Below are 55,937 nucleotides of genomic sequence, written 5' to 3'. Positions count from 1 at the left end.
ACCATGCGCTCACTCTAACGGCATGTCAGACGCTACGCCATCGCCATCCCGGTACGCTCTCCGGCGGGGAGACGCAACGGGTGGTGATTGCCAGTGCACTGGCGATGCAACCGACGCTCCTGATCCTTGATGAAGCCTTCAGTCGTTTAACCGCACACGCCACCCAGTTGCTGCTGGAGCGTTTGCAGGACTGGGCGAAGGCGCAACAGGCGCTGATTATCCTTTTCGAGCGCAACCCTGAACCTTTTCTCGCCTATTGCCAACACAGCTGGCAGCTTCACAACGGAGAATTGTCGGCACAATGCTAACGCTAACGGAGGTCAATTATCGCTGGCCGGGAGCCTCAGACGATTGTCTTCGGGCAATCTCACTGGAGATCAAAACAGGCGAATGGCTGGCGATGACCGGTGATAATGGCGCGGGTAAATCCACGCTGCTGCGAGTGATGGCCGGGTTGCTCTCCCCGTCATCCGGTTCTGTCGTCCTGCAGGGAAAACCCATTGCGCAATACAAAAACCGTCTGCGAGCAAAAAACCTCGGCGTCCTGTTTCAGGAGGCCGAAAACCAACTGTTTCACAGCAAGGTATCAGAAGAAGTCGCCTTTGGATTGCGGTTACAAAAACGACCACCAGATGAAGTTGCGCAACGCACCGCCGCTGCGTTGCATTTGTGTCAGTTAGACGATGTTGCCGATGCGCATCCGCTGGATCTGCATACGGCGCAGCGCCGAATGGTCGCCGTTGCAAGCCTTGAAGCAATGACTCCCGCCATTCTGATGCTGGATGAACCCAGCCGGGACTTTGACGCACACTGGCTGGCCGTCTTCGAGAACTGGCTCGCGGTTTGCCGCCAGCGGGACACCAGCGTGGTGGCGATTAGCCATGACGCAGCATTTACACAGCGTCACTTTCCCCGGGTGGTTCGCCTTGAACAAGGTCATTTGTTAACCCCATTCCCGTTATCTTTATCCTGAAAGTTCAAAAAAAAACGGGCCGCCTGAGCGACCCGTTTTTAACGAAAACCACGTAATTACAGCAGCGATTTCGCTTTGGCAACGACGTTGTCAACGGTGAAGCCGAACTCTTCAAACAGCAGCTCAGCCGGTGCAGACTCACCGAAGGTGGTCATGCCAACGATGGCGCCGTTCAGGCCCACATATTTGAACCAGTAGTCTGCAATACCGGCTTCCACAGCAACACGTGCGGAAACGGCTTTCGGCAGAACGGATTCACGGTAAGCGGCATCCTGCTTGTCGAACGCATCGGTAGACGGCATGGAAACCACGCGCGCCTTAACGCCTTCCGCAGACAGTTTGTCCCATGCAGCCACGGCCAGTTCAACTTCAGAACCAGTAGCAATGAAGATCAGCTCAGGCTGGCCCGCGCAATCTTTCAGCACGTAACCACCGCGAGCGATGTTCGCCAGTTGCTCTTCGGTACGATCCTGCTGCGCCAGGTTCTGACGGGAAAGGATCAAGGCGGTCGGGCCGTCTTGACGCTCAACGCCATATTTCCACGCTACCGCGGATTCAACCTGGTCACACGGACGCCATGTGGACATGTTCGGGGTCACACGCAGAGAAGCCACCTGCTCTACCGGCTGGTGAGTCGGGCCATCTTCGCCCAGACCGATGGAGTCGTGGGTGTAGACCATTACCTGACGCTGTTTCATCAGCGCAGCCATACGTACGGCATTACGTGCGTATTCCACAAACATCAGGAAGGTCGAGGTGTACGGCAGGAAACCACCGTGCAGGGAGATACCGTTGGCAATCGCGGTCATACCGAATTCACGTACACCGTAATGGACGTAGTTACCGGCAGTATCTTCGTTGATCGCTTTAGAACCGGACCACAGGGTCAGGTTGCTTGGTGCCAGGTCAGCGGAACCGCCGAGGAATTCTGGAAGCCAAGGACCAAACGCTTCGATCGCATTCTGAGACGCTTTACGGCTGGCGATTTTGGACGGGTTAGCCTGCAGCTTAGCGATAAACTCGTTCGCTTTCGCGTCGAAGTCAGACGGCATTTCGCCTTTCATACGACGGGTGAATTCAGCAGCTTCCTGCGGGAAGGCTTTCGCGTAAGCGGCGAATTTCTCGTTCCATGCGGACTCTTTCGCCTGGCCTGCTTCTTTCGCATCCCACTGCGCGTAGATTTCAGACGGGATTTCGAACGGTGCGTGTTTCCAGCCCAGTTGCTCACGGGTCAGTGCAATTTCTGCATCACCCAGCGGCGCACCGTGAGAGTCGTGCGTACCGGCTTTGTTCGGGGAACCGAAACCGATGATGGTTTTGCACATCAGCAGGGACGGTTTGTCGGTCACGGCGCGTGCTTCTTCTACTGCGCGTTTAATCGCTTCCGCATCATGACCATCAACACCACGTACCACGTGCCAGCCGTAGGCTTCGAAACGTTTAGCAGTATCGTCGGTGAACCAGCCTTCAACATGACCATCAATAGAGATGCCGTTGTCATCGTAGAACGCAACCAGTTTACCCAGTTTCAGCGTACCGGCCAGGGAACATACCTCGTGAGAGATACCTTCCATCATGCAGCCATCGCCCATGAAGGCGTAAGTGAAGTGGTCAACGATGTCGTGACCCGGACGGTTAAACTGCGCTGCCAGCGTTTTTTCTGCGATAGCCATACCGACTGCGTTAGCAATACCCTGACCCAGCGGACCCGTGGTGGTTTCAACACCTGCGGTGTAACCCACTTCCGGGTGGCCCGGGGTTTTGGAATGCAGCTGACGGAAGTTCTGCAGCTCAGACATCGGCAGATCATAGCCGGTGAGGTGCAGCAGGCTGTAAATCAGCATGGAGCCGTGGCCGTTAGACAGCACGAAGCGGTCACGGTCAGCCCAGGACGGGTTCTGCGGGTTGTGGTTCAGGAAATCACGCCACAGGACTTCGGCAATGTCAGCCATACCCATTGGGGCACCCGGATGGCCGGATTTGGCTTTCTGTACTGCGTCCATGCTCAGCGCACGAATAGCATTGGCAAGCTCTTTACGTGAGGACATTTTGACTCCAGATCGGATGATGAAGGCCATACCCAAACGACTTGACGACCGCGCGTTTTGGGCTACGCCGGAAAAAAGTGCCAACAATGTAACCCAAGCCGCGTGCCATGTACATGGAGCATCCTTTTGCCGTTTCGGAAATCTCCTGAACACGCATGTATGTTGCGCAATCTACTCGCTCATTTATAAGGATTCTCTTTATACTTTGTCTAAATTCCCTGCTCTTCAACAGCGGGAAATTTCAGATGATGGCAATAATCATTAACGTGGAATAATCACAATGAAAATTCGTTCTGCATTACTAGCCTGTGGAATTGCATTCGCTCTGACCGGTTGTCAGAACATGGATTCAGGCGGGCTGATGACGTCTGGTAGTGAAGCCTTGCAGGCCTATAGCCTGAGTGATGCGCAGATCAAAACACTGAGCGACCAGGCATGCCAGGAGATGGACGGTAAAGCAACCATCGCCCCGGCCAGCAGTGAATACGCTAAACGTCTGAGCAAAATTGCGTCCGCGCTCGGTGACAACATCAACGGGCAGCCGGTGAACTACAAAGTGTATATGGCGAAAGACGTGAACGCGTTTGCAATGGCCAACGGCTGTATTCGTGTCTATAGCGGACTGATGGATATGATGACCGACAACGAAGTCGAGGCGGTGATCGGCCACGAAATGGGGCACGTTGCGCTCGGTCACGTGAAGAAAGGGATGCAGGTTGCGCTGGGCACTAACGCCGTTCGCGTCGCTGCAGCCTCTGCGGGCGGTATCGTCGGTAGCCTGTCACAATCGCAATTGGGCGATCTTGGCGAAAAACTGGTGAACTCGCAGTTCTCCCAGCGCCAGGAGTCCGAAGCGGATGACTATTCGTACGATCTGTTGCGCAAACGTGGGATTGATCCATTGGGGCTGGCCACCAGTTTTGAGAAACTGGCGAAGTTAGAAGCGGGCCGTCAAAGCTCTATGTTTGACGATCACCCTGCGTCTGCCGAACGTGCGCAACATATTCGCGATCGTATGGCGACAGACGGCATTAAATAATCGTTCCAGGGGGCAATATTGCCCCCTGCTCAGTCGGCCGGATAAAGCGTCAGCCGCCATCCGGCTTTTCTCTCAATACAACGTCTTCTGCGGCGGCCCGGCGAACTTCAGCGCGCCAATCTGTCCCATCTTCACCTCCACCACTGACGGCCCCGGTATCGCCAGCGCTTCGGTCATCACGGCGTTAAAATCCTCCGCTCGCTCAACACGCCATGCCTGTAGCCCAATAGCTTGCGCCAGCAGGGTAAAGTCCGGAGTATGCAGTTCGTTGTAGTACTGCCGTCCGCCGAAGTATTTATCCTGAATACCGCGCATCACGCCGTAGCCACCGTCGTTCATAATCAGCAGCGTGACGTTAGCTTTCTCCTGCGCCAGCGTTGCCAGCTCGCCCAGGTTCAGGCTCAAACCGCCGTCACCGACCAATCCCACCACCTTACGCTGCGGGTTGGCAATCGCCGTGCCGATAGCCATCGGCAGACCCATACCTATCGCACCGGCGAGGGAGTGGATGTTCATCAGCGGGCCGTTAGCGCGGAACAATCGGCTGCCCCACAGACTGCCAGAGACAGTAATATCGCGGACCAGCAGGCCGTTTTCCGGCAGCGCCCGGGCGATGGCGTCGTTGAGTTTTGCATACTCGCCGCACTGCGTGCGCAGCTCCTGCTCCGCTTGAGCGACCGCACCGCTCACCCGCGCATCCCACTGTGCATCCCCCCACTCACGTCCCTGTACTTTCTCCGCCAAAGCGGCAAGCAGCGCAGAACAGTCGGCAATCAGCGTGTTGTCCATCAAATAGTTACGGCTGGCCGCCGCCGGGTCGATATCAATTTGTACGCGCGGATGCGGCAGCTCCAGCGTCCAGGAACGCGTTTCATTGCTACGCAGACGCGAGCCCGCCACCAGCGTAAAATCACAGGCGGAAATGACCGCTTCAACAGACGGCGAGTTATGGAAGGCCCGCAGGCTGGCGCGATGGCTGTCCGGCAATACACCACGAGCGTGGGTACTGGAAATAACGGTCACCCCGGCATCGGCCAGCTTTTTCACCGCGTCTGCGCTACCCAGCGCCCCGCCGCCCAGCCACAGCAGCGGCAACTTCGCCTGCTTCAGCTGCGCCCACAGCGCATCCACCACATCGCTTGTTACACCCGCTGCCGGAGGGGTTTGTACCGGTGCCGTTACCAGCGAAACAGGGATTTTAGCGCTCTGAATATCGATCGGAATTTCAACCGAGACCGGCCCACACGGTGGCGTTTTCGCCTCCTGAATGGCCTTATGCAGAATCGCAATAGCCTGGTTGGCATTGCTGATGCGATACGCCCGCTTTGAGCTCGCCTTCAGGAAGGTGAGCTGGTCGCGCGTCTCGTGAATAAAACCGGTGTCGGCATCCAACCAGGCCTTTTCGACCTGGCCCGTTAAGTGCAGCAACGGCGTGCAGGCGTTCATTGCTTCAACCAGCGCCCCGACCGCATTTCCGGCACCCGCGCCGGTGCTGGTCAGCGCCACGCCAAGCCCGGAAAAACGCCCGTGGGCGTCGGCCATGGTGACCGAACCCGCCTCGCCGCGCGCGGGCACGAAGCGGATATTGCCGCGCTGGCCGACCGCATCGGCGATCGGTAGGTTATGGATAGAGATGACGCCGTAGATGGCCTCAACGTGATACTGCTCCAGCGTTCTGGCGATGGCGTCGCCGACGGTTATCATTTCGCTCATTGCTCACCCTTTCTCAGTCGCACCAGTGGTTGACGCTATTACCCGTCGCCAGATAAATGCTCTTTTGCTGCATCCAGGCCTTCAGCCCCTGAATGCCCTTTTCGCGGCCCAGACCGCTCTCTTTAAAGCCCCCAAACGGGGTCGAAATAGAGAAAACTTTGTAGGTATTAATCCACACCGTTCCCACCTCCAGCCGTTCGCTCAGGCGCAGGGCGCGGCCGGTATCACGCGTCCAGATGCCCGCCGCCAGCCCGTAGACCGAGTCATTAGCTTCGTGAATCAGCGCATCTTCATCGTGAAAAGGCATCGCCACCAGCACCGGGCCGAAGATCTCCTCCTGGCAGGCGCGAGCGCTGTTGTTCAACCCCTCAACGATCGTCGGCAGAAAGAAGCTGCCCGCCGCCAGTGCAGGATCCGCCGGGATCTCACCACCGCACAGCACGCGTCCACCTTCCCGCTTCGCCAGCTCGACATACTCCAGCACATGCTGGCGATGCGCTTCGCTAATCAGCGGCCCCACGTGCGTGTCGCGGTTGAAAGGATGGCCTACGCGCAGACTGCGAGTTAGCTCCAGCAGCCGCGCCATCAGCGGGGCGTAAACCTGTTCGTGAATAAACAGCCGCGAACCCGCAATGCACGCCTGTCCGGCCGAACTAAAAATGCCGTAGCAGATGCCGCGCGCCGCCTGCTCGATATCGGCGTCTTCCAGCACGATAGTCGGCGATTTACCGCCCAGCTCCAGCGAGGTGGGGATTAACTTTTCCGCCGCCACGTGCGCCAGATGGCGACCGGTTGTCGTACCGCCGGTGAAGGAGATTTTGCGCACCTTCGGATGGCGCGCCAGGGCGTCTCCGATCACCGAGCCTTTGCCCGGCAGCACACTCAGCAGGCCCGCTGGCAACCCCGCTCGTTCGAAAATTCGCGCCAGCTCCAGCGCCATTAGCGGCGTGGCCTCGGCAGGTTTCAGAATCACCGCGTTGCCCGCGGCAATGGCTGGGGCCACTTTTTGCATTTCGCTGGCAATCGGCGAGTTCCACGGCGTAATCGCCGCCACTACGCCGAGCGGTTCATAGCGGCTCAGCGTCAGCAGGTCCGGCTGGCGCGGCGTCGGCAGTTCGCCTTCCAGTAGCTCACAGGCGGCGGCGAAATAGCGGGCGGTCGCCGCCGCGCTCATCACCAGGCCACGCGCTTCCGCCAGCGGCTTGCCGTTGTCGCGGCTCTGCATGTGCGCCAGCTCATCGGTACGGGTTTCAATGTCATCCGCTACCTTGTGCAGGATCTTCGCACGCTGGTGCGGCAGCGCGTTGCGCCACGTCGGCTCACGCCATGCGCGGTCCGCGCACTCAATCGCTTCCTGCAGATCGTCAAGGCTTGCCGCGTGCATCGTGGCGTTGATAGATCCGTCAGCCGGGAAGCTGCTTTGCATCATCTTTCCGCCGCCGTGCCGCCAGTGGCCGCCGATAAAAATCATTAATTCATCCATTTCAGCCTCTCAGCGCTGGACCAGCTCGCGGCAGGCGCGCACTGCGCTTAATGCCGCCAGGGTGGACGTTTTCGGGTTGCTGGCCAGCGGTAAGCCGCTCAGTTCCAGATGAAATTCGCCAAACAGACCTTCAACGTGCAGGGTGTGGGTATTGCGTTTCGTGGCCGGATCCACCATCAATTGCACGCGGGTGTCATCCATTCCGATGCCGCCAAGAGCAACGGTCGCCGCCACGTTGGCGTTAGCCGGAAACAGCCTGGCCGCCTCGCGGGCACTGCCTTCAAAGAAAATCTGCGCCTCGGAAACGGCGTTGAGATCGATAAGCTGCTCGGCGTAGCTGCCGCGCCAGCTGGCCGGGCTTTTACGCGACTGGTAGGTAACGCGCTCAAGCCCGCCCTCTTTCGCCGCCGCCAGCCCGTCGATCCCCGCGACCGCGCCGCTCAGCAGTGTGAGCCTGCCGCTCGCGTTCAGCAGGCGCTGCTCCAGCGCGCTGTCGGCCAGCGCCCCGGTAGAGATCACCGCCAGATGCCAGCCGCGCGCCAGTACTGCCTCGCCGTACTGCGCCACCGCCTGCTGACTGGCACACTCCAGCACCAGATCCGGCGTCTCAGCACAGTCCATTGGCGTGGTCAGCACTGTGACCGCGCCGCCAAACTGCTCGTGGATCGCCGCGTGGTGAGATTCGCGCGCGACGATCCAACCGATAGCCACCTGTGGTGGCAAACGTTCAATCACCGCCTGCGCCATTGCCCCATAACCGATTAACATGATCTTTTTCATGATGCTTCCTTACAGGTGACGGCAAAAACCGCCGGAGACGTCCAGAGCGGCCCCGGTGGTAAATGAAGCCAGCGGCGAGGCGAGAAATAACAGCGCCTGCGCTGGCTCCTGCGGTTTGCCCAGGCGGGCCATGGGAATACCGCGCTTGCGGGCGATATCCGCCGTCCACTCCGGCCAGCTCTGGTTTTTATCGGCGCGGTCAGCAAACCGGCGCTGCCACTGCCCGGACTCGACCATGCCGAGTAGAATTGAGTTAACGCGAATGCCTTTTTCCACCAGATCTTTCGACAGCGTCAGCGTCATATTCAGCAGCGCTGCGCGGGCCGCCGAAGTAGCAATCATGTGCTCTTCCGGCTGTAGCGCCAGCAGCGAGTTTACGCAGGTAATCGAGGCGATATCCGACTGCTCAAGCTGCTGTAAAAACGCCTGCACCGGGTTAATCACACCGAACAGCTTCAGCTCGGCTTCATGCAGCCACGCCTCGCGCGGGGTATCGGCAAAATGCGCCACATAGCCCTGACCAGCGTTGTTGATCAACATATCTGCCGGGCCAAAACGGTCGTTCACCGCCTCGGCAAACGCCAGCACCTCTTCGGCTTTCAGCACGTCGCAGCGCCATGAAAACACGTCGCCCTCGGGATATTCGTTTTGCAGCGCCGTGTGGGCGCTGGCAAGGCGGTCAGGATCGCGCCCGCAGAAAGCGACTTTCGCCCCTTCGCCCAGCAACAGACGCAGCGTTTCAAAACCAATACCCGAAGACCCTCCGGTGACTACCGCGACACGTCCGTTAATTTGTGCATTCATCGCGCACCTCTTGTTTAATACGTAAAAGCTGTTGATTAAAAAACGCGTTGTTATCGAGATAACTGGCGTGCCCGGCCTGCGGAATAGCGGTGTACAGCATGCCGTAGCGCAGCGCCAGCCCGTGTACCAGCTCAGGCGGGGTGATGGCATCCTGATCGCCGCACCAGACTTCAAATGCGCCGCCGTAGATCCTGAGCCAGCCGTGAATATCATCGTGCGCCAGCATCCACGCGGCAGCGAGATAGCCTTCGGCGCGCAGCCTGCGCATTCCGGCGGCAACGGTGGCGATATCTGCCTCGCGTGCGCCGGGGTGCAGTAACTTCGCCGCCCGGGTTTGCGCGAGGATGTCGCCACCCAGCGCAATTTGCTGCTCGCGGCTGCGCCAAACTTTTTCGCGCTGCTCGGGCGCGCTCTGGCCGTAGCCCTGTGCGGCATCGGCCAGCACCAGGTGCAACACGCGGTCGGGGTATTTCGCCGCAAAAGCGCTGGCGACCAGCGCACCGAGTGAATGCCCCACCAGCACCGTCTGCCGAACGCCTGCGCTGTCCAGCATTGCCGCCAGCGCGTCGGCGTAATCCCCCGCGTTGGCCCGTGCAACATCAAGCATTGGGCTCTCGCCGTAACCGGGCATATCCCAGGCCAGCACGCGGAAGCCCGCCAGCGCCATCTGCTTATGCCAGGAGGTCGCGCCGGAGCTGATACCGTGCAGCAGCATCAGCGGAATACCGCAGCCCTGTTCACGAAAACCCGTCATAGCGCCCCCTTAGCCCCGCTTCACTTTTGACAGTGGATGATCGGTCGGATAGGTCGGGATGTGCGGTTTCTGCGTACCCAGCATCACGCACATCAGCGCTTCTTCTTCGCCGTGGTTAAACAGCCCGCGATAAATACCCGGCGGTACAGAGATCAGATCGCGTTCGCGCAGCACGGTTTCGGTATAGTTATCGCCGTCCTGAATCATCAGAGTGATCTGCCCTTTCAGCATGAAGAACACCTCTTCCACATCATCGTGCAGGTGCAGCGGTCCTTCGCATTTTGACGGCAGCACCATGGTGGAGAAGGTGAAGTGCTCGGCGGGAACGGTATTGGCATCAGTTGCCACGCCCGTCGCGCCGGTGCCGATGTAGCGCATCTGCGCACGGCGATATTTCGGGTCATAGTCGGCCTGGAACTTCAGCGCGTTCCAGTCGTACTTGCGTCCTTCAAAGCGCGCAATGCGCGACTCGACCCACTCTTCCATGGTCAGATGGTCAGGTTTAATGCCCGGTTTTGCGGTTACGGTTGAATCAGTCATGACACTCTCCTCAGTAACGTTTCAGCAGCGGCAGTAACAGGACGCAGCCCACCGCCGCCATCACCGCCAGAAAAATCAGCCCGGAATCCATGCTGTGGGTGAAGGCGATAAGCACCCCCATCACCGCTGGCGACAGCGCACCCGCAAAGTTTCCCAGTCCGTTGAAGATACCGCCGGCGGTAGCGCTCACCCGCGGGTGGGTTGCTTTCGCCAGCAGCGCAAAAATGTTGGGGGCGCCGGTTCCCCACATAAAGGTGCTAAAGCTCATCGCGGCGATGACGGCCAGCGGGGTATCCAGATGCATCACCACCGCCAGACCAACCCCTGCGCCCGCCATCGAGATAAAGCAGGCCGCCGCGCGTTTATCGACGCGATCCGACAACCATGCGCCGATCACTTCACCCGCCAGCATGGCGATAAACGGCATCGATGAGAGCCAGCCGGCGTGTTCAAGATGGATGCCTTTGCCTTTGATCAGATAACCCGGCAGCCAGCCGTTGATGCCCCACAGATAGGTGAGAAAGGCGATGTTAAAGATGCAAATAATCCAGAAGTGCAGGCTGGCAAACAGCTCGCGCCGCGCCAAACGTCGCTCGTCTTGTGTCGCCTTCGCTGTGGTCGGCTTTGCATCCAGACGGATGCCACGCAGACCAATGCGCACGAAAATCAGTACCGGCACGGTCAGCATCGCCATCACGAAGAAGGTGCTCTGCCAACCGAAGGTGTTGAGCAGCCACAGGGAGAGCGGGAAACCAATCGCCGCGCCAAACGGCGTGCCGAGCAGCCACAGCATGGTGGCCCGCGCCTGCAGGCGCTGCGGGAAGTTGTGGCGAACGATGGCGAAAGCCAGCGGAAACAGCGGACCCTCAGCGACACCGAGCAGGATGCGCAGCACAATCATCAGGGTGTAGTTGTGGGTAAAGCCCATCGCCACCATCAGCACACACCACACCGCCATCATCCCGGTCAGCAGGCGCAGCGGCGCAATCTTGTCGCCAAGGCCACTCAGAAATACCGATGAAAAACCGTAGCTCAGCAAAAACGCACTCATCAGAATGCCAAGGCGCGTGGTGTCAAAATCAATGCCCATTGCCTGCTGAAAATGGCCGTCAGAAAACAGCGCGGCAATGCTGATTTTGTCGAAAAACGCCAGCAGTACACAGGCCAGCAGCGACAGAGGGATCGCCCAGCGAACGGCTTTTTCAGGCGTACGGGTCCCCTCACCGCTCGCCTCTGCAGGCGCGGTGTTCGTCTCGAATGTGGTCATTTATCCCCCCTAAGGGTGTGCGTCGGTTATCGCAATGACATCAGTGAAAAGGTCGGGTCGGCGAGCGGAACATCGGACAGATCCCGTCCAGCCGCCATCCAGCGTTTCGCCAGCTTCACGGTGCGTGCGTCATTGAACGCCACCAGCTGCGCCAGCCGTCCGTTACCGTCCAGCGAGAAGAAAAGCGTGTTCTCACGGACGATCGTTTTACTGTCAGGCTGTGGAATGCCAAGGATCTGAATGTTGTGATGGTATTGATCCGACCACAGCCACGGTGCTTCGTCATAACCTGCGGCATCTGCATTGAGCATCGCTTTTGCCGTCGCCACCGACTGATTCTGCGCAAAGGCCCAGGACTGAATGCACAGGCCGTACTGGTGATGCTGCGCCACGTCGCCTGCGGCAAAAATGGCCGGATCCGAGGTCCGCCCCTGCGCATCGACGACGATCCCACGGTCGATGTGCAGCCCGGCCTCACGCGCCAGTTCCAGATTGAGATCGACGCCGATCCCCACCACGACTGCGTCATAGGTTTCACGCTGGCTGTCACAGTGGATCGTCGGCAGGCCATCGTTATCCTCCAGCTCCAGCGTGCCGCAGCCGGTACGGATATCCACGCCCTGCTCGCGGTGGACAGCCGCCAGGCGCGCAGAGACGTCGGCACTGACCGAGCGCATGCACAGCGCAGGCTGCTGCTCAAACAGCGTGACCGTTACACCGCTTTTGCGCGCCGAAGCAGCAATCTCCAGGCCAATCCAGCCGCCGCCGATAATCGCCAGCGTTTTGCACTCCACCAGGCGCCCTTTCAAACGCTGGGCATCCTGCCAATGGCGCAACGTGTAAACCTGCGGATGCTGTTCCCACGCCGCCCCCGGCAGGCGCGCCCGTCCACCGGTGGCGATTAACAGCATGTTGTAACTAAGCTGTTCCCCGTTGCTTAACTTTACCGTTTTCGCCTCGCGGTGGATGGATTCCACCCGCAGCGGGCGATACCAGTTCAGGTTCAGCGCCTGTTGCGCCGCTTCACTGAACAGTCGCGGTAACGCAGCGTCCGGCTCCAGCAATGTGGCTTTCGACAGCGGCGGGCGCTCGTAGAAGTCCCACGCCTCTTCCGCGACGACACAAATCTCGCCGTCAAAGCCTTCATCGCGCAGGGTTTTCGCTGCCCAGCCGCCCGCCTGACCGCCGCCGATAATGACAATGCGCGTTGTCATAGGGCCTCCGTTTTCTTCTGCTGGCGGCGCGTGTCATGATCGATACCGCCTTCCACCGCCCATTCGGTAAAGGAGACCAGCGAATGCTCCAGCTCGCGCGGCTGCCAGTTTTCCGTCAGATAGTCGTCGTTGGTGTAGTACTCAAACGCACCGCCGGTCGGGCTGTTGACATACCAGAAGTAGGCCGACGACACCGGGTGGCGTCCCGGCCCAATAAAGGTGCTCCAGGCATTCTTGTTCATGGCGATGCCGCCGCCGATCACTTCATGGATATCACGCACGGTAAAGGCAACGTGGTTCAGACCGCGCTTACGGTTCGGCAGTTGCAGTAAGAAGAGGTTGTGGTGGCCGCCGCGTTCGCAGCAGCGCAGGAACACCGCGCGATTGATATAGCGATCGGAAACCTGAAAGCCGAGCACGTCGCGATAAAATTTCTCCACCGCCGCCAGGTCTTCGACGAAGAACACCACGTGGCCGACGTTGATCGGCTCGGCGCGATCGTAAACCGGGCTCGGCGTGTCGATACGGCGGACGTCGCCCCACTGATTGATTGGCTCGACATTCAGCTCAACCGGCACCTGCTGGCTCACCTGTACACGCAGAGTCATGCCGTTCGGATCGCGGCATTCCAGCGCGCCGTCCACTTCACGAAAACCCGGCTGCTGCGCCAGCTTCGGCTTTAAGGTTTCCAGTTCCTGCGGGCTGGCTACCGACCAGGTCATGCGACGGAGAGTGTTACAGGCTTCAAACGCAGGAGGCAGATCCGGGCTGTCGATCGGGTTCAGCTCCACGCGGGCGCCGCTTAGAGTGGTAAAACGCTGGCCGCTGGCGTCTCCCGTCAGGCCAAAATCACGCATAAATTTGGCGCAGTGCGTCAGGTCGTCGACGCCAAATTCCAGCTTTTCAATTCCGATTACGCTCATCGTTCGTTGCCTCATTTACCGTTAATCACCCGAATTTGGGCGTAAAATATGCCCGACGCAGTCAAGCGCCTGGCGTTAATCTTTTGATTTAGCTCGCTTTCGAGAGATAGCCTAAGAAGCCGGAAATTTTGTCCGCCGCCAGGCTCACCTCGCTTTGCAGCCGTTCGCGATCGCTTTGCGGGATCTCTTCCGACGGCACCAGAATGCTCACCACGGCCGCCACTTTCCCGCAGCGGTCATACACCGGATAAACGATGGAGGAGATACCGTGGCGGAAGAAGGATTCGCCAATCACGTAGCCGCGCACCTTATCCTGCTGCACCATCTGCCACAGCGCTTCGCGGTCCTGCAACTGGCCCGGCGTGTTGCCCGGCAGGCGTTCTTGCGGGAACAGCTGTTCAAAATCGGCGCGGCTGAGGTCGGTCAGAAGCATGCGCCCCAGCGAGGTGCAGTGCACCGGCAAGCGGGTACCAATGCTGACCTGGTTGATACGCGAGCCGGCGGCGCTGACACGGGCGATATAGATAATGTCGCGCCCGTCGCGGATCGCCAGATGGCTGCTGCACTGGCTGGTGTCACGCAGTTGTTCAATCACCGGCTGGCCCACCTGGGCCACATCCAGCGAAGCAATGTATTCAAAGCCCAAACGCAGTACGTTCATGCCCAGCGAGAAGGTGTTGGTGCGCGTGTTGCGCTCCAGAAAACCCATATATTCCAGCGTTTGCACCACCCGGTAGGCGGTGGCCTTCGGCATATCCACCAACCGGTGCAGCTCGGCAAAGGTCAGTTCGCGATGCTGCTCGCCGAAAGCCAGCAGCAGTTGCAATCCGCGCTCCAGCCCCGGCACCAGATATTTCACTTCCTGATCGTTTGCCATATCGACTCCGAAAATCAGTTAAAAACAAAGCCGCCGTTGACCGGAATCAGCTGTCCGGTGATAAAACGCGACAGATCGCTGAGCAGCCATACCACGCTGCCGGTCACATCATCCGGCTGCTGCGCCCCGGTGAGTGCGCGGCCGTTTTCATACAGCTGATGACGTTCAGCGGGCACGTACTCCGTCGCCTCAACACGGGTCAGCCCCGGCGCGATGGCGTTGATACGGATGCGTTTTTCGCCTAGTTCGCGCGCCATTGAGCGGGTCATCGCAATCACCGCGCCTTTACTGGCGACGTAGGCCATCAGGCGCGGCGCGCCCCATAGCGCGGTGTCCGACGCGACATTGACGATCCCCGCACCTTCACGCAGCAGCGGTAATGCGGCGCGTGTCACCAGCCAGGTCCCCTTCACGTTCACGGACATCACGCGATCCCAAAGATCCGGATCGTAATCGATCATGTTTTTACCGCCGACGCCGGTCGCCATCGCCGCGTTGTTCACCAGGCCATCAATTGGCCCGCGTTCGCCAACGGCATTGAATACCGCGTCTATTGAGCCAGCATCCGCCAGGTCGATAACGTGTGATTCAATCGCGTAGCCCTGCTCGCTTAACTCGTGTGCGCGCTCCACCAGCTCACCTTTCAGGATGTCGCACATCACTACCGCCGCCCCCTGTTCCGCACAGGCTTTGGCGAAGTGGTAGCCCAGGCCGCGCGCAGCGCCGGTCACCACGATGCGTTTACCGTTTAACAGCCCATTCATCAGGCGGCTCCCTGCTGCTGTTCGCGGACTGCCAGTTGCTCTTTGGCCAACTTTTGCATCATCCGGCGCAGGCGGGAAAGACCAACGTCATGCTGATAGAGATACTCATGGTCACGGGCGTTCGGCGCCATGCTTTCCAGCACCACGCGGTCCTGCTCAAGCACTTCCCAGTGCAGTTTTTCCAGGCGGTTGCGGTACATAAAGCGCCACATATCACGCTGCCAGCCCTGTACGCGGCGGATACGCCAGAAGAAGACGCGACAGTTGTCGTTATCTTCCGGCACCACCATGCCGACGATAAAGAAGTGCCCGCCCGGCCCAAAACGCTTCTTATACGGAATGGACAGGCGCATCCAGAAGGTGCCGCTATTGCCCAGTTCAACCCAGTCAAAGTTGACGCCGCTCTGGCCTTTTTTCTCAAAGATAAAGCCGGTTTTGGTCGGCTGTAGTACCATGTCGGCCTTGCGGTCACCTTCCGCCATCGAGTGCGATGAAGAGTGCAGATAGGTACCGTGCATCGGGTCCATCACGTTTTCCAGCGCATACTGGTAGTTACATTTCCAGGCCGCAGTACACAGGAAGTTGCTGTAGGTTTCCGTATCGGCCAGCTCAGCAGGGAAGCTCAGCGCGTCCGGCTGCTGATCGGCAGTCACGCCAAACCACAGGAAGATGGCGCCGTGCGCCTCCTGGACGTTGTAGCTGCGCACACACTGCTGGCCCACCAGCGGACACTTGTCGACAGCGGGGACATCTTTCACTTCGCCGTTGCCAGCCACTTCTACGCCGTGATACCAGCAGGCAATGCGGTCGCCGAGATTCCAGCCCATCGACAGGCGCGCGCCCCGGTGCGGACAGCGGTCTTCCAGTGCCTGTACCTGGCCGTCTTTGTTACGCCAGACCACGATCTGCTCGCCAAGACGAGTGATGCCCACCGGCGCAGACTGCACTTCCCAACTGGCCAGCACCGGATACCAAAGACCGCGCAGGCCTTTATCTAGATAGTTTTGTACGGTTGTCGTCATCGCCTTGCCCTCAGTAGCCGTTAACCTGTAAGAATGCTTCGAAGCTGGCATCGCTCCACGGCTCGCCCTGCTGGTCGTGCATGCGTACCGCGTTCAGCCCTTTCACCAGCTCCGGTAGGGTTTCGGCCCCTTGCTCAAAAAGATCTTCCAGCGTGGCGATAAGGTTCACTTCCCAGTTTTCCGGCATGCGACTGCGGGTTTGCCAGATCAGGTTCTGGTAATCACCCGGCTTATGGATTGCGCCGTTGCCACCTTCTGCGGGCGGGGTAAACTGGCGGCTTTCCGGCAGTGCCGGGTTAAAGTTCGGGGTGTCGCTCATGCCACGGTCTCCTCGATAAACGTAATCTGGATCTGGTTTTCAAATACCCGAACCGGGTAGCGGTTAAGATTGCGGCCGCCGGGGCCGTGCAGGCACTGCCCGGTTTTGACATCGAAAACCGCTTCGTGCAGCGGGCACTCCACTTTGCCGTCTTCCACAAAACCCTGGCTCAGCAGCGCATAGGCGTGGGGGCATACGTCTTCCAGCGCGTAATATTCACCGTCAATTAAATAAACGCCGATCTCTTTGCCTTCGACGTTGCCGCTAAAAGGGAAATCTTCCTGTACTTGTTCTGCGTCACATACGCCTATCCAGCTCATCGCGATCCTCCAGGCTTTTGTTTCATATATGAAACTCTGTTTCTTATTTAATACGGTCAATATAAAAGCGATGAATGTTTCGTCAAGCACAAATGTGACTGTTTTGTTAATTGATGCGCAGTTAATTAGCTAAGTGTGCAAACGATCACGAAAAAATGCAGTGAGATGAAATTTTCATTATTCAGGCGTGAATAGATACGCTTATTGATGGTCTCTTATTTTGAATAATAGATATTGACTTCTTTTCTTTTTACTCCTTAAAAATAATAAAATCGAGCAAACACAGAGTTTCACCTGTGAAACTAAAATTTATTTTATTGTTTATAAACAAAGAGTTTCACAGGTGAACAATTTTAGTTGCGTGACAATCACATCGATAAAAATATAAATAAACAGAAAGATTAAGGCGGGTATGATGACAGTAAAATGGCAAGGAACAATAGCACTCTTGTTGCTAATTATAATCTCCTACGTTGACCGGGTGAATATCTCGGTAATGATTTTAAATCCGGAATTTGCCGAACACTTTCAGTTAAATGAAAACAGAATGTTACAGGGAATGCTGATAACATGCTTTCTTCTGGGTTATGGATTGCCCGCTTTATTATTAACTCCAGTTATTGAAAGCAAATTACATTACCGACAGGGATTATTAAGCAGCATCGCGATTTGGGCTGTGGTTTGCGCCATCTCACCTCTGTTAGGGTCGTTAATGGGGATGCTGATTGCCCGCATGATTTTAGGTATTGCCGAAGGGCCGCTCTTTTCGCTCAAAACGCGTTTTATCAGCGATAATTTTCGCCCCGAAGAGATTGGTAAACCCAACGCCGTCACCGCGCTGGGTGTTTCTCTGGGGCTGGCTGTTGGTTTTCCGCTGGTGACCTGGCTGATGGAACATCTGGGATGGGCGGGATCATTTTACGCGCTGGCGGTGATTAATCTGGTGCTGGGCGGCGGATTAATCTGGCGTTTTCTGCCTGCGCCTCACAGCGCAGTGAAGCAGGAAAAGCCGGGGTTTGTGCAGACCTTCACCCTGGCCTGGCAGACGCCGCTGCTGGGCTGGATCCTGCTGGTTGAGATCGCCACGCTGAGCTATCTGTGGGGCAGCAGCGCGTGGCTTCCAGCCTGGCTGCGCGATGAACACCACTTCTCGCTGCACGCCGTCGGTTTCCTGGCGGCTATTCCTTTCCTGCTGAGCCTCGGCTCAAAATTCCTCGGCGGCGTGCTGCTCGACAAAATGCGCCCTGAGCAAGCGCCGGTTCTGTTTGTCGTCGGCGGACTGTTCACCGCGCTTTCGGTACTGGCGCTGATGCTCAGCCAGCAGGCCGCCTTGCTGGCGCTGTTTATGCTGTCGGCAAATATCTTCTGGGGATTACAGGGCGCAGCTATTCCTGCCGTCGTGCAGCACCATGCCGCACGGGAAGCGGTGGGCAGCGCCTATGGGATCATTAACGGCATTGGCAACATCTGCGCGGCGTTTATTCCGCTGCTGATGGGCGTGGTGATGAAATCAGTGGGTTCGGTCAGTTCCGGCTTTTCGGTACTGGTGGCGTCGCAGGTTATCACGCTGCTGGCTGGAGGGATGCTGCTGCTGCGCATGCGTCGCGCAGCAGCAGTGAGCGTCTGAGGCTTATTCGCCTTTTTTCGCCGCCTGGATGTAGAGCATTTCCAGCGCCAGGGTCGCCGCGGCCAGCGCGGTGATTTCAGACTGATCGTAAGCCGGAGCGACTTCGACCACGTCCATACCGACGATATTCAGATCTTTCAGACCGCGCACCAGCTTAATGGCGCGATCGGTAGTCAGGCCGCCGATCACCGGTGTGCCGGTGCCAGGCGCAAAGGCCGGATCCAGCGCATCGATATCAAACGTCAGATAGACCGGCATATCACCAACAATCTGCTTCACCTGCGCGATGATGTCGTCCACGCCACGATCGTTGACCTGGCAGGCATCCAATACGGTAAAACCGTTGTCTTTGTCGAACTCGGTACGAATGCCGATCTGCACAGAGTGGTTCGGATCGATCAGACCTTCGTTCGGCGCGGTAAAGAACATGGTGCCGTGGTCAAATTCACAACCGTTGGCGTAGGTGTCGGTATGCGCATCAAAATGCACCAGCGCCATTTTGCCAAAGTGCTTCGCGTGCGCACGCAGCAGCGGCAGCGTCACGAAGTGGTCGCCGCCGAAGGAGAGCATACGTTTACCGGCGGAAAGCAGCTTTTCTGCGTGCGCCTGTAATTTCTCGCTCATTTCGCGGGCATCGCCAAACGCATACACCAGATCGCCGCAGTCCACGACGTTCAGGCGTTCGCGCATGTCGAAGTTCCACGGGAAGCGGTTGTGCTCCCAGGCCAGATTGGTTGATACCTGACGGATCGCCGCCGGACCGTGACGACCGCCCGCGCGACCAGACGTCGCCATATCAAACGGAACGCCGGTGATCACCCAGTCGGCATCGCTGTCGTACGGCTGGAAATTCATCGGAAGGCGTAAAAAACCAAACGCGTTAGATACCAGAGAGTTATCGTACTGATGACCTAAAGTGCTCATGTCCTGACCTCTTATAAAATCACTGTAAAAAAAATCCCCTCCGCGTCGTTAGGCCCGACGAGGAAGGGATTGATTTGCATATCACGTATTGGGCGTAATTATCGCCGTTAAATTGCTCAGGTTCAAGTGAACCGTAGGCCCGGTAAGCGCAGCGCCACCGGGCACGAGCGGTTACTCGTCTTCCAGATAGGTGTACCCGTACAGTCCGGCTTCAAACTCTTCAAGGAACTGCTGTTGCAACGCATCATCCAGATCGGTCTGTTTCACCTGATCGCGGAAATGGGTCAGCAACGTGTTCGGATCCAGCTGTACGTATTGCAGCATGTCCGCCACGGTATCGCCTTCATCAGACAGTTCAACTTCTACGCTGCCGTCCGGGAAGACAAACACATCAACCGCTTCGGTATCGCCGAACAGGTTATGCATGTTGCCGAGGATCTCCTGATACGCGCCAACCATAAAGAAGCCGAGCATCGGCGGATTCTCAGGATCGTATTCCGGCATCGGCATGGTGGTGGCAATACCGTCACCGTCGATGTAGTGATCGATAGCCCCGTCGGAATCACAGGTGATATCCAGCAACACCGCACGACGCTCTGGAACCTGATCCAGCCCTTCCAGCGGCAGAACCGGGAATAACTGGTCGATACCCCAGGCATCCGGCATTGACTGGAACAGCGAGAAGTTGACGTACACTTTGTCCGCCATACGTTCCTGCAGTTCGTCGATGATCGGGCGATGCGCACGGTTTTGCGGGTCCAGCTGTTTCTGCACTTCGTGACACATGCTGAGGTAAAGCTGTTCTGCCCACGCACGTTCCTGCAGGCTAAAGGTCCCGGAAGAGTAACCGACGTGGATATCGTGCAGGTCCATCTGGCTGTCGTGCAGCCATTCACGCAATGAGCGACGGGTGCCCGGCTCGTGCATCTCCTGCCAGGTTTCCCACATGCTTTGCAGCGCGCGCTGAGCATCTTCGCCAGGCGCCGTAGGTTCAGTATATTCGTTACGCTCAACGCCGATGATGTTGGAAACCAACACGGTATGGTGTGCCGTCACCGCACGTCCGGATTCGGTGATCACCGTCGGGTGCGGCAGGCCATTCTCTTCACAGGCATCGCCAATCGCCCAGATGATGTTGTTGGCGTACTCATTCAGGCCATAGTTGACGGAACAGTCAGACTGCGAACGGGTCCCTTCGTAATCCACGCCCAGACCGCCGCCGACGTCGAAGCACTGAATGTTGACGCCCAGCTTGTGCAGTTCAACGTAGAATCGCGAGGATTCACGCACACCGGTCGCGATGTCGCGGATGTTCGCCATCTGGGAACCGAGATGGAAATGCAGCAGTTGCAGGCTGTCCAGACGCCCGGCTTCGCGCAGGGTTTCAACCAGTTGCAGTACCTGAGTCGCCGCCAGGCCGAACTTGGATTTTTCACCGCCTGAGGACTGCCATTTGCCGGAGCCTTGTGACGCCAGACGCGCACGCACACCCAGACGCGGGATGACGTTCAGACGCTCAGCTTCATCCAGAACGATGGCGATTTCCGACATCTTCTCAATGACCAGATAGACCTTATGGCCCATCTTCTCGCCGATCAGCGCCAGACGGATATATTCACGGTCTTTGTAGCCGTTACAGACAATCACGCTACGGGTCATTCCGGCATGCGCCAGAACCGCCATCAGCTCTGCTTTAGAGCCCGCTTCCAATCCCAGCGGCTCGCCGGAATGGATCAGCGATTCAATCACCCGACGGTGCTGGTTAACTTTGATCGGGTAAACGAGGAAATAGTCGCCGTTGTAACCGTAGGATTCACGCGCACGTTTGAACGCGGCGTTAATCGAACGCAGACGGTGTTGCAGGATCTGCGGGAAGCAGAACAATGCAGGCAGACGCTGGCCTTGCGCTTCGCGCGCTTTTACCAGTTTGGCAAGATCAACGCGCGCGTCGGGGACGTCCGGATCCGGGCACACACTGATGTGTCCCAGTTCATTGACGTCGTAGTAGTTATTGCCCCACCAGGCAATATTGTAAGTACGCAGCATCTTGCTGGCTTCCTGGGAACTCATTGCAACCTCCTGCATGGAGCGTAGTACACCCTGTCCGCCTGCTGACGAAAGCGAACCCATAGAAATGTCGTCAGACATAGCGAACCTCAGATTTTATTAACAAGTGTAAAACAGTTGACTACTATCGCAGTCCGAAGACGCGATAACAACCCATAAACAGGCGGATTTTCCAGCGGATAGTGCTGACGCTCCGACTGCGCGACCGGTTTCTTTTTCATATCATTGTAAAACACGTAACCGAACTAAACATGACGGTTCGGCGAAACCACGAGAAAACTCTTGTTTAACCAAGAGCGCCCTTGTTCAGTCCTTAGTTGCCGTAACCGGCCCTGGAGTCCTGAGAAGCGCCGAGATGGGTATAACATCGGCAGGTATGCAAAGCAGAGATGCAGTATGTGGGGGACATTCGTACACCAGAACGGTGCGACTGATTCAGCAGAATACAACGGTTCATTATCTCGTATCACCTCCACGGCCGCTCCGCACGGAACGAACCCACAAGCCAAAGCAAAAGTTTTAGCCCGGCAGGAAGTGGCAACACGATGAAAACGTCGTGTGCTGTATGAGCCGCGCGCCGCGTTTTATACCGACATGAGAGGTAAAAAGCAAAACATAAATGCGCACATTGCCATCACCGTCAGGAAAAATTTCCAGCTGTGTTTTCAACGCAATGAGGCTTTACTCAAAAAAAGCTGGAAATCAGGTGAACAAGTAACCTAAAATAGCCATCCAGATGTTAATCCATCCATACTGATTAACACTCAGACTGCCAGTGTCACTAACCTGCAGGCCTTGGTAGAATCTTCGGCTATGGCTACCCCGCACAACAGTTTGAGCTAAACAAATTCTCCTTAGGTGAAATTAAACATGGCAAAACACCTTTTTACGTCTGAGTCCGTTTCAGAAGGGCATCCTGACAAAATCGCTGACCAAATCTCTGACGCCGTGCTGGACGCCATCCTGGAACAGGATCCCAAAGCACGTGTCGCATGTGAAACCTACGTTAAAACCGGTATGGTTTTAGTTGGCGGTGAAATCACCACCAGCGCCTGGGTTGATATCGAAGAGATCACCCGTAATACGGTGCGCGAGATTGGCTATGTGCATTCCGACATGGGTTTCGACGCGAACTCCTGCGCAGTGCTGAGCGCTATCGGTAAACAATCCCCGGATATCAATCAGGGTGTTGACCGTGCCGACCCGCTGGAACAGGGCGCTGGCGACCAGGGCCTGATGTTTGGCTACGCCACCAATGAAACCGAAGTGCTGATGCCAGCACCAATCACCTACGCACACCGTCTGGTGCAGCGTCAGGCTGAAGTGCGTAAAAACGGCACCCTGCCGTGGTTACGTCCGGACGCGAAAAGCCAGGTGACCTTCCAGTATGACGACGGCAAAATCGTCGGTATTGATGCCGTGGTTCTGTCCACTCAGCATTCCGAAGATATCGACCAGAAATCCCTGCAAGAAGCGGTGATGGAAGAGATCATCAAACCGGTTCTGCCGAGCGAATGGCTGAGTGCGTCCACCAAATTCTTCATCAACCCAACCGGCCGTTTCGTTATCGGTGGCCCAATGGGCGACTGTGGTCTGACGGGGCGTAAAATCATCGTTGATACCTACGGCGGTATGGCACGTCATGGCGGCGGCGCTTTCTCCGGTAAAGATCCGTCTAAAGTTGACCGTTCTGCAGCCTACGCGGCGCGTTATGTGGCGAAAAACATCGTCGCTGCGGGCCTGGCTGACCGTTGTGAAATTCAGGTCTCCTACGCTATCGGCGTGGCGGAACCGACTTCCATCATGGTTGAAACGTTCGGTACTGAGAAAGTCCCTTCAGAGCAGCTAACTCTGCTGGTGCGCGAGTTCTTTGACCTGCGTCCGTACGGCCTGATTCAGATGCTGGATCTGCTGCACCCGATCTACAAAGAAACCGCAGCCTATGGTCACTTTGGTCGCGAACATTTCCCATGGGAAAAAACCGACAAAGCGCAGCTGTTACGTGATGCCGCCGGTCTGAAATAATCCTCTGACTGAACGCTCTCAAAGGCCAGCCTCGTGCTGGCCTTTTGCTTTTCTCATACCGCCTTCCCCCCGCTGTTACCCATTCCGGTTTTCCGTAATTCCCCTTCCACAGACAAAACAATGGAAGCGATTACATTCAATTTTACGTTATTAAAACTGGATTAACACTTCACAACAGTCACACACGCATTGTCGTTACATTGATTTTCGGCATTATCTTAATACCGGGTAACACCCCATGTTACATGATTATTAAATTCACTATTTTTCATATAATTAAACAATACACTTGGTGAATGTTAGTGTAACCGATTACACCAATGTGATTAACCTCACATATTTTTACGGCGTACTCACCTACCCTTACCATCAACAAAATTGGCAACCCAATCGGAGGGCTTTATGCCTGACACTAAAAAACAGGGGCGTTCCAACAAGACGATGACATTTTTTGTCTGCTTTCTTGCCGCCCTGGCCGGATTACTTTTTGGCCTGGATATCGGTGTTATCGCCGGTGCGTTACCCTTCATCACTGATGAATTCCAGATTAGCCCGCACACTCAGGAATGGGTGGTAAGCTCGATGATGTTCGGTGCCGCTGTTGGTGCTGTCGGCAGCGGTTGGCTCTCCTTCAAACTGGGTCGTAAGAAAAGCCTGATGATCGGGGCGATTCTGTTTGTGGCGGGTTCGTTGTGTTCTGCCGCCGCGCCTAACGTTGAGATCCTGATCCTCTCCCGCGTGCTGTTGGGTCTGGCCGTCGGTGTCGCCTCCTATACCGCGCCGCTGTACTTATCCGAAATTGCGCCGGAGAAAATTCGCGGCAGCATGATCTCGATGTATCAGTTGATGATCACTATCGGTATTCTGGGGGCGTATCTCTCGGATACTGCCTTCAGCTACAGCGGTGCATGGCGCTGGATGTTAGGCGTTATCATTATTCCCGCCATTCTGCTGTTGATTGGCGTGTTTTTCCTGCCGGATAGCCCACGCTGGTTTGCCGCCAAACGTCGCTTCGTGGATGCAGAACGCGTCCTGCTGCGTTTGCGTGATACCAGCGCAGAAGCCAAACGTGAGCTGGACGAAATCCGCGAAAGCCTGAAGGTGAAACAGAGTGGCTGGGCACTGTTTAAAGAAAACAGCAACTTCCGCCGTGCCGTCTTCCTGGGTGTGCTGTTACAGGTGATGCAGCAGTTCACCGGGATGAACGTCATCATGTACTACGCGCCGAAAATCTTTGAACTGGCGGGCTACACCAACACCACTGAGCAGATGTGGGGGACCGTTATCGTCGGTCTGACCAACGTTCTGGCAACCTTCATCGCCATCGGTCTGGTAGACCGCTGGGGTCGTAAACCTACGCTGACGCTGGGCTTCCTGGTGATGGCCATCGGGATGGGTACGCTGGGCACCATGATGCATATCGGTATCCATTCGGCCTCCGCACAATACTTTGCCATTGCCATGCTGCTGATGTTTATCATCGGGTTCGCGATGAGCGCCGGTCCGCTGATTTGGGTACTGTGCTCTGAAATTCAGCCACTGAAAGGCCGTGATTTTGGTATCACCTGCTCTACGGCAACCAACTGGATCGCCAACATGATTGTAGGCGCGACATTCCTGACCATGCTCAACACGCTGGGTAACGCAAACACGTTCTGGGTGTACGCCGGTCTGAACCTGTTCTTCATCATTCTGACCCTCTGGCTGGTTCCGGAAACCAAACACGTCTCCCTGGAACACATCGAACGTAACCTGATGAAAGGTCGTCGACTGCGCGAAATCGGCGCTCACGATTAATCCATCACCGCTTCCTCCCGCAGTCGGGAGGAAGCTTCCCCCTTGCAGTCCCCGCCCCCTCGCACTATTCTCTGCCGTTATGAAAACCGTCCGCCTCCCTATCGCCATCCAGCAAGCCGTCATGCGCAGCCTGCGGGAAAAGCTCGCCCAGGCTAACCTGAAACTGGGTCGTGACTACCCGGAACCTAAACTGGTCTATCAGCAGCGCGGAACCGCAGCCGGAACCGCCTGGCTGGAAAGTTATGAAATCCGCCTTAATCCGGTGCTATTAACCGAAAATGTCGATGCGTTTGTGGACGAAGTCGTCCCGCATGAACTGGCGCATTTACTGGTGTGGAAGCACTTTGGCCGTGTTGCGCCGCACGGAAAAGAGTGGAAATGGATGATGGAAAACGTACTTGGCGTGCCCGCCAGACGCACTCACCAATTTGAGCTGCAATCAGTTCGTCGCAACACCTTTGCCTACCGCTGCAAATGCCAGGAACATCAACTCACCGTGCGTCGCCATAACCGAATTGTGCGCGGCGAAGCAACTTACCGTTGCGTTCATTGCGGCGAACCGCTCGTCGCACAATAACATTCAGAATTATCAGGAACTTTTCTGATCTGACTGATTGCATACAGGAACAACTTTCGTTACGTTGCGAGCTCGATTTAACACGGAGTTTGTGATGTACCGTAATCTCACTTTTGCAGTGGCGTTTCTGGCGACTGCTCTCTCAGGCCCGGCGCTGGCCGAAGGCATTAACAGTTTTTCTCAGGCAAAAGCCGCTGGCGTCAAGGTCAATGCTGACGTACCCGGCGACTTCTACTGTGGATGCAAAATTGACTGGCAGGGTAAAAAAGGTGTCGTAGACCTGAACTCCTGCGGTTATAAAGTGCGCAAAAATGAAAACCGCGCCAGCAGAATCGAATGGGAACACGTGGTGCCCGCCTGGCAATTTGGCCACCAGCGTCAGTGCTGGCAAGAAGGGGGGCGTAAAAACTGCGCCAAAGACCCGGAATACCGCAAAATGGAAAGCGACATGCATAACCTGCAACCGGCGGTCGGTGAAGTCAACGGCGATCGCGGTAACTTCATGTACAGCCAGTGGAACGGCGGCGAAGGCCAGTATGGACAGTGCGCGATGAAGGTCGATTTCAAAGAGAAAGTGGCTGAACCGCCAGCGCGCGCACGGGGTTCGATTGCCCGTACCTACTTTTATATGCGCGATCAATACAACCTGAACCTTTCCCGCCAGCAGACACAACTTTTCAACGCCTGGGATAAGCAATATCCGGTCACCGACTGGGAATGCGAACGCGACGAACGCATCGCCAGAGTACAAGGGAACCACAACCCGTACGTGCAACGCGCTTGCCAGGCGCAAAAGAGCTAACCTACACTAGCGGGAATAATTGTTAACCCAACCCCACGCGACTCGTTTGCGTGGGGAGATACGCGGATTTTAAACCATGCGCATTCCCCGCATTTACCACCCTGAACCTCTCTCTTCTGGCAGCCAGATTTCACTGTGCGAAGATGCCGCCAACCATATCGGTCGCGTGTTACGCATGGGGCCGGGGCAGGCTTTGCAACTGTTTGATGGCAGCAACCAGGTATTTGATGCCGAGATCACCAACGCCAGCAAAAAAAGCGTGGAGGTGAAGATACTCAGTGGTGAATTCGACGACCGTGAGTCCCCGCTGCATATTCACCTCGGACAAGTGATGTCACGCGGTGAAAAAATGGAATTCACTATCCAGAAATCAATAGAACTGGGTGTAAGCCTCATTACGCCACTTTTTTCTGAGCGCTGCGGCGTTAAACTGGACAGTGAGCGTCTGAATAAGAAGCTCCAGCAGTGGCAAAAAATCGCCATTGCCGCCTGTGAACAGTGCGGTCGTAATCGGGTGCCGGAAATTCGTCCGGCCATGGATCTGGAAGCCTGGTGTGCAGAGCAAGATGAAGGGCTGAAGCTGAATCTTCACCCGCGCGCCAGCGCCAGTATCAACACGTTACCGCTGCCGGTTGAACGTATTCGTCTGTTGATTGGTCCGGAAGGCGGGCTGTCGGCTGACGAAATTGCCATGACCGCACGCTACCAGTTTACTGATATCCTGTTAGGACCTCGCGTTCTGCGTACTGAGACAACTGCGCTCACCGCCATTACCGCGCTTCAGGTGCGATTTGGCGATCTGGGCTAACGGAGAAGAACAATGATCAAGCTCGGCATCGTGATGGATCCCATCGCAAGCATCAACATCAAGAAAGATTCCAGCTTCGCTATGCTGCTGGAAGCACAGCGCCGCGGCTACGAACTTCATTATATGGAGATGGCCGATCTTTATCTGATTAACGGTGAAGCCCGCGCCTGCACGCGTACCCTGAGCGTCGAGCAGAACTACGACAAATGGTACGACTTTACCGGCGAACAGGATCTGCCGCTGGCGGATCTGGACGTCATTCTGATGCGTAAAGATCCGCCGTTTGACACTGAGTTTATCTACGCCACCTATATTCTGGAACGTGCAGAAGAGAAAGGCACGCTGATTGTGAACAAGCCGCAGAGCCTGCGCGACTGTAATGAAAAGCTGTTCACCGCCTGGTTCTCCGATCTGACGCCAGAAACGTTAGTCACCCGCAACAAAGCGCAGCTGAAAGCCTTCTGGCAAAAACACAGCGATATCATTCTCAAACCGTTGGACGGTATGGGTGGCGCGTCGATCTTCCGCGTGAAGGAAGGCGATCCCAACCTCGGCGTGATTGCCGAAACGCTGACCGAACACGGCACCCGCTACTGTATGGCGCAGAACTATCTGCCCGCTATTAAAGACGGTGATAAGCGCGTACTGGTGGTGGATGGCGAACCAGTGCCGTACTGCCTGGCGCGTATTCCGCAGGGTGGCGAAACCCGCGGTAATCTGGCCGCTGGCGGCCGTGGCGAACCGCGTCCGTTAACGGAAAGCGACTGGGATATTGCCCGTCGTATTGGGCCAACGCTGAAAGCGAAAGGGCTTATTTTCGTCGGTCTGGATATCATTGGCGACCGTCTGACAGAAATTAACGTCACCAGCCCAACCTGTATTCGCGAGATTGAAGCAGAATTCCCGGTCTCGATTACCGGTATGCTGATGGACGCGATTGAAGCGCGTCTGCAGAAGTAAGCCGTCTGCAGGATGACGACCTTTGTAGGCCTGATAAGCGTAGCGCCATCAGGCATTAAAACACCGATGCCGGATGGCGACGCGAGCGTCTTATCCGGCCTACGGTAGTGACATCCGTACTCTTTACCCACATACTGACCCCTGTTGCTTTTTTAAACCAGGAACAGAACCTCTGACAATGAATTTACAGCATCACTTTCTTATTGCCATGCCTGCTCTTCAGGATCCGATTTTCCGCCGCTCTGTGGTCTATATTTGCGAACATAATGAAAATGGCGCAATGGGGATCATCATCAATAAGCCACTGGAAAATCTACAAATTGAAGGGATTCTGGAAAAGCTGAAAATAGCGCCGGAACCCCGTGATCCCGCCATTCGCCTGGATAAAGCCGTGATGCTGGGTGGCCCGCTGGCAGAAGACCGTGGGTTTATTCTGCATACCCCGCCATCGCGTTTTTCGTCCAGTATTCGGATTTCAGATAACACCGTGATCACCACCTCCCGTGACGTGCTGGAAACCCTGGGCACACAAGAACAACCTACTGAGGTGCTGGTAGCCCTGGGATACTCCTCATGGGAAAAAGGCCAGCTGGAACAAGAGTTACTGGATAACGCCTGGCTGACAGCACCTGCCGATCTCAATATTTTATTCAAAACGCCGATTGCCGATCGTTGGCGCGAAGCAGCCAGACTGATTGGGATTGATATCCTGACCATGCCTGGCGTGGCGGGGCACGCCTGATGAGCGAAACCTTACTGGCCTTCGATTTTGGCACGAAAAGTATTGGCGTCGCGATTGGCCAGCGGATCACCGGCACTGCCCGCCCGCTGCCTGCAATCAAAGCGCAGGATGGAACCCCTGACTGGAACCTCATCGAACGCCTGCTCAAAGAGTGGCAACCCGATGAGGTGATTGTGGGGCTGCCGCTCAACATGGATGGCACCGAGCAACCTCTGACCGCCAGGGCACGCAAGTTTGCCAACCGTATTCACGGTCGATTTGGCGTGACGGTGACCCTGCATGACGAACGGCTCAGCACGGTTGAAGCACGCTCCGGCCTGTTTGAACAAGGCGGATACCGGGCGCTAAACAAGGGCAAGGTCGACTCCGCCTCTGCGGTCATCATTCTCGAAAGTTATTTCGAGCAAGGGTACTGAACTCACTCAGTCCGCTGCCATGAGAGTGCGCATCGCCCTGACGCGTTTTAAAGCCTCCCTTGCGCCTGTCGCTGCTGCAGGCTTTGAGCGAAGGTCTGCATTCCCATCTGCTGCCCGGTTTGGATTATGCCGGGCAGTTGGTGGCTCTTCCCCTCCCGGATCAGATTCCCTGCCGCTGGCGTATTGATGAGTAGCTCAAACAGCGCCACGCGCCCGTCCTGTTTGTCTTTTTCCAGTTTTTGCGACAATACCGCACGCAAACTGCCCGCCAGTTGACTGCGTACCGGATCTTTCTCCTGTGCCGGAAAAGAGTCGATCAATCGCTCAATGGCTTGCGCCGCGCCACGCGTGTGCAGCGTCGCCAGCACCAGATGCCCTGTTTCCGCTGCGGTCAACGCCAGACGGATCGTTTCGCTGTCTCGCAGCTCGCCCAGTAAAATGACATCAGGATCTTCCCGCAATGCCGCACGCAGCCCGGAGGCAAACGAACTGCAATGTACACCGACCTCGCGCTGCTGGATCAAACAACGCTGACTGGCGTAACAATACTCGATGGGGTCTTCAAGGGTCAGAATATGCGCTTCAGTATGCTGGTTAAGATACTCAACCATCGCCGCCAGGGTGGTCGATTTCCCGCTGCCGGTGGCCCCGGTCACCAGAATAAGTCCATTCTCGCAGCTCAGAAGATTCGTTAAGACGGGCGGCGCCTGAAGTTCCGCCAGTATCGGGCAGGAGGCGGGTAACAACCGCAGCGCCAGCGAAGTCCCCTGCTGGTGAGTAAAAGCGCTGGCGCGTAGCCGCAAGTTCCCCGCCAGCGACACAGCAAAATCAAGCTGACCATTTTCCCGCAGTTGTTCCTGCTGAGCGTCATTAAGCCACTGCGCTAAGAGCGCCTGAATGTCCGGCGACGTAAAGGGCGCCATCTCCACCCGCCCCCGTTTTCGCCAACGCGCAGACCAGGCATTACACAGGTGTAGATCCGAGACGTTATGCTTTACACTAAGGGCCACAATTTCTTCCATATTCATATGAACATCCTCGGAAAATGAACGATATCGCGCATAACCTGGCACAGATCCGGGACAAAATCTCAGCCGCTGCGACGCGTTGCGGGCGGTCTTCAGAAGACGTTACATTGCTTGCAGTGAGTAAAACCAAGCCTGCGAGCGCCATCGCAGAAGCGATTACCGCTGGGCAACGCGCATTTGGCGAAAATTACGTTCAGGAAGGGGTGGAAAAAATTCGCCATTTCCAGGAGAGTGGCGTCGACGGATTGCAATGGCACTTTATTGGCCCGTTGCAGTCCAACAAAAGCCGCCTGGTCGCAGAACATTTCGACTGGTGTCATACGATCGACCGTCTGCGTATTGCTGCCCGTCTGAACGAACAACGCCCGGCAACGCTGCCGCCGCTGAACGTACTCATTCAAATCAATATCAGCGATGAGAATAGCAAGTCAGGAATTCCGCTGACGGAGCTGGACGCGCTCGCAACTGAAGTGGCGGGAATGCCGCATCTTCGCCTTCGCGGACTGATGGCGATCCCGGCGCCTGAGTCAGATTATGTAAGGCAGTTTGAAGTTGCCCGTCAAATGGCTGTAGCATTTGCCGGTCTAAAGACCCGTTACCCTGATGTCGATACGCTGTCTCTGGGTATGTCAGACGATATGGATGCCGCGATCGCGGCAGGTAGTACGATGGTGCGCATCGGCACTGCTATTTTTGGTGCACGTGATTACACAAAAAATTAAGGAAAACTAAGGAACGCCATGAACACGTTGACCTTCCTGCTCTCGACCGTTATTGAGCTGTATACCATGGTGCTGTTGCTGCGCGTGTGGATGCAGTGGGCTCGCTGTGATTTTTATAATCCGTTTTCGCAGTTTGTCGTGAAAGTCACTCAACCGATTATCGGGCCGCTGCGCCGTGTCATTCCTCCCATGGGTCCGATTGACAGCGCATCGGTACTGGTGGCATTCATTCTCAGCTTTATCAAGGCGATAGTGCTGTTTAAAGTGGTCACTTTCCAGCCGATCATCTGGATTGCAGCCGTACTTATCGTACTGAAAACCATCGGTTTGCTGATTTTCTGGGTTCTGTTGTTGATGGCGATCATGAGTTGGGTAAGCCAGGGCCGCAGCCCGGTTGAATACGTGCTCATCCAGCTTGCCGATCCGCTGCTGCGCCCTATTCGCCGGTTACTGCCTTCTATGGGTGGCATTGATTTCTCTCCGATGATCCTCGTGCTGTTGCTGTATGTCATCAACATGGGCATCGCCGAGATCTTACAGGCGACAGGTAACATGCTGCTGCCGGGGCTGTGGATGGCGCTATGAGTGCCGTTACACCCTGCGATGACGGCCTGGTTTTACGGCTCTATATTCAGCCGAAAGCCAGCCGTGACAGTATTGTGGGTTTACATGGCGACGAAGTAAAAGTCGCCATTACCGCACCACCGGTCGATGGCCAGGCGAACAGCCATCTGGTGAAGTTTCTCAGCAAACAGTTCCGCGTGGCCAAAAGCCAGATCGTTATTGAAAAGGGCGAACTCGGCCGCCACAAACAGGTTAAAATCATTCATCCGCAACAGATCCCGCCAGAAATTGCGGCGTTAACTGATTAGGTATCCCTATGCAAAAAGTAGTCCTCGCTACCGGCAATGCCGGTAAAGTGCGTGAGCTGGCTTCGCTTTTAAGCGATTTCGGGCTTGATGTTGTGGCGCAGACGGCGCTGGGCGTCGACTCAGCCGAAGAGACTGGCCTGACCTTTATCGAAAATGCAATTCTGAAGGCTCGCCATGCCGCGCAGGTGACGGGTCTGCCCGCCATTGCCGACGACTCCGGCCTGGCCGTTGACGTGCTGGGCGGCGCGCCGGGTATCTATTCCGCACGTTATTCCGGTGAAGATGCGACCGACCAGCAGAACCTGGAAAAACTGCTGGATGCCCTGCAGGATGTACCGGACGATAAACGTCAGGCGCGCTTTCACTGCGTGCTGGTCTATATGCGCCACGCGGAAGATCCTACGCCGCTGGTGTGTCACGGTAGCTGGCAGGGCGTCATTACCCGTGAGGCAGCCGGCAACGGCGGCTTTGGCTACGATCCCATCTTCTTTGTGCCGTCTGAAGGTAAAACTGCCGCAGAGCTGAGCCGTGAAGAGAAAAGCGCGATTTCGCATCGTGGACAAGCATTGAAGCTGCTGCTGGATGCCTTACGACATGGTTAAGCTGCCGCCGCTGAGTCTCTATATTCACATCCCGTGGTGCGTGCAGAAATGCCCGTACTGCGATTTCAACTCGCATGCGCTGAAAGGCGAAGTGCCGCACGACGATTATGTGCAGCACCTGTTGCGCGATTTGGATACTGAAGTGGCTTACGCGCAGGGACGTGAAGTAAAGACCATTTTTATCGGTGGCGGTACGCCGAGCCTGCTTTCCGGCCCGGCGATGCAAACGTTGCTGGATGGCGTGCGGGCGCGCCTGAATCTGGCGGCGGATGCAGAGATAACGATGGAAGCGAATCCGGGTACGGTCGAAGCGGATCGCTTTATTGACTATCAGCATGCTGGGGTGAATCGTATCTCCATTGGCGTGCAGAGCTTTAGTGAGCTCAAGCTACAGCGTCTGGGGCGTATTCACGGCCCGGAAGAAGCCAAACGCGCCGCGAATCTGGCAAGCGGGCTGGGGCTGCGTAGCTTCAATCTCGATCTGATGCACGGCCTGCCGGATCAAACGCTGGAAGAAGCGCTGGACGACTTACAGCAAGCCATCGCGCTTAATCCGCCGCATCTTTCCTGGTATCAGCTCACCATCGAACCCAATACGCTGTTCGGCTCACGCCCACCGGTATTACCCGATGACGACGCTCTGTGGGATATCTTCGAGCAGGGACATCGGTTATTAACCGCAGCAGGGTATCAGCAGTATGAAACCTCCGCGTACGCGAAACCTGGCTATCAGTGCCAGCACAACCTGAACTACTGGCGCTTTGGCGATTACTTAGGCATTGGCTGTGGCGCGCATGGAAAAGTGACTTTCCCGGATGGGCGCATTCTGCGTACCACCAAAACACGTCATCCACGTGGCTATATGCAGGGGCGTTATCTCGAAAGCCAGCGCGATGTCGAAGTGGCAGATAAGCCGTTTGAGTTCTTTATGAACCGCTTCCGCCTGCTGGAAGCCGCACCGCGTAGCGAATTTACGCAGTACACCGGGTTGACTGAAGACGCTATTCGTACGCAGATCGATGAAGCCATTGCCCAGGGTTATCTGACCGAGAGCGAGGAATACTGGCAAATTACCCAGCACGGTAAGTTGTTCTTAAACTCTCTTCTTGAGCTGTTTCTTGCTGAATAGTGCAGGATAAAGCGTAGACCAGATAAGTGCTGCACCATCAGGCTATTTGCCGGATGGCGGCTACGCCTGCGGAAGACTAAGGCGTAGCCGACACACTGGATTAATACTGATTAAACATCGTCTGGATCTGTTTTGGATCTTTGGTTTGCGTGAGCGCCAGTTGCAGCAGCACACGGGCTTTCTGCGGGTTCAGTGAACCCGAAGCGACAAAGCCGTACTTCGCATCATCGATTTCAGCATCCTGAGTCGTGGCACCAGTCGGTACGCGGGAAGAACGAACTACGACAGTCCCTTTATGCGCAGCCGTCGCCAGGGTATCAAAGATCGTTTTGTACAGGTTACCGTTGCCGACACCCGCACTCACAATCCCGTCATAACCTGCATCAACCAGCGCTTTTGCCGGCAGGTCAGACGCATTCGCATAGTTATAGATAATCCCGACCTTCGGCAGTTCGTTCAGCTTAGAGACATCGAATGGCGTGGCTGAAGTGTGTTTACGCGCCGGAGTGCGTTGATAGTCGATTTTGCCGTTGTGGATGTAACCCAGCGGTCCGTAGTTAACGGACTTAAAGGTAGCAACATCGGTGGTATTGGTTTTCGTGACGTCACGACCATCCAGAACGGTGTCATTCATCACCACCAGCACGCCACGGTTGGCAGAGGCTTTGTCAGCTGCGGTCACCACCGCGTTATAGAGGTTGAACGGGCCGTCTGCGCTCATCCCCGTAGAAGGACGCATTGCCCCGACCAGCACGACAGGTTTGTTGCACTTCACGGTCAGATCGAGGAAGTAGGCGGTCTCTTCCATGGTATCGGTGCCGTGAGTGATGACGAAGCCGTCGGTTTTATCACACTCGGTATTGATCTTCTTCGCCAGCGTTAACCAGACCTCATCGTTCATATCCTGAGAACCGATATTCACGACCTGTTCGCCTTTCACCACAGCAATATCCTTGAGCTGAGGCACTGCATTCACCAGGTTTTCAACGCCAACTTTACCGGCTGTGTAATTCGATTTTGTTGCTGAGTCACCGCCGCCAGCAATCGTCCCACCGGTGGCTAAAATAGTGACATTAGGTAAAGCGAGCGCGGCACCGCTGAACCCCATAACCAGTGCGGCAAGTGCCGTTTTCTTGAAAAACTCCATGTTATTTCTCCAGTTACGTAAAAAGTTGACGCATTATCGCAACCCAGGAGATGAATAATGTGACCTCTTCCAATTAAACAGATAAATATGTCATCCAATGTATTGATTTTAGAGATGGATATCAAAATGAGGGAAATAGACAAAACAAAACGGCACAAAACCGTGCCGTTGCTTAAAAAAACAGAAAGGATTATTTCAGGCTACTGACCAACGCTTTGCGATTATCTTCCAGCGTCACGACGCGGCTACAGACATCTTTGCCAAACTGCTGGAAGTCTTTTTCCTGATTCTTCCATTCATTTTGAATCGATGTTTGCAAGCCCCCCAGGCTTCCCAGTACGCCTTGCAGTGGATTACCACCGCCTTTGAGCACCGCTTTGGCCCCCATCTCATTAATGCTGTCCTGCAGAATGCCGCCCATCGCCTGATTCACCAGTTGCTGGCCATCCGCACGCACCTGATCAATCGCCTTGTAGTGGAATGTCAGGCCGTCCGTGCGATGTTCGATAATACGGTTCATCTGCTCTTTCAGTTGCGCATCAAGTTTAGTCAGACGACCGCGCATACTGCTGCTTTCACCCACTTCTTTGGCGATGATTTTGTCCAGCGCGACACGGCTTTTCTCGACCCGGTTTCTGGCGCCTTCATCAATCCACGGTAACGCGCTGCGTAATTCAGACTGGTAATCTTTCGCCTGTTCACGCTGTGCAGCGCTCAGGGTGTACGACTTATCGTTGAATGTCACGTTGCCATCCGGCGTAATGACCAGGTTGCCATTTTCGCCTTTCACCTGCACCGTTTGCGGGCTCAAAATCACATCGTCACGCGGTGTGACGCTGCATTTGTAATCTGCGTGTGCGGCCATCGCCGTGAACGTTAGGACTGCCGCCAGCAGCGTTTTGCGCATCATAACTTTCCCTCAAGACAAATCGGGCCAGCAAATGCTGGCCCCGTATGTTTTGTTAGTCCCACCAAACATCGAAAAGTTCGCTGGTGCGCACTTCTTCAAGTTTTTGCTCTTCCAGCCATTTACGAACTATCGCCTGATGTTCTTCCGTGCATTTACCGATTTCCTGCATGCAGATCAGACCTTCCCAGGCCAGATAACCGCTGCCGTCAAAGGCCAGTTTGTTCGGTTCAATGACGTCATTAATAAAATCATCAACGATTTTATCAACCTGCTCTTCAGATGTACCTTCCGGAAAACGCCATGCAACCGAAAATCCTAATTCCTGGAATTCGTCGATATGCATTTTTTTACGCAGACGACGGCTACGGTTCTTTGCCATTATTTCACCCTCTCGAACATTAAGTCCCATACGCCGTGGCCAAGACGATGACCACGCTGTTCAAATTTGGTTACCGGGCGCGATTGCGGGCGCGGTACATAATCGTTGGTTTCAGACTGGTTTTTATACCCGTCGATGGAGGTCATCACCTCAAGCATGTGTTCTGCATAGGCTTCCCAGTCGGTCGCCATGTGGAAAACACCGCCCAGTTTCAGCTTGCTCTTCACAAGCTCAGCAAACGGTACCTGAACGATACGGCGTTTATTATGACGCGCTTTATGCCACGGGTCAGGGAAAAAGAGCTGAACCATGGATAAAGAATTGTCAGGAATCATTTTATGCAGCACTTCGACCGCGTCATGGCACATCACTCGCAGGTTCTCAACCCCTTCCTCATGGGCAGAAGCCAGGCATGCGCCCACCCCCGGTGAATGCACTTCAATGCCGAGGAAATTCTGTTCCGGACGTTCTTTTGCCATCGCCACCAGCGATGCGCCCATCCCAAAACCGATCTCCAGCGTGATCGGCGCTTCACGGCCAAACAGCGCCACAAAATCCACAGGATCTTCGCTGAATTCAACGCCCATCACCGGCCAGTAGTTTTCCAGCGCGTGTTCCTGCCCTTTCGTCAGTCGCCCCTGGCGACGAACAAAACTACGAATACGGCGCAACGGGCGGCCGTTTTCATCAAATTCCGGTGAAATGACGTCGTTCTTCATAAAAGTTAAGTCTGCTTGTGATTGAGTTGCGAAAACGGGCATTATCCAAAGTTAGTTGGCGGATGCAAGTAAAGGAAGAAAGTCAGCACCGGAAAGTTCCGGTTTACACCCTGTTGCCTCTGTGCTGCAATCTGCCCCCCAGCAAATATTAAGCGGTGACCATGCAAGCGTCTCAATTTTCAGCTCAGGTGTTGGGCTGGTACGACAAATACGGGCGGAAAACGCTGCCCTGGCAAATTGACAAGACGCCTTACAAAGTATGGCTCTCAGAAGTCATGTTGCAACAAACCCAGGTTGCCACGGTTATTCCCTATTTTGAACGCTTTATGTCGCGCTTTCCCACGGTGGCTGATTTAGCCAATGCGCCGCTGGACGAAGTTCTTCATTTATGGACCGGCTTAGGTTACTACGCGCGGGCGCGAAATCTGCACAAAGCGGCCCAACAGGTTGTCACGCTACATGGCGGTCAGTTTCCGGAGACCTTCGATGAAGTGGCGGCATTGCCTGGCATCGGGCGTTCTACTGCAGGTGCCGTACTTTCTCTCTCACTGGGCAAACATTTCCCGATTCTCGACGGCAACGTCAAACGTGTTCTGGCGCGCTGCTACGCGGTGAGCGGCTGGCCGGGCAAAAAAGAGGTCGAGAAAAAACTGTGGGAGATCAGTGAACAGGTCACGCCCGCCAACGGTGTTGAGCGTTTTAACCAGGCGATGATGGATTTAGGCGCGATGGTGTGTACGCGGTCGAAGCCAAAATGCTCCCTTTGCCCACTACAAAACGGCTGCATCGCGACCGCCAACGACAGCTGGTCGCTCTACCCCGGCAAAAAACCGAAACAGACACTACCGGAACGCACTGGCTATTTTTTGCTGATGCAGCATGAAGATACCGTGCTGCTGGCGCAGCGGCCTCCCAGCGGATTGTGGGGGGGATTGTACTGTTTTCCTCAGTTTGAAGATGAGGATGGCCTGCGTAAGTGGCTGGCGCAACGGAATATTAAAGCTGATAAACTTAGTCAGCTGAATGCGTTTCGCCATACCTTCAGCCATTTCCATCTGGATATTGTGCCCATGTGGCTTCCCGTGTCTTCCTTCACCTCATGCATGGATGAAGGCAACGCGCTCTGGTATAACTTAGCGCAACCGCCGTCGGTCGGACTGGCGGCTCCCGTGGAGCGTTTGTTACAGCAGTTACGCACCGGCGCTTTGGTTTAAGCCGTCGGGCGATAAAGAGGATAATTTATGAGCAGAACGATTTTTTGTACTTTCCTGCAACGTGATGCCGAAGGCCAGGATTTTCAGCTGTACCCAGGCGAACTGGGAAAACGCATCTATAACGAAATCTCCAAAGAAGCCTGGGCGCAGTGGCAGCATAAACAAACGATGCTGATCAACGAAAAGAAACTCAACATGATGAATATTGAGCATCGTAAATTGCTGGAACAGGAGATGATTAACTTCCTGTTTGAAGGCAAAGATGTACACATTGAAGGCTATACGCCGGAAGACAAAAAATAAGGGCTTAACCGCCCTTTTTTACATCACATAACAACACAACACGCACTCCCGGAATGATGAAAAAATTTTTCGCGCTTGCACTTGTTGCGCCGTTGCTCATCTCCTGTTCCAGTTCGACCAACAAAGGCGATTCGTACAATGAAGCCTGGGTCAAGGATACCAACGGTTTTGATATTTTGATGGGGCAATTTGCCCATAACATTGAAAATCTGTGGGGGTTCAAGGAAGTTCTGATCGCAGGTCCAAAAGACTATGTGAAATACACCGATCAGTTTCAGACCCGCAGCCATATCAACTTTGATGCCGGTACCATCACCGTTGAAACCATTGCCGGAACAGATCCCGCCGGGCATCTGCGTCGCGCCATTATCAAGACGCTGTTAATGGGCGACGATCCGACAACCGTCGATCTCTATTCTGACGTTGATGATATTCAGATCTCCAAAGAGCCATTCCTGTACGGTCAGGTAGTGGATCATACAGGCCAGGCCATTCGCTGGGAGGGCCGGGCGACAAACTTCGCCGATTATCTGCTGCAAACCCGGCTTAAGAGCCGCAGCAACGGTCTGCGTATCATTTACAGCGTCACCATCAACCTTGTCCCAAACCACCTTGATAAACGCGCGCATAAATACCTTGGTATGGTGCGTCAGGCATCACGGAAATATGGCGTCGAAGAATCACTCATTCTGGCGATTATGCAGACTGAATCTTCCTTTAACCCGTACGCGGTCAGTCATGCCGACGCGCTGGGTCTGATGCAGGTGGTTCAGCATAGCGCCGGGAAAGACGTTTTCCGTTCGCAGGGACGTTCGGGCACCCCAAGCCGCAGCTTCCTGTTCGATCCTGCCAGTAACATTGATACCGGCACCGCTTATCTGGCGATGCTCAACAATGTGTATTTAGGGGGGATCGATAACCCGACATCACGACGCTACGCGGTGATCACGGCCTACAACGGCGGCGCGGGCAGCGTGTTGCGCGTATTCTCCAATGATAAGATCCGGGCTGCTGCTATTATTAACAGCATGTCGCCAGGAGATGTTTACCAGACGCTGACCACCCGACACCCTTCTGCAGAATCGCGTCGTTATTTGTATAAGGTCAATTCGGCGCAAAAATCATATCGCCGTAAATAGCCTCTCTGCGCCCCCTCCCGCCCTCTGGAAACCACGAGGGCGGGGTATAAAAGTGTTAACTCCATCACCCTTTTGCCTTGCAATAGGAAAATGTTTGCAAATATTTGTCACAGGTAACAAAAAACGAAGGTCTGTCGTTGATAGAATCACATCATATTGCAACGGCAAATGTGCCTTTTAAAACATTCATCCGCATTACGGTGTGAGGAAATTAACATGAATCTTAAGCTGCAGCTGAAAGTCCTCTCCTTTCTGCAGTTCTGCCTGTGGGGAAGCTGGCTCACGACCCTCGGCTCATATATGTTTGTCACCCTTAAGTTTGACGGTGCCTCCATCGGTGCTGTTTATAGCTCCCTGGGGATCGCCGCCGTCCTGATGCCTACGCTGTTAGGGATTGTGGCGGACAAATGGTTAAGTGCGAAATGGGTGTATGCCATTTGCCACATAGTTGGCGCCGCAACGCTGTTTATGGCGGCGGAGGTGACCACGCCGGGCGCAATGTTCTTCGTGATCCTCCTTAACTCGTTGGCCTATATGCCGACGTTGGGTCTGATCAACACCATCTCCTACTACCGCTTGCAATCTGCGGGGATGGACATTGTGACCGACTTCCCGCCAATCCGTATCTGGGGCACCATCGGCTTTATCTTTGCCATGTGGGGTGTGAGCTTCTCCGGCTTCGAACTGAGCCATATGCAGCTGTACATCGGTGCTGTCCTCTCCGTTGTTCTGGCGCTGTTCACCCTGACGCTGCCGCATATTCCGGTAGCCAACCAGCAGAAAAACCAGAGCTGGACCTCAATGTTGGGTCTGGATGCCTTCGCGCTGTTTAAAAACAAGCGTATGGCGATCTTCTTCATCTTCTCAATGATGCTGGGCGCTGAACTGCAAATCACCAACATGTTCGGGAACACCTTCCTGCACAGCTTCGACAACAACCCGCTGTTCTCCGGGAGCTTTATTGTTGAGCACGCCTCGGTGATGATGTCGATTTCACAGATCTCCGAAACCCTGTTTATCCTGACGATCCCGTTCTTCCTGAGCCGCTACGGCATTAAGAACGTTATGCTTATCAGTATTGTGGCGTGGATGCTGCGCTTCGGTCTGTTCGCCTATGGCGACCCGACGCCGTTCGGTACGGTACTGCTGGTTCTGTCGATGATTGTTTACGGCTGCGCCTTCGACTTCTTCAACATCTCCGGTTCAGTGTTTGTTGAAAAAGAAGTTCGCCCTGAAATCCGAGCCAGCGCACAGGGTATGTTCCTGATGATGACCAACGGTTTCGGTTGCATCCTGGGAGGTGTGGTCAGCGGGAAAGTGGTTGAGCATTACACACTGAACGGTATTACCGACTGGCAAACCGTGTGGCTGATTTTCGCCGGCTACTCTCTGATTCTGGCTTTCGCGTTCGTCGCCCTGTTTAAATACAAACACGTTCGCACGCCAACAGGCTCTCAGCCCGTGACACACTAATTCTTCTCTGACAAAAACGGGTCACCTTTGGGTGACCCGTTTTTTTTCGTACTTACTTCAGCACATAGCCATACAAACGCTTAATGCCGTCTGTGTCTGTTTCGCTGTACACGCCCTGTAGCTCTGGTGAAAAACCTGGCAACAGGTTCACGCCCTCTTCCAGCGCGAGGAAGTAACGCTGAACCGCCCCACCCCACACTTCACCAGGGACCACGCACAGGACGCCTGGAGGGTAAGGTAGCGCCCCTTCCGCCGCGATACGGCCTTCTGCATCGCAAATACGTACCAGCTCGACATCACCGCGGATAAACGCGCTGTTGGCATCCTGAGGATTCATCGCCACCTTTGGCAAACTCACCTGACGGAACATCGCTTTTTGCAGATCTTTAACATCGAAGCTGACGTACAGATCGTGCATCTCCTGGCACAGTTCGCGCAGGGTATAGTCGCGATAGCGCACCGGGTATTTATTGAAGATGGTCGGCAACACCTCTGAAAGCGGCGTATCGTCTTCAATATGCTGTTCAAACTGCGCCAGCATCGCCACCAGTTGCGCCATTTTGTCAGCGCTTTCAGCTGGCGTCAGGAGGAATAAAATCGAGTTGAGATCGCATTTCTCCGGCACGATGCCGTTTTCACGCAGATAGTGCGCCAGAATGGTGGCAGGGATACCAAAATCGGTATAACGCCCGGTCTGGGCATCAATGCCAGGCGTCGTCAGCAGCAGCTTGCAGGGATCGACAAAATACTGATCGTCGGCATACCCTTCAAAACCATGCCATTTCGCACCGGGTTCAAAACTGAAGAAGCGGCGCTCACTGGCAATCACCGATGTGGGATGTTCCTGCCACGGTTTGCCGTCGACGACGGGAGGAATAAATGGCAGAAGCATCTTACAGCTGGCGAGAATAGCTTTACGCGCTTCAATACCCAGCGTGACGCATTCCGCCCACAGGCGGCGGCCACTCTCCCCTTCATGAATTTTGGCGTTAACATCCAGCGCCGCAAACAGCGGGTAGAACGGGCTGGTCGACGCATGGAGCATGAAGGCATTATTCAGTCGCTTATGCGGGCAGAAACGCGTCTGGCCGCGAATATGGTTATCTTTCTTGTGGATCTGCGAGGTTTGCGAGAAGCCGGCCTGCTGTTTATGGACAGACTGGGTAACGAAAATGCCCGGATCGTTTTCATTCAGCTCCAGCAACAACGGCGAGCCATCGGCCATCATTGGGATAAATTGCTCATAACCCACCCAGGCCGAGTCAAACAGGATGTAGTCACAAAGGTGACCTATCTTGTCGATCACCTGGCGTGCGTTGTAGATAGTGCCGTCATAGGTGCCAAGCTGAATAATGGCCAGACGGAAGGGCCGCGCTTTATCTGCCTTTTCCGGCGCGACATTGCGAATTTGCTCGCGCAGATACGCCTCGTTAAAACAATGCTCATCAATGCCGCCGATAAAACCAAACGGGTTACGTGCCGCCTCAAGATAAACCGGCGTAGCGCCCGCCTGAATAAGTGCGCCATGGTGATTCGACTTGTGGTTGTTACGATCAAACAGCACCAGATCGCCGCGTGTCAGCAGCGCATTGGTAACCACTTTATTCGCCGCTGACGTCCCGTTAAGCACAAAATAGGTTTTATCCGCATGGAAGACTTTGGCGGCAAATTTCTGTGCATGTTTCGCCGATCCTTCGTGGATCAGCAAATCGCCCAACTTCACATCAGCGTTGCACATGTCGGCACGAAACAGGTTTTCACCGAAAAAGTCGTAAAAATGGCGACCCGCAGGATGTTTTTTAAAAAACTCGCCGTGCTGATGCCCGGGGCACGCAAAGGTACTGTTGCCCATCTCAACGTACTGCGTCAGCGTGTCATAAAATGGCGGCAGCAGATCCTCTTCATAACGGCAGGCAGCAGACTCCAGTTCCAGCCAGTCCTGCGCGCTGCCCGCAATGACCGCCTCGACGCCCGCAGGCGCGTCTGTCGTCTCTTCTGAGAACATAAATACCGGCAAATGAAAACCGGTACGTTTGAGCAGGGAAAGAATGCCGCTACGGCTGTCCGCAACGGTAATGACGACTGCCGCGACGTCGGTAAAATCGGTACTGTCCAGCGCCACCACATGACGGTGGGTAGACAAGCAGGATACCAGCTCACCGCTGGCGGCAATATTCATTGATTTCATAAGCACAAAAACCCGTTTCGGGAGTGTAAAAGCCCCGGACAAAGCACAATGGCCTTGCCGAACGATTTGTCGGGTCAAACTGGTCACCAGCTCCGACCGCCAGACATCAGTAAAAGCAGACATTATCTGATTTTACTGTTGTCCTGCAGTGAGCGTACGCTTCCCTCACCGCATGGCGAGCGAATGTCGGGAGGTCACAGGAAAGGGCAAGCTTCGCGCGAGATGGCGATGTTGAAGGTGATGTGAGGGGAATACAATCATCCCAGGCAACCCCATTCAGACAGGAGAAAATTCGCGCAATCATGGCACCTTTCCCCAGGGGCTGCAAGATAAAATCCGTATGCATTCACTTTGCTAAGAAACTGCCATTAAACGCGATTATCAGAGCATAATAATGCAATCTGTCAGTATAGTTATGGGAGCTAATATGGTAATTGGTCCTTTTATTAACGCCAGCGCTGTGTTGATTGGCGGTGTGATCGGTTCACTTCTCAGCCAGCGTTTACCGGAACGTCTTCGCGTCTCAATGACCTCGATATTCGGTCTGGCCTCACTGGGAATCGGTATTTTACTGGTCATCAAGTGCGCCAACCTGCCCGTGATGGTTTTGGCGACCCTTATTGGCGCGCTGATTGGTGAAATCTGTTTTCTGGAAAGAGGCATCAATTCAGCAGTCGCAAAGGCACCGCAACTGTTTAAGAAGCCAGGAAAAACGGCCGTCCACGACACTTTTATCCAGAATTACGTGGCTATCATTGTGCTCTTTTGCGCAAGCGGCACCGGTATTTTCGGCTCGATGCATGAGGGAATGACGGGCGATCCGAGCATTTTAATCGCCAAGTCCTTTCTCGATTTCTTTACCGCGATGATTTTTGCCTGCTCGTTGGGGATCGCGGTTTCCGCCATCTCTGCGCCAATGCTTGTCATTCAGTTAATGCTGGCCGCCAGCGCTGCGTTGCTCCTGCCGCTCACCACCCCCGCGATGATGGCGGATTTTAGCGCAGTGGGCGGATTGCTCCTGCTGGCGACCGGTTTACGTATCTGCGGAATTAAGATGTTTGCCGTGGTGAATATGCTGCCTGCCCTGCTGCTGGCGATGCCATTCTCTGCCGCCTGGACAGCGTTTTTTTCCTGAAGATGTGTGCAATAACAGCAAAGTGGTGATAGATTGTGCAGTCTGCGTTAATTTGAAGAAATTTCGTTGACGAAACGAGGCGGATCGGTTTTAATGCGCCCCGTTGCCCGGATAGCTCAGTCGGTAGAGCAGGGGATTGAAAATCCCCGTGTCCTTGGTTCGATTCCGAGTCCGGGCACCACTATTCATAAGGCCTCGCTGCAAAGCGGGGCTTTTTTCATTTTTGCTTCAGGTAGATATCTGGTAGTGTCAGAGCGTTACATGTTTGATGGATTCTTCATCATTTTTGCCACTGTTTCTTACTTTAAAAGCATTCAACTTCCTCTGTTCTCCCCTTAACCTCTCCACTCTTACGGTCTTTGTACGGTCAACCACACCACATCTCAAACGTCCACGGCCTCGATTTAAAGAGAACCAACACAAAGCAGATATCCAAAATAGCGCTTCAGTGAGACCTTACTGAAGTACATCTTACTCTCACCTCATATAAAGAGAGTCGATATGTGATACATGTTGCCCTGAAGCAAAAAAAGACATATAACATAGTCAAAAAATGGTTCTTAAAATCTGGGCAACTAAAATAAATGAAAACAAACTATTTTACACACAGACTTTTCCCTACTGATGGAACTGTTATCTGCGAGCCGTTGAAAACCAGCTTTGACAATATGATATCCAATAGCAGAAACACGCTAACAATGGATGGTGAATATTATTTAGTTCAACATATAGCTGGTGACGTTTATACATTCATCAAAACAAACAGCAGAGATGTATTTAGAAGGCTAGATACCCGCAGTAACACATTTGCAGATTTATCAAATATATTAGGCGCGAGTGAAAAAATAGCATTTGCATCATTCTTCATTTTAAAGAACGATTTGATTGGATTTAGTAATTCATTGTTTTCACCAAGAGTTAGCAAGTTGGCTTCATTCTATGACTCAAAAATGCTAGCGAGAAATAGTAATCACAATATAAACTTCGCGCCTATAACAAACAATATAACAGAACAAGAAGTATTGACCTACGCTCACGTAGGGAAGATAACAATGAAAATGGATAAGTCCCAAGGTGTATTAAGCGGTTTTTCCTCACTTTTTAATGGTGTTGTAACTTATGATGATGTTGATTCATTTGAAATAAAAATAGTACCAAAAAGATCCAAGGATATAAAAAGTACATTTTCCGAAGTGATGAGAGGGCTTCCTCAATCGATAACATCCATTGCTGTTTCAGCCAAAGAGCATATAGGTGACGTAGCTACAGACCTTAATGTGATAACATCCAATACCGTGTATGATATTGTTGACATTAATAGCAGTACGGATATAGACGTTCAGATGGAAAATAACTACACTAACAATACTATGCTGAGGACTTTGGGATACTGAGGAGTATCGCGATGAAAACGAAACCTTTTGCCGCTGCAATGTTGGTTATTATTTTATGCAATGCAACAGGATTTGCAATTCTGTATCTATCTAAGGAATATTTTTTAAAGTCGGTAAGCTTTATCGGGAATCTTAGTAACTTAGGCTCATCCTTGGTCACATACTCAACAGCTATGATGGCTTTATTGCTAGCAATGGTTGTTGTTATTTTTGGGTTGGATGGAATACGCCTTGCTAATTTTAAGAAAGCAGGTTATCTACATGCCACCTATTTAATATATATGGTGGCATTTTTTGAACTCGGAATTACTATAGCTCTCTCATTACTTTGCATGTCAAATATAAAGAACATAAAGGTAGCATCTTTATCCTTAACATTTACTTTAATTACTTTTCTTTTGATAGCATATTTAGGTCTTCAACTACTAAATATAAAGAGAAATAATTAAATGAATTTCCAGTAAACTACTTTAATTGGACTCATTCTGATCTATTTGGAAGTCGACTTTCTTAAGCAAACAGGTACTAACAGAGTATGGCCTGCTGCCCGGTACTTAACACAAGTCCATTTCTGATCCTGTCCAGGTATGAACAATTCGGCCCAAGAAGACAGGGTGGATAGTTTACAGAAATACACGCATGTCTCCTATTTTCATTAGTGATTAGGCCGACCATCAACTGCATTGTCATGATCAATCAAAGCATTGTGAATCACATGTTCCTTTCTTCTGATACTCATTTACTTGAATCCAGTCACCTTCAGATTCTGATCTATCTGTAGACATAAGCTTTAAAACTCCCGCGTTGTATCTGCCTGAATCGCCTGAATCGCCTGAAAAGGTAATCTGTTTTCCTTCGTAAAATAAGCCATCATAAATGACCTCCTTTTCCCCTCCTGTTTGTGGAATGAGTGTTACAGTTACCCTACCACTTGAACAATTAGCTTCCGTAATGATGTTGTTCTGCCAGTTTTCAAAATTGAGACTAGATGGTGCACTGAATGTCGCTCCTCCTGATTTTCTGCATTCCTCCCCAGGTATAGAGACTCCAGTGCTCTCACTACGGCCGACATTCCCAGCTGATGGTGGGATAAAAAACGTGACCAAAAAATGATAATCATGATGTTCAGGGATAGGGTTAAACGTGCCGTAAATCTTAAACCATACTGAATTAATTACAGGCACAACATTCTCACTAACAATATTCCGATATACTGCCATTACAGCATCACTTGTGCTTGACAGTATCGTTGTCGCGACTAATGCAACCATAAAATAAAGTTTCGCCCTCAATCCCTTTTTGCCAATAATTCTTAGTAAATTCCTATATTCCATCGATATTCTCTAAAAGCACACTAACTTCCCAAGGAGCTTTATTTAACCACATCTGCTTACCTGGCCCCAACATCCCTCACCTCATCATAATGACGTAAAAAAAAGGGGGAAATGGGGGAACTGCTTTTTCCCTTACCTATTGGGGCTTTTCGTAGTTTTTGTTCGGGGTAAACCCCCCGTCTGGTCTAGGGGGAAACTCACTACATCTGAAACCCCCACGGTACTACTGGGGATTCCCCCGTCTCATCCTACGTTAAAAAAACATATGTTTCTCTTTAAATCCATATCAATAAAATCGAGTCCCCGTTTCCCCCATCAGGATGAAACCATTGATATATTTACTCATGTTACAAATAAAAATTAAGTTAGACAAACATTAGAGATGCGAGAAAAATATTGCCATCTGAAATATAATCAAAAAAATATGCCGCTTCTACAGCGGCATTGGGTTATTTTTTGTTCTGGATCGCATCAGACCGAAGTTTGGCCCCTACTGTCGACTCGATAATATTGTCTCTTATCTTCTCTACCTTATCGCTTTTCATCACAGCAACTTCAATGTGACGCGCAAACTTCTCATATTCAGACTTTGCACCTAACTCTCTAGATAATAGCTCGTAACCTTCTTCTCTAGTCTCACATTGATTCAGTAAATCAAGTAGATTGCTATAGCTAGTATCGTCAACCAATCTTACCTTAGTATTAGCACTATTTTTCTTTTTAACTACTTTTATAGTAAACTGATACTCTCCTGAAATAACCTTTTCCAGCTCCACATCATTAAGTTCGAGAACAGCATCTTGTAACTCTCGAAACAGCGAAGTTAATGTTTTAGTTTTACTCACTTTCATTCTCCAACCTTTTCAAGAAACTCATCCACAAACGCTTCAATCTCGTCAACAATAGATGAATGCGTAGCGTTTGAGTACGCATTCAATGCTACCGGAACCCCATCTCTAGGTGCATCAGCGAAGATAGTTTTATTTTCTCTAAAAATAGTATTGAACACAGGAACATGCAGACGTTTAGTCTGTGCAATATACTGCCGCTGTGCAGCAATAGGCTGTTCAGAATGAATTTGGATCATAGTAAAGACGACACCAAGCACCTCTGGTGAAACTCTTCCATAATCTTGGTCCTTGTCCGCATAGAAATTATAATCTGTAACTAAAGATTCAACACTTCTTTTTAGATAATCGATTCCTAGCGTTGATAAATAATCTGGTTTAGCAGGTATTAAAATCTTATCCGATGCAATCAATGCATTCTTTGTAACAATATTAAAATTAGGAGGGCAATCAATTAGCACTATATCATAGCTCATTTCCTCAGCTAATAGCTGAAGTTCTTCCCTGAGTTTACCATGGACCTTGAGATATTTTTTTTGAGTTTGACTTGGACTCGCCCCACCGAGAAGGGTTGCAAGTTCAAGATCGACATTAATTAACCCAAGATGCGACGAGATCAGGTCTAAACATCCTCCGTTGCTTCTAAGTCGGCTATTGACGTCTTCAGGCCTTATTCTAAGAGTTGAAAGTGGCATTGTCTGCTCGCCTTGACTAATGCAATCAAACCAATTCTTAATAGTTCTTTCCGTTTTGAGGTTCTTATCCCAAAAATCAGGCGTTAAAAAGGAAAAGGTAAGGCTTGCCTGGGCATCCATATCCAAAACCAAAACATTCTTCCCTCTGAATGCTAATTCAGCAGCTAAGTTAGATGTGACAGTTGTTTTACCAACTCCACCTTTATAGTTTATTACTGAAACAATTTGCATTGTAATCATTGTCCTTATGAATTGTTGTTACATTTTACTGTGCAGTACCAAAATACATACTATTATCACCTACTCAAGGTCTTTTAACTAAAAACGCGAACTGTATCTTCACCATACTTCTTTGTGTTTTAGTGTGGGTGTTGAACTCTCCCTGGTGTTGCATCCTTAGTAGCTAGCCAGTAGCAGTTCACATAGCTCATGCAACAACGAAAGCTATTATCTGCACGTAATGGCCCTTGACTCACGCACATATTATTTCTGTGACCCTCTCCCCTATTACATCTCTCCCTCCCGGACCAGAACCAGACCGTAAGGCCTTTTTGCTCTGCTTATCATCACGACTTCTTTGAGGTCCAGCACTACCATTACCGTCACCATGGTATCAGCCTGATACCGCCATCAAAAACGTTGTGCCGGGGATGAGTCAACCCTGACGTACTTAACACCAATCACAGGAGGTAATATGTCCAGTCCGAAACGCTTCCGTTTTACCAGTCAGCTCATTAAATCCCTTCCTCCTAACTCATCAGATTCACGCAGTACCGATGCTGAATACAGCGACACCGAGATTTCTGGCCTGAAATGTCTGGTCAGCAAAGGAGAAGGACGTAAAAAGTTTTTGCTCCGCTACCTCTACCATGGAAGAAAACGTGCCATCGCTATTGGCCACTGGCCTGAGGTGGATGTCACCTTAGCCCGTAAGATTGCCGTGGAACATAAACGCTCACTTGCCACCGGAACTGACCCTAAGCAGGAACGCGAAAACAAGAGACAAGAGATGACATTTGATGAACTCTTTAACCAGCATTATCTGGCTTGGGCAAAGTCTGCTAAACGTAGCTGGGGAAAGGATTTCCAGCGCTACCGGGATCATATCCGTCCCGCCATTGGTCAGATGCTGCTTAGCGATATCACACCTGCCAGCATTCTCCGCCTCCAGCAGACGTTAAGCACTTCATTATCAGCAGCAACCTGTAATCGTGTCATCGTACTGATTAAAGCGGTGTTTACCTGGGCCGGAAGGCAAAGCATCATCTCTGTCCATCCGGCAAGAGTGGTACAGCTTCTCAGGGAGAACAACGCCCGACAGCGCTATTTCACCGAGGATGAAATTCGTCGTATTTTTCTCTCCGCCGATAACGATACCAGCCCCGTCGCTGCCCGCTATGTCAAACTGCTGTTACTGACCGGCCTTCGTCGTGATGAGCTGCGTCTGGCAAAGTGGGAACATCTTGACCCGGTAAAACGCACCCTGTGGCTCCCGGAAACCAAGAATGGCTATGGACGGATTGTTCATCTTAACTCACTGGCAATAGACGTAATCAGAACGCTGCCAACGCAGCGGGGAAATCCGTGGTTGTTTATCGGTAAAAAACCGGGAATGCCGCTGAATAATCCGGTCAAAGCCTTTCAGCGTATCGTGCGTCGGGCGGGAATTTTCGACAACGAAGTGTGTATTCATACCTGCCGCCATTCGGTTGCCGCTCTCATCGTGTCCTACGGCGGTACATTGTATGACGTTCAGGCCCAACTGGGACATCGCAGCAGTCAGTCATCGCAGCGGTATGCGCATCTTCATCCTCAGCGTTTACAGAACACCAGTCAGCTTCTGGCTGAGCGAATCACAGCTCAGTTACCTTCCTTGCTATAACAGAAAAGCAGAGGCATATGCCCCTGCTTTTTTTTTGTTCAGCAATCAATCAGAATGGTATGTATTCATAAGCGGTCTCATCCTCATTACTTCTGGCAAGATAACGGGCTTTATTGCGAGCCTGATCGATTGATAGTGTTGGAAATTCGCCAAGATAATCATAACGAACGTTACCTTTGAAAATATAACTGGCAAAGAAACGAATATTTTCATTCCGGTTAATCATTGCTTTTAATTCAGGATACTCACTGTCTGTCACTTCCCTGCAGATATTATAGAAATTGCATTTAGCCTGCGTCATGATAAGACCATAAAGCGTAAATGGTGGGCGAATAGTTTCACAGCCTGTAATAGCACTAGGAAAAGTGTGAGTCTCATTTAATTCGCAGAATTCAGTCATGGGGTTCCCCTTCTGTTAATTTATTCAGAATAATAAGTTTAAAGATAAGTTAGTTAACTACATTCAGATAATGCTTTAAGCAAAATTCAAATCAGCACTGATAAACTCCCTCTTAATATGGTAGTAACACTTCATACCAGTAAGAGGACGCTTTTTGTAATGCCCTTTACTTTCTACCCGCAGAAGTTTTCGGCATGCCAGCTCCTTAGAGACTTCTCGAGCGTTTAATGAATGTTTCTGGCACCACTCTTCAAATACAGGAGCGAAGATTAAAAAATCCTCATTAATATGGTGGATATATCCCCAGTGGTTTCCGGGTTTACGGCTCTCACGATCTTTCAGGCCGATGAAATGTGCCCCTTCCCTTTTTACAAGGTCACGCTGAATATCAATCAATGCTTGCTGGACCGGGTTATATTGCACAGAGGTATCACTCAGCCAACGAACAACTATTTCCCAGACGGCGGTCGCAATTCGTTCCGGAGAGTAAGGCAAGATACCCAGTTCCTGCGCCAACAGACCTACAGCCATTACGAAAGAAAAACGTCGAAGCGCACGGAGTTGAACATCTGTCAGGAGATACCCTTCATCAATCAGCTCAGCCAGAAGCAGGCCTTCACATTCTGATACCTTAGCTTTAATGGATTCATGTAACCATTGATAACTCACGGGAAGCCCCTCTTCATCAGTCTGAGAAAGCAGGCTACGGAGAAAAGCGGGTCCAGCCGTCCCACAGAAGTGCTCAAGTCCCGACTTAAGTTTGTCAGCATGCTGACGAATAATTTCCGCCCCCTCTCCAGGGGCTCCGGCATCTTTCGGGAAAATCTGGAGATTGATAACCCGATGCTCATGACCGCCCTGCAGGTTTTGTTTTTTTTCTCGCAGCTTATGGGAAAATGATATCTCGCCGGAAGACACAAAGAACGAGTTCCACCTTAACGGTTCGCGCATCTCCTGCGTTTTATCCATACGAATTTTTGAGACACCGGATGTCAGGTTATAGATCAGGGAGGAAAGCTCTTTTCCGGAAAATGCTCCTAATTCATCAAGACATACCACGGTACCGGATTGTAAAGCAGCATGACTCTCGATACCGTTGCTTGTGGCATTCCACCGGGCAATGAGCGACGGGCCGTTACTTCCGGCATCTCCTCCATACCCGTGACACGATGCACTCAGTTGCAGCAGGATTGTTTTTCCTGTCGTGGAAAGACCATAGAAATGGAATATAGCAATATCCTGCCCGGCAAGCCCAAGCAAAGGGGATGCAAGAGAGAGCATGATGGCAAAAATTTGATAATCACCTTTTGCATGTTCAGCAATAAGTTCCTGCCACTGATCTAGCTCTCCGTATTCCTTAATCCCTTCGGGGATACGCTTTACAGAAGCCGGGATAATATTTTCAAATCCGTCAAGGTCACAGAAAATAGCGGTTTTTCCGTGCAAAAAAGCGGCTTTCTTATCGATCATCCCCATAGATGGCGTCACCAGATAACACGGTAATGTCATATCCATGCACTTGAGAATGAATCTAATCAGTTCATTTTTACGAACAGGATCAATCGCAACGCCTCTGTGAGCGAGAGAGGCCATTACCCGATCAATATCGGCATACAGTTCATCCATTTTGATACGAATAGAAATAATCTTTCCAGCCTGATTCCTTGCAACAAGCAACAGCTGCATATCAGACTGACTATCAGCAGAAAAGCATTTCGCATAAGGAAATACAGGTGTAAATGTAAACGGTACCGGGGCCTTACCTGAGAGTGAATAAAGCGCTTCTGCACTGGCTCCATAACCCTCCGGCAATCCCTCACGGAATACCATTTCTTTGATAAAGGAAAGATCAATATCTTTATGTTGTGAAGCTTTTCTCAGCAGCTTCTTTACATCTGACCTGTCGGTTTTCTCACGATGCATATTTGACATAATTTTCGCGAGTGGTGAAAGCCCAGGCGGTAGCGTTGATAATGTTTTAGTTTCAATTGTCATTAATTCTGTCCTGTAAAATATATAACGGTATAAGCCATGTCCTGCTCTATGAATGTTTTCATTGAGTCATTTTTACAAGGTTCAAATCTGCCATCGCCCGGTTAACGGCTTCGTGGTAACGCGCCGGTGATGAGTGCAAGTAAAGTGACGTTACTTTGATCGTGCTGTGACCCAGTAAGTCTTTGACGGTGTGAATGTCGGCCCCGCTCTCAATGAGCTTTGTCGCAAAGGTATGACGCATCTCATGGATGGTGAACGGTGGAATACTCGCAGCCTCACAAAGTTGTTTTTGCAGGCGACGTGGCTCAGAAACCGGATTGTCGGTCCCCTTGCCCGGAAATACCCAGCCTTCATCACCCAGATGCTGACGCTGTTCTGTCAGAAGAACGAAAGCCTTATCACATACCGGTACACGGCGGAGTTTGCCGTTTTTGGTATGGCGAAGGGTGATAACCTTGCGGCTCCAGTCCACATCCTCAAGGCGAAGATGACGAGTTTCCCCCAGACGCAGCCCCGTCAGGGCAAGGAACATGAGCAGAGCAAGGGCTTCATGATCGGGTTTACCATTACGCCAGCACTCACACACTTCCATCCAGCACTGAAGCTGGGAATCATCCATGGCGCGGCGATCTGACGTCACTTCAGGCAGCGCTTTGATATAAAGCGCCGGGGAGCGGTTGGTGTATCCCATGCGTATAGCCCAGGTAAACACCGCTTTAATGAGCGCCAGATGGCGGTTGCGGGTGGCTGGCTTGAGATCGAGAGCATACAGATAGCTCAGAATGTCCGCCTCCGTCATACCTGCCAGCTTTTTGTCACCGAGAAGAGGGCGCAGGTATTTACGGATCTTAGAAAGGTCGGTATTAGCTGAACGCTTAACGCCCGTGCTAAGTACGCATTTCACATACTGTTCCACAAGTTCATTAAACGTTATTTTGCTGTGCGTAAGAAAACGCTCACCATAAGTCTCAACGGCAGCCTTAAGCTCCTGAATTATTTTAAAGGCATGTTCTCTTGCATCTTTAATTGAAATTTCCGGGTAGTTTCCTACGGCAACGTAGATATTCCTTCCACGAATACTTTTTCGGACAATAAATTTAATGCGACCTGATGGATAGAATATTGCCTTAAGTCCGGTTAACTTCTTATCGCTGGTCTCGATTGTTTGTGCAACTTGTACTGCACGGATTTTATATTCATCAAAAAGGGCTTTAGTAAAAACACCCCCAGTATTTTTAGGTGCAACCTCTGAATATTCTACAGCATTAGATACTCCAGAGTCGGAATACCCCTGAGCTTCCACATCTACATTGAAGGAATTTTTATGAGCAGCAGTGATGCCCTTTTCATCCAGCATTTGCGTTATTTTATTTAAAGGGTTATTAACATCCATAATATGTACATGGTCCTCTGAAATTTCAGATGATAATGAGTAAGTTAATATGTCGGCCAACAATGGAATAAGCTTATTTATTCGTGACATCACTTTCAAGCCCATGGAAAACCAGCTCTTATATGCCCATTGACATTTAATACTCAAGTCAGAAAGACCATGATGATTCAGCAGGAGTACTCCTGCTCAGGGAAAAGGGAAAATAGCGTTAAACCCTATAAAAAATTGTGTTCCGGATGCGTCGCCCAAAGTAGGTCAACTTTTGAGGCTCTGAAATAAGAAAATGGTAATAGACCTCACCGATTTTCGCCTAAAAAACGACCTAATAAGGCATTTAAAATTAATACTATTTAAATCAATAGATTAAAGTAATGGTTTTGACAATATGCAGCCCAACTTAAGGGTGAATCAACCTTTCCATAATTAAAACCACACTCTATTCATTTTTTATTATTGTGACACTCATCACATTTAACACCTGCGGGTGCTTTGATTTTGTACATTCACAAAGCTCACCCACACCAACGACTATGAACGTAAAAAACCTCTTTTTATGCACATATTATTTCCATGTAAATCAATTCATTATGGAGATAATCATGTTTAAACTCACGACCCTCGCCAGTCTTCCCCTTCTCAACTTGCCCGCCTCCGCACTGGCGGCCCTCAGCAATGAAATCCTCGGCCCCGTCGATGATATCGACCTCTTTACCGCTTTCTGGAACGAAACGGGAACCCTGCTCTGGCATCTCAACCACGATGACACGCTCCCCGAAGACCCGCTGCTGGCAGTCGCACTGGCTAACCCGGAATACGTCACCGCGCTTGATGATGGCTGGTATCTCCTGCTCGGTATCGTCTGCGATAACGGTCAGGGTATCTATCTGGTGTTCCCGGACACAACCGTTATCAATGAGCTACATAATCTGATTGAGGCGCTGAGCCATGAGTAAGAAAAAAATCGCTACCGAAGCCGCCGTCACCGAAAGCTATACCGTGTTCTATAGTGGTGAAGCCGAGAAAATCAGCCCCCACAGCAAGGGACTGCTGACGTATGAGCTGGGTAAAGAGGGTGAAACCGGAAGCCTTGCCCTGCGCTTAACCGCCAATGGCGAAGGGGGCCTGTTCTCCCGTGAATGGATAGCGCTTGATGCGATTCACGCCATTCTTGAACAGCAGCAGGACAGCTTTCCGTCCCGTGTATTCCGTCCGCTGTTTGGTCAGGGCAGTACCAACAATGCCGGGTTTCTTGCCGCTGTACTGAGAAGCCCGGATATCTGTCTTATCGAGGCGGACAGCAGCAGGCTCTTTATGCACCGTTGTTATGCCGACTGGCAGCATCGTATGACGCAGCTTGCTACGCTCAGCCAGGACTGTGATCCTACCCACGTAATGTGGACACGGCCCTAAGCGAGGTTCTGGTTTTCAAACTGTTCCGGGCTGAGTCCGCC

58 protein-coding genes and 1 tRNA gene (1 of these 59 running past the window's edge) are annotated in these 55,937 nt (G+C 52.9%); 28 read left to right on the top strand and 31 right to left on the bottom strand.

All coding sequences use genetic code 11. The features are described from left to right. Together AC07NP_RS12865 and AC07NP_RS12860 are read left to right on the top strand one after the other, a co-directional pair. Positions 1-308 carry the final stretch of an ABC transporter ATP-binding protein gene (locus tag AC07NP_RS12865; RefSeq protein ID WP_494660708.1) on the top strand. Its footprint begins 370 nt before the window's first position, so 308 of the gene's 678 nt are visible here — the last part of the coding sequence; its start codon lies off the left edge, out of view; its stop codon occupies positions 306-308. Then, entirely contained in the window at positions 302-973 is a 672-nt protein-coding gene (locus AC07NP_RS12860; protein ID WP_494660707.1) for an ABC transporter ATP-binding protein, read from the top strand. Before AC07NP_RS12865 ends, AC07NP_RS12860 begins: the two co-directional genes overlap by 7 nt. 56 nt (positions 974-1,029) lie before the next feature. On the opposite strand, the gene tkt is transcribed toward AC07NP_RS12860, so the two are convergent. Beyond that, positions 1,030-3,021 carry a transketolase gene (gene tkt, locus AC07NP_RS12855; protein ID WP_494660706.1) on the bottom strand — a complete coding sequence of 664 codons (1,992 nt, stop codon included), beginning with the start codon at positions 3,019-3,021 and terminating at the stop codon, positions 1,030-1,032. A 280-nt stretch (positions 3,022-3,301) separates the two neighbouring features. Between tkt and loiP the strand changes: the two genes are divergently transcribed. Continuing rightward, positions 3,302-4,060 carry a metalloprotease LoiP gene (loiP, locus tag AC07NP_RS12850; RefSeq protein ID WP_192613435.1) on the top strand — a complete coding sequence of 253 codons (759 nt, stop codon included), beginning with the start codon at positions 3,302-3,304 and terminating at the stop codon, positions 4,058-4,060. A gap of 72 nt (positions 4,061-4,132) precedes the next feature. Here loiP and AC07NP_RS12845 read toward each other — a convergent pair whose 3' ends face one another. The 14 genes from AC07NP_RS12845 to AC07NP_RS12780 form a co-directional block, all read right to left on the bottom strand. Continuing rightward, the gene (locus AC07NP_RS12845) at positions 4,133-5,773 is read right to left on the bottom strand and encodes a thiamine pyrophosphate-binding protein (RefSeq protein WP_494660705.1); all 1,641 of its coding nucleotides are present in this window, start codon (positions 5,771-5,773) and stop codon (positions 4,133-4,135) included. Positions 5,774-5,786: 13 nt separating this feature from the next. Continuing rightward, positions 5,787-7,256 carry an aldehyde dehydrogenase gene (locus AC07NP_RS12840; RefSeq protein ID WP_494660704.1) on the bottom strand — a complete coding sequence of 490 codons (1,470 nt, stop codon included), beginning with the start codon at positions 7,254-7,256 and terminating at the stop codon, positions 5,787-5,789. Between the two features lie 9 nt (positions 7,257-7,265). After that, on the bottom strand, positions 7,266-8,036 hold the full coding sequence (locus AC07NP_RS12835) for an aspartate dehydrogenase (RefSeq protein WP_494660703.1): 771 nt from the start codon (positions 8,034-8,036) through the stop codon (positions 7,266-7,268). A 9-nt stretch (positions 8,037-8,045) separates the two neighbouring features. Beyond that, positions 8,046-8,840, bottom strand: coding sequence for an SDR family oxidoreductase (locus AC07NP_RS12830; RefSeq protein WP_494660702.1), 795 nt, complete (start codon positions 8,838-8,840; stop codon positions 8,046-8,048). Continuing rightward, positions 8,824-9,594, bottom strand: a complete 771-nt coding sequence (locus tag AC07NP_RS12825; RefSeq protein ID WP_494660701.1) for an alpha/beta fold hydrolase — start codon at positions 9,592-9,594, stop codon at positions 8,824-8,826. Before AC07NP_RS12825 ends, AC07NP_RS12830 begins: the two co-directional genes overlap by 17 nt. A 9-nt stretch (positions 9,595-9,603) precedes the next feature. Continuing rightward, entirely contained in the window at positions 9,604-10,134 is a 531-nt protein-coding gene (locus AC07NP_RS12820) for a cupin domain-containing protein (RefSeq protein WP_203360032.1), read from the bottom strand. A gap of 10 nt (positions 10,135-10,144) precedes the next feature. Beyond that, the gene (locus AC07NP_RS12815; protein WP_494660700.1) at positions 10,145-11,401 is read right to left on the bottom strand and encodes an MFS transporter; all 1,257 of its coding nucleotides are present in this window, start codon (positions 11,399-11,401) and stop codon (positions 10,145-10,147) included. Positions 11,402-11,427: 26 nt separating this feature from the next. After that, a complete protein-coding gene (locus tag AC07NP_RS12810) occupies positions 11,428-12,615 on the bottom strand; it encodes an NAD(P)/FAD-dependent oxidoreductase (protein WP_494660699.1) in 1,188 nt (395 codons plus the stop codon). Further along, positions 12,612-13,538 carry a VOC family protein gene (locus tag AC07NP_RS12805; protein ID WP_494660698.1) on the bottom strand — a complete coding sequence of 309 codons (927 nt, stop codon included), beginning with the start codon at positions 13,536-13,538 and terminating at the stop codon, positions 12,612-12,614. Before AC07NP_RS12805 ends, AC07NP_RS12810 begins: the two co-directional genes overlap by 4 nt. A gap of 88 nt (positions 13,539-13,626) precedes the next feature. After that, the gene (locus AC07NP_RS12800; RefSeq protein WP_490469706.1) at positions 13,627-14,415 is read right to left on the bottom strand and encodes an IclR family transcriptional regulator; all 789 of its coding nucleotides are present in this window, start codon (positions 14,413-14,415) and stop codon (positions 13,627-13,629) included. A 14-nt stretch (positions 14,416-14,429) separates the two neighbouring features. Continuing rightward, the gene (locus AC07NP_RS12795) at positions 14,430-15,179 is read right to left on the bottom strand and encodes an SDR family oxidoreductase (protein ID WP_494660697.1); all 750 of its coding nucleotides are present in this window, start codon (positions 15,177-15,179) and stop codon (positions 14,430-14,432) included. Further along, positions 15,179-16,201, bottom strand: coding sequence for a Rieske 2Fe-2S domain-containing protein (locus AC07NP_RS12790; protein WP_494660696.1), 1,023 nt, complete (start codon positions 16,199-16,201; stop codon positions 15,179-15,181). Before AC07NP_RS12790 ends, AC07NP_RS12795 begins: the two co-directional genes overlap by 1 nt. Before the next feature lie 10 nt (positions 16,202-16,211). Next, positions 16,212-16,520 (bottom strand): recombinase-like helix-turn-helix domain-containing protein, encoded by a 309-nt coding sequence (locus AC07NP_RS12785; RefSeq protein WP_203360025.1) that lies wholly within the window; start codon positions 16,518-16,520, stop codon positions 16,212-16,214. Next, the gene (locus tag AC07NP_RS12780; protein WP_035892012.1) at positions 16,517-16,840 is read right to left on the bottom strand and encodes a Rieske (2Fe-2S) protein; all 324 of its coding nucleotides are present in this window, start codon (positions 16,838-16,840) and stop codon (positions 16,517-16,519) included. Before AC07NP_RS12780 ends, AC07NP_RS12785 begins: the two co-directional genes overlap by 4 nt. Before the next feature lie 415 nt (positions 16,841-17,255). Between AC07NP_RS12780 and AC07NP_RS12775 the strand changes: the two genes are divergently transcribed. Continuing rightward, positions 17,256-18,467, top strand: a complete 1,212-nt coding sequence (locus AC07NP_RS12775; RefSeq protein WP_494660744.1) for an MFS transporter — start codon at positions 17,256-17,258, stop codon at positions 18,465-18,467. Positions 18,468-18,470: 3 nt separating this feature from the next. Here the strand turns inward: AC07NP_RS12775 and speB are convergent, their stop codons facing one another. The 4 genes from speB to yqgG form a co-directional block, all read right to left on the bottom strand. Then, complete coding sequence (speB, locus tag AC07NP_RS12770; protein ID WP_162380198.1) at positions 18,471-19,391, bottom strand: agmatinase; 921 nt, start codon at positions 19,389-19,391, stop codon at positions 18,471-18,473. Between the two features lie 171 nt (positions 19,392-19,562). Further along, the gene (gene speA, locus AC07NP_RS12765) at positions 19,563-21,539 is read right to left on the bottom strand and encodes a biosynthetic arginine decarboxylase (RefSeq protein ID WP_203360024.1); all 1,977 of its coding nucleotides are present in this window, start codon (positions 21,537-21,539) and stop codon (positions 19,563-19,565) included. Between the two features lie 8 nt (positions 21,540-21,547). Further along, positions 21,548-21,679 carry an acid stress response protein YqgB gene (gene yqgB / locus AC07NP_RS12760; protein WP_162380248.1) on the bottom strand — a complete coding sequence of 44 codons (132 nt, stop codon included), beginning with the start codon at positions 21,677-21,679 and terminating at the stop codon, positions 21,548-21,550. Positions 21,680-21,771: 92 nt separating this feature from the next. Then, positions 21,772-21,915: a small protein YqgG gene (yqgG, locus tag AC07NP_RS12755; protein WP_301699346.1), complete on the bottom strand. Its 144-nt coding sequence runs from the start codon at positions 21,913-21,915 to the stop codon at positions 21,772-21,774. 413 nt (positions 21,916-22,328) lie between these two features. Between yqgG and metK the strand changes: the two genes are divergently transcribed. The 8 genes from metK (at position 22,329) to ruvX (ending at position 29,585) form a co-directional block, all read left to right on the top strand. Next, positions 22,329-23,483: a methionine adenosyltransferase gene (gene metK, locus AC07NP_RS12750; protein ID WP_203360022.1), complete on the top strand. Its 1,155-nt coding sequence runs from the start codon at positions 22,329-22,331 to the stop codon at positions 23,481-23,483. A 402-nt stretch (positions 23,484-23,885) separates the two neighbouring features. Next, positions 23,886-25,280, top strand: coding sequence for a galactose/proton symporter (galP, locus tag AC07NP_RS12745; protein WP_203360021.1), 1,395 nt, complete (start codon positions 23,886-23,888; stop codon positions 25,278-25,280). A gap of 79 nt (positions 25,281-25,359) precedes the next feature. After that, the gene (locus AC07NP_RS12740) at positions 25,360-25,857 is read left to right on the top strand and encodes a SprT family zinc-dependent metalloprotease (protein ID WP_301699343.1); all 498 of its coding nucleotides are present in this window, start codon (positions 25,360-25,362) and stop codon (positions 25,855-25,857) included. Between the two features lie 94 nt (positions 25,858-25,951). Continuing rightward, positions 25,952-26,659, top strand: coding sequence for a deoxyribonuclease I (gene endA, locus AC07NP_RS12735; protein ID WP_276293942.1), 708 nt, complete (start codon positions 25,952-25,954; stop codon positions 26,657-26,659). Positions 26,660-26,735: 76 nt separating this feature from the next. Further along, a complete protein-coding gene (gene rsmE / locus AC07NP_RS12730) occupies positions 26,736-27,467 on the top strand; it encodes a 16S rRNA (uracil(1498)-N(3))-methyltransferase (RefSeq protein WP_494660695.1) in 732 nt (243 codons plus the stop codon). Positions 27,468-27,479: 12 nt separating this feature from the next. Then, a complete protein-coding gene (gene gshB, locus AC07NP_RS12725; protein ID WP_494660694.1) occupies positions 27,480-28,427 on the top strand; it encodes a glutathione synthase in 948 nt (315 codons plus the stop codon). A 178-nt stretch (positions 28,428-28,605) separates the two neighbouring features. Continuing rightward, the gene (locus AC07NP_RS12720; protein ID WP_203360017.1) at positions 28,606-29,169 is read left to right on the top strand and encodes a YqgE/AlgH family protein; all 564 of its coding nucleotides are present in this window, start codon (positions 28,606-28,608) and stop codon (positions 29,167-29,169) included. Continuing rightward, on the top strand, positions 29,169-29,585 hold the full coding sequence (gene ruvX, locus AC07NP_RS12715) for a Holliday junction resolvase RuvX (RefSeq protein ID WP_494660693.1): 417 nt from the start codon (positions 29,169-29,171) through the stop codon (positions 29,583-29,585). Before AC07NP_RS12720 ends, ruvX begins: the two co-directional genes overlap by 1 nt. Before the next feature lie 47 nt (positions 29,586-29,632). Here the strand turns inward: ruvX and AC07NP_RS12710 are convergent, their stop codons facing one another. Beyond that, positions 29,633-30,613 carry a type IV pilus twitching motility protein PilT gene (locus tag AC07NP_RS12710; RefSeq protein WP_494660692.1) on the bottom strand — a complete coding sequence of 327 codons (981 nt, stop codon included), beginning with the start codon at positions 30,611-30,613 and terminating at the stop codon, positions 29,633-29,635. A gap of 17 nt (positions 30,614-30,630) precedes the next feature. Between AC07NP_RS12710 and AC07NP_RS12705 the strand changes: the two genes are divergently transcribed. Genes AC07NP_RS12705 through hemW form a run of 5 tightly spaced genes read left to right on the top strand, consistent with a single transcriptional unit; the run spans position 30,631 to position 33,938 of the window. Next, on the top strand, positions 30,631-31,335 hold the full coding sequence (locus AC07NP_RS12705; protein ID WP_203360014.1) for a YggS family pyridoxal phosphate-dependent enzyme: 705 nt from the start codon (positions 30,631-30,633) through the stop codon (positions 31,333-31,335). Between the two features lie 18 nt (positions 31,336-31,353). Further along, a complete protein-coding gene (locus AC07NP_RS12700; RefSeq protein ID WP_494660691.1) occupies positions 31,354-31,920 on the top strand; it encodes a YggT family protein in 567 nt (188 codons plus the stop codon). Next, positions 31,917-32,207 (top strand): DUF167 family protein YggU, encoded by a 291-nt coding sequence (gene yggU, locus AC07NP_RS12695; RefSeq protein WP_162380211.1) that lies wholly within the window; start codon positions 31,917-31,919, stop codon positions 32,205-32,207. Before AC07NP_RS12700 ends, yggU begins: the two co-directional genes overlap by 4 nt. Positions 32,208-32,215: 8 nt before the next feature. Next, positions 32,216-32,809, top strand: coding sequence for an XTP/dITP diphosphatase (locus AC07NP_RS12690; protein ID WP_192613450.1), 594 nt, complete (start codon positions 32,216-32,218; stop codon positions 32,807-32,809). Then, complete coding sequence (hemW, locus tag AC07NP_RS12685) at positions 32,802-33,938, top strand: radical SAM family heme chaperone HemW (RefSeq protein ID WP_494660690.1); 1,137 nt, start codon at positions 32,802-32,804, stop codon at positions 33,936-33,938. The genes AC07NP_RS12690 and hemW overlap by 8 nt, the downstream gene beginning before the upstream one ends. 100 nt (positions 33,939-34,038) lie before the next feature. On the opposite strand, the gene ansB is transcribed toward hemW, so the two are convergent. From ansB to trmB, 4 genes are all read right to left on the bottom strand, one after another. Further along, on the bottom strand, positions 34,039-35,085 hold the full coding sequence (gene ansB / locus AC07NP_RS12680) for an L-asparaginase 2 (protein ID WP_276293931.1): 1,047 nt from the start codon (positions 35,083-35,085) through the stop codon (positions 34,039-34,041). A 190-nt stretch (positions 35,086-35,275) separates the two neighbouring features. Beyond that, on the bottom strand, positions 35,276-35,995 hold the full coding sequence (locus tag AC07NP_RS12675) for a YggN family protein (RefSeq protein ID WP_203360009.1): 720 nt from the start codon (positions 35,993-35,995) through the stop codon (positions 35,276-35,278). Positions 35,996-36,047: 52 nt separating this feature from the next. Beyond that, a complete protein-coding gene (locus tag AC07NP_RS12670; RefSeq protein ID WP_046497219.1) occupies positions 36,048-36,374 on the bottom strand; it encodes a YggL family protein in 327 nt (108 codons plus the stop codon). Beyond that, complete coding sequence (trmB, locus tag AC07NP_RS12665) at positions 36,374-37,093, bottom strand: tRNA (guanosine(46)-N7)-methyltransferase TrmB (protein WP_203360008.1); 720 nt, start codon at positions 37,091-37,093, stop codon at positions 36,374-36,376. The genes AC07NP_RS12670 and trmB overlap by 1 nt, the downstream gene beginning before the upstream one ends. Positions 37,094-37,254: 161 nt before the next feature. Between trmB and mutY the strand changes: the two genes are divergently transcribed. The 4 genes from mutY (at position 37,255) to AC07NP_RS12645 (ending at position 41,222) form a co-directional block, all read left to right on the top strand. Then, positions 37,255-38,307 carry an A/G-specific adenine glycosylase gene (mutY, locus tag AC07NP_RS12660; RefSeq protein WP_494660689.1) on the top strand — a complete coding sequence of 351 codons (1,053 nt, stop codon included), beginning with the start codon at positions 37,255-37,257 and terminating at the stop codon, positions 38,305-38,307. A 27-nt stretch (positions 38,308-38,334) separates the two neighbouring features. Continuing rightward, positions 38,335-38,610 (top strand): oxidative damage protection protein, encoded by a 276-nt coding sequence (locus tag AC07NP_RS12655; protein WP_192613456.1) that lies wholly within the window; start codon positions 38,335-38,337, stop codon positions 38,608-38,610. A 53-nt stretch (positions 38,611-38,663) separates the two neighbouring features. Continuing rightward, positions 38,664-39,749 carry a membrane-bound lytic murein transglycosylase MltC gene (gene mltC, locus AC07NP_RS12650; RefSeq protein ID WP_494660688.1) on the top strand — a complete coding sequence of 362 codons (1,086 nt, stop codon included), beginning with the start codon at positions 38,664-38,666 and terminating at the stop codon, positions 39,747-39,749. Between the two features lie 216 nt (positions 39,750-39,965). Next, entirely contained in the window at positions 39,966-41,222 is a 1,257-nt protein-coding gene (locus tag AC07NP_RS12645; protein WP_494660687.1) for a nucleoside permease, read from the top strand. Between the two features lie 52 nt (positions 41,223-41,274). Here AC07NP_RS12645 and AC07NP_RS12640 read toward each other — a convergent pair whose 3' ends face one another. Next, a complete protein-coding gene (locus tag AC07NP_RS12640) occupies positions 41,275-43,410 on the bottom strand; it encodes an ornithine decarboxylase (protein ID WP_494660686.1) in 2,136 nt (711 codons plus the stop codon). Positions 43,411-43,837: 427 nt separating this feature from the next. Between AC07NP_RS12640 and AC07NP_RS12635 the strand changes: the two genes are divergently transcribed. The 4 genes from AC07NP_RS12635 (at position 43,838) to AC07NP_RS12620 (ending at position 46,388) form a co-directional block, all read left to right on the top strand. After that, positions 43,838-44,545, top strand: coding sequence for a DUF554 domain-containing protein (locus tag AC07NP_RS12635; protein ID WP_494660685.1), 708 nt, complete (start codon positions 43,838-43,840; stop codon positions 44,543-44,545). A gap of 105 nt (positions 44,546-44,650) precedes the next feature. After that, positions 44,651-44,726 (top strand) — tRNA-Phe (locus AC07NP_RS12630). 403 nt (positions 44,727-45,129) lie between these two features. Beyond that, on the top strand, positions 45,130-45,939 hold the full coding sequence (locus AC07NP_RS12625) for a RexA family antiphage protein (RefSeq protein ID WP_494660684.1): 810 nt from the start codon (positions 45,130-45,132) through the stop codon (positions 45,937-45,939). 11 nt (positions 45,940-45,950) lie between these two features. Then, positions 45,951-46,388, top strand: a complete 438-nt coding sequence (locus tag AC07NP_RS12620) for a hypothetical protein (RefSeq protein ID WP_494660683.1) — start codon at positions 45,951-45,953, stop codon at positions 46,386-46,388. 243 nt (positions 46,389-46,631) lie between these two features. Here the strand turns inward: AC07NP_RS12620 and AC07NP_RS12615 are convergent, their stop codons facing one another. The 3 genes from AC07NP_RS12615 to AC07NP_RS12605 all read right to left on the bottom strand — a co-directional run bounded on the left by AC07NP_RS12615 (position 46,632) and on the right by AC07NP_RS12605 (position 49,047). Beyond that, a complete protein-coding gene (locus AC07NP_RS12615; RefSeq protein WP_494660682.1) occupies positions 46,632-47,273 on the bottom strand; it encodes a hypothetical protein in 642 nt (213 codons plus the stop codon). A 449-nt stretch (positions 47,274-47,722) separates the two neighbouring features. Beyond that, the gene (locus tag AC07NP_RS12610) at positions 47,723-48,124 is read right to left on the bottom strand and encodes a hypothetical protein (RefSeq protein ID WP_494660681.1); all 402 of its coding nucleotides are present in this window, start codon (positions 48,122-48,124) and stop codon (positions 47,723-47,725) included. Then, on the bottom strand, positions 48,121-49,047 hold the full coding sequence (locus AC07NP_RS12605) for a ParA family protein (RefSeq protein WP_494660680.1): 927 nt from the start codon (positions 49,045-49,047) through the stop codon (positions 48,121-48,123). The genes AC07NP_RS12610 and AC07NP_RS12605 overlap by 4 nt, the downstream gene beginning before the upstream one ends. Positions 49,048-49,510: 463 nt before the next feature. Here AC07NP_RS12605 and AC07NP_RS12600 point away from each other — a divergent pair, with 463 nt between their 5' ends. Beyond that, positions 49,511-50,698: a tyrosine-type recombinase/integrase gene (locus AC07NP_RS12600; protein WP_494660679.1), complete on the top strand. Its 1,188-nt coding sequence runs from the start codon at positions 49,511-49,513 to the stop codon at positions 50,696-50,698. 49 nt (positions 50,699-50,747) lie between these two features. Here AC07NP_RS12600 and AC07NP_RS12595 read toward each other — a convergent pair whose 3' ends face one another. The 3 genes from AC07NP_RS12595 to AC07NP_RS12585 all read right to left on the bottom strand — a co-directional run bounded on the left by AC07NP_RS12595 (position 50,748) and on the right by AC07NP_RS12585 (position 54,591). Beyond that, the gene (locus tag AC07NP_RS12595) at positions 50,748-51,098 is read right to left on the bottom strand and encodes a hypothetical protein (RefSeq protein WP_494660678.1); all 351 of its coding nucleotides are present in this window, start codon (positions 51,096-51,098) and stop codon (positions 50,748-50,750) included. Positions 51,099-51,173: 75 nt separating this feature from the next. Then, a complete protein-coding gene (locus AC07NP_RS12590) occupies positions 51,174-53,093 on the bottom strand; it encodes a DUF927 domain-containing protein (protein WP_494660677.1) in 1,920 nt (639 codons plus the stop codon). A gap of 58 nt (positions 53,094-53,151) precedes the next feature. Then, positions 53,152-54,591, bottom strand: a complete 1,440-nt coding sequence (locus tag AC07NP_RS12585) for a site-specific integrase (protein WP_494660676.1) — start codon at positions 54,589-54,591, stop codon at positions 53,152-53,154. Positions 54,592-55,085: 494 nt separating this feature from the next. On the opposite strand from AC07NP_RS12585, the gene AC07NP_RS12580 reads away from it, so the two are divergent. Together AC07NP_RS12580 and AC07NP_RS12575 are read left to right on the top strand one after the other, a co-directional pair. Further along, a complete protein-coding gene (locus tag AC07NP_RS12580) occupies positions 55,086-55,439 on the top strand; it encodes a hypothetical protein (RefSeq protein ID WP_494660675.1) in 354 nt (117 codons plus the stop codon). Next, positions 55,432-55,896 carry a hypothetical protein gene (locus tag AC07NP_RS12575; protein WP_494660674.1) on the top strand — a complete coding sequence of 155 codons (465 nt, stop codon included), beginning with the start codon at positions 55,432-55,434 and terminating at the stop codon, positions 55,894-55,896. Before AC07NP_RS12580 ends, AC07NP_RS12575 begins: the two co-directional genes overlap by 8 nt. The last annotated feature ends 41 nt before the right edge of the window (positions 55,897-55,937 follow it).

The sequence above is a fragment of the Citrobacter sp. GW821-FHT07H02 genome (genome assembly GCF_059418505.1).
This window is presented reverse-complemented; position numbering and strand designations above follow the sequence as displayed.

Excerpts from the sequence above, each read along its gene's own strand:
- AC07NP_RS12645 (WP_494660687.1), top strand. The coding sequence starts at position 39,966 with ATGAATCTTAAGCTGCAGCTGAAAGTCCTCTCCTTTCTGCAGTTCTGC.
- galP (WP_203360021.1), top strand. The coding sequence starts at position 23,886 with ATGCCTGACACTAAAAAACAGGGGCGTTCCAACAAGACGATGACATTT.
- AC07NP_RS12625 (WP_494660684.1), top strand. The coding sequence starts at position 45,130 with ATGAAAACAAACTATTTTACACACAGACTTTTCCCTACTGATGGAACT.
- AC07NP_RS12785 (WP_203360025.1), bottom strand. The coding sequence starts at position 16,520 with ATGAGCGACACCCCGAACTTTAACCCGGCACTGCCGGAAAGCCGCCAG.
- ruvX (WP_494660693.1), top strand. The coding sequence starts at position 29,169 with ATGAGCGAAACCTTACTGGCCTTCGATTTTGGCACGAAAAGTATTGGC.
- AC07NP_RS12825 (WP_494660701.1), bottom strand. The coding sequence starts at position 9,594 with ATGACGGGTTTTCGTGAACAGGGCTGCGGTATTCCGCTGATGCTGCTG.
- AC07NP_RS12740 (WP_301699343.1), top strand. The coding sequence starts at position 25,360 with ATGAAAACCGTCCGCCTCCCTATCGCCATCCAGCAAGCCGTCATGCGC.
- AC07NP_RS12670 (WP_046497219.1), bottom strand. The coding sequence starts at position 36,374 with ATGGCAAAGAACCGTAGCCGTCGTCTGCGTAAAAAAATGCATATCGAC.
- AC07NP_RS12710 (WP_494660692.1), bottom strand. The coding sequence starts at position 30,613 with ATGAATATGGAAGAAATTGTGGCCCTTAGTGTAAAGCATAACGTCTCG.
- AC07NP_RS12815 (WP_494660700.1), bottom strand. The coding sequence starts at position 11,401 with ATGACCACATTCGAGACGAACACCGCGCCTGCAGAGGCGAGCGGTGAG.
- AC07NP_RS12805 (WP_494660698.1), bottom strand. The coding sequence starts at position 13,538 with ATGAGCGTAATCGGAATTGAAAAGCTGGAATTTGGCGTCGACGACCTG.
- yggU (WP_162380211.1), top strand. The coding sequence starts at position 31,917 with ATGAGTGCCGTTACACCCTGCGATGACGGCCTGGTTTTACGGCTCTAT.
- AC07NP_RS12820 (WP_203360032.1), bottom strand. The coding sequence starts at position 10,134 with ATGACTGATTCAACCGTAACCGCAAAACCGGGCATTAAACCTGACCAT.
- mltC (WP_494660688.1), top strand. The coding sequence starts at position 38,664 with ATGATGAAAAAATTTTTCGCGCTTGCACTTGTTGCGCCGTTGCTCATC.
- rsmE (WP_494660695.1), top strand. The coding sequence starts at position 26,736 with ATGCGCATTCCCCGCATTTACCACCCTGAACCTCTCTCTTCTGGCAGC.
- AC07NP_RS12810 (WP_494660699.1), bottom strand. The coding sequence starts at position 12,615 with ATGACAACGCGCATTGTCATTATCGGCGGCGGTCAGGCGGGCGGCTGG.
- AC07NP_RS12615 (WP_494660682.1), bottom strand. The coding sequence starts at position 47,273 with ATGGAATATAGGAATTTACTAAGAATTATTGGCAAAAAGGGATTGAGG.
- loiP (WP_192613435.1), top strand. The coding sequence starts at position 3,302 with ATGAAAATTCGTTCTGCATTACTAGCCTGTGGAATTGCATTCGCTCTG.
- tkt (WP_494660706.1), bottom strand. The coding sequence starts at position 3,021 with ATGTCCTCACGTAAAGAGCTTGCCAATGCTATTCGTGCGCTGAGCATG.
- AC07NP_RS12705 (WP_203360014.1), top strand. The coding sequence starts at position 30,631 with ATGAACGATATCGCGCATAACCTGGCACAGATCCGGGACAAAATCTCA.
- endA (WP_276293942.1), top strand. The coding sequence starts at position 25,952 with ATGTACCGTAATCTCACTTTTGCAGTGGCGTTTCTGGCGACTGCTCTC.
- AC07NP_RS12830 (WP_494660702.1), bottom strand. The coding sequence starts at position 8,840 with ATGAATGCACAAATTAACGGACGTGTCGCGGTAGTCACCGGAGGGTCT.
- AC07NP_RS12585 (WP_494660676.1), bottom strand. The coding sequence starts at position 54,591 with ATGGGCTTGAAAGTGATGTCACGAATAAATAAGCTTATTCCATTGTTG.
- AC07NP_RS12790 (WP_494660696.1), bottom strand. The coding sequence starts at position 16,201 with ATGACGACAACCGTACAAAACTATCTAGATAAAGGCCTGCGCGGTCTT.
- mutY (WP_494660689.1), top strand. The coding sequence starts at position 37,255 with ATGCAAGCGTCTCAATTTTCAGCTCAGGTGTTGGGCTGGTACGACAAA.
- AC07NP_RS12700 (WP_494660691.1), top strand. The coding sequence starts at position 31,354 with ATGAACACGTTGACCTTCCTGCTCTCGACCGTTATTGAGCTGTATACC.
- AC07NP_RS12780 (WP_035892012.1), bottom strand. The coding sequence starts at position 16,840 with ATGAGCTGGATAGGCGTATGTGACGCAGAACAAGTACAGGAAGATTTC.
- speA (WP_203360024.1), bottom strand. The coding sequence starts at position 21,539 with ATGTCTGACGACATTTCTATGGGTTCGCTTTCGTCAGCAGGCGGACAG.
- ansB (WP_276293931.1), bottom strand. The coding sequence starts at position 35,085 with ATGGAGTTTTTCAAGAAAACGGCACTTGCCGCACTGGTTATGGGGTTC.
- AC07NP_RS12675 (WP_203360009.1), bottom strand. The coding sequence starts at position 35,995 with ATGATGCGCAAAACGCTGCTGGCGGCAGTCCTAACGTTCACGGCGATG.
- AC07NP_RS12590 (WP_494660677.1), bottom strand. The coding sequence starts at position 53,093 with ATGACAATTGAAACTAAAACATTATCAACGCTACCGCCTGGGCTTTCA.
- AC07NP_RS12610 (WP_494660681.1), bottom strand. The coding sequence starts at position 48,124 with ATGAAAGTGAGTAAAACTAAAACATTAACTTCGCTGTTTCGAGAGTTA.
- AC07NP_RS12860 (WP_494660707.1), top strand. The coding sequence starts at position 302 with ATGCTAACGCTAACGGAGGTCAATTATCGCTGGCCGGGAGCCTCAGAC.
- AC07NP_RS12640 (WP_494660686.1), bottom strand. The coding sequence starts at position 43,410 with ATGAAATCAATGAATATTGCCGCCAGCGGTGAGCTGGTATCCTGCTTG.
- AC07NP_RS12605 (WP_494660680.1), bottom strand. The coding sequence starts at position 49,047 with ATGCAAATTGTTTCAGTAATAAACTATAAAGGTGGAGTTGGTAAAACA.
- yqgB (WP_162380248.1), bottom strand. The coding sequence starts at position 21,679 with ATGAAAAAGAAACCGGTCGCGCAGTCGGAGCGTCAGCACTATCCGCTG.
- AC07NP_RS12795 (WP_494660697.1), bottom strand. The coding sequence starts at position 15,179 with ATGAATGGGCTGTTAAACGGTAAACGCATCGTGGTGACCGGCGCTGCG.
- AC07NP_RS12575 (WP_494660674.1), top strand. The coding sequence starts at position 55,432 with ATGAGTAAGAAAAAAATCGCTACCGAAGCCGCCGTCACCGAAAGCTAT.
- AC07NP_RS12840 (WP_494660704.1), bottom strand. The coding sequence starts at position 7,256 with ATGGATGAATTAATGATTTTTATCGGCGGCCACTGGCGGCACGGCGGC.
- AC07NP_RS12635 (WP_494660685.1), top strand. The coding sequence starts at position 43,838 with ATGGTAATTGGTCCTTTTATTAACGCCAGCGCTGTGTTGATTGGCGGT.
- speB (WP_162380198.1), bottom strand. The coding sequence starts at position 19,391 with ATGAGCACTTTAGGTCATCAGTACGATAACTCTCTGGTATCTAACGCG.
- AC07NP_RS12620 (WP_494660683.1), top strand. The coding sequence starts at position 45,951 with ATGAAAACGAAACCTTTTGCCGCTGCAATGTTGGTTATTATTTTATGC.
- AC07NP_RS12690 (WP_192613450.1), top strand. The coding sequence starts at position 32,216 with ATGCAAAAAGTAGTCCTCGCTACCGGCAATGCCGGTAAAGTGCGTGAG.
- gshB (WP_494660694.1), top strand. The coding sequence starts at position 27,480 with ATGATCAAGCTCGGCATCGTGATGGATCCCATCGCAAGCATCAACATC.
- AC07NP_RS12800 (WP_490469706.1), bottom strand. The coding sequence starts at position 14,415 with ATGGCAAACGATCAGGAAGTGAAATATCTGGTGCCGGGGCTGGAGCGC.
- AC07NP_RS12595 (WP_494660678.1), bottom strand. The coding sequence starts at position 51,098 with ATGACTGAATTCTGCGAATTAAATGAGACTCACACTTTTCCTAGTGCT.
- trmB (WP_203360008.1), bottom strand. The coding sequence starts at position 37,093 with ATGAAGAACGACGTCATTTCACCGGAATTTGATGAAAACGGCCGCCCG.
- AC07NP_RS12835 (WP_494660703.1), bottom strand. The coding sequence starts at position 8,036 with ATGAAAAAGATCATGTTAATCGGTTATGGGGCAATGGCGCAGGCGGTG.
- AC07NP_RS12775 (WP_494660744.1), top strand. The coding sequence starts at position 17,256 with ATGACAGTAAAATGGCAAGGAACAATAGCACTCTTGTTGCTAATTATA.
- AC07NP_RS12720 (WP_203360017.1), top strand. The coding sequence starts at position 28,606 with ATGAATTTACAGCATCACTTTCTTATTGCCATGCCTGCTCTTCAGGAT.
- AC07NP_RS12580 (WP_494660675.1), top strand. The coding sequence starts at position 55,086 with ATGTTTAAACTCACGACCCTCGCCAGTCTTCCCCTTCTCAACTTGCCC.
- yqgG (WP_301699346.1), bottom strand. The coding sequence starts at position 21,915 with ATGAACCGTTGTATTCTGCTGAATCAGTCGCACCGTTCTGGTGTACGA.
- hemW (WP_494660690.1), top strand. The coding sequence starts at position 32,802 with ATGGTTAAGCTGCCGCCGCTGAGTCTCTATATTCACATCCCGTGGTGC.
- AC07NP_RS12600 (WP_494660679.1), top strand. The coding sequence starts at position 49,511 with ATGTCCAGTCCGAAACGCTTCCGTTTTACCAGTCAGCTCATTAAATCC.
- AC07NP_RS12655 (WP_192613456.1), top strand. The coding sequence starts at position 38,335 with ATGAGCAGAACGATTTTTTGTACTTTCCTGCAACGTGATGCCGAAGGC.
- metK (WP_203360022.1), top strand. The coding sequence starts at position 22,329 with ATGGCAAAACACCTTTTTACGTCTGAGTCCGTTTCAGAAGGGCATCCT.
- AC07NP_RS12845 (WP_494660705.1), bottom strand. The coding sequence starts at position 5,773 with ATGAGCGAAATGATAACCGTCGGCGACGCCATCGCCAGAACGCTGGAG.